General features: G+C 31.1%; 49 protein-coding genes and 1 other RNA gene (1 of these 50 cut by a window edge). 27 read left to right on the forward strand and 23 right to left on the reverse strand.

Annotated features, from left to right (window positions below):
• Positions 1-45: signal recognition particle sRNA small type (ffs, locus tag HNV10_RS11255), an RNA gene on the reverse strand; it reaches 54 nt to the left of the window's first position.
• A gap of 99 nt (positions 46-144) precedes the next feature.
• Here ffs and HNV10_RS11260 point away from each other — a divergent pair.
• The 4 genes from HNV10_RS11260 to HNV10_RS11275 all read left to right on the forward strand — a co-directional run bounded on the left by HNV10_RS11260 (position 145) and on the right by HNV10_RS11275 (position 4100).
• Positions 145-1173: a glutaminyl-peptide cyclotransferase gene (locus tag HNV10_RS11260; RefSeq protein ID WP_173301452.1), complete on the forward strand. Its 1029-nt coding sequence runs from the start codon at positions 145-147 to the stop codon at positions 1171-1173.
• 29 nt (positions 1174-1202) lie between these two features.
• Positions 1203-1592, forward strand: coding sequence for an acyl-CoA thioesterase (locus HNV10_RS11265; RefSeq protein ID WP_173301453.1), 390 nt, complete (start codon positions 1203-1205; stop codon positions 1590-1592).
• Between the two features lie 83 nt (positions 1593-1675).
• Entirely contained in the window at positions 1676-2446 is a 771-nt protein-coding gene (locus tag HNV10_RS11270) for a hypothetical protein (RefSeq protein ID WP_173301454.1), read from the forward strand.
• An 85-nt stretch (positions 2447-2531) separates the two neighbouring features.
• Positions 2532-4100, forward strand: coding sequence for a right-handed parallel beta-helix repeat-containing protein (locus tag HNV10_RS11275; protein ID WP_173301455.1), 1569 nt, complete (start codon positions 2532-2534; stop codon positions 4098-4100).
• A gap of 280 nt (positions 4101-4380) precedes the next feature.
• On the opposite strand, the gene glgP is transcribed toward HNV10_RS11275, so the two are convergent.
• The 3 genes from glgP to glyA form a co-directional block, all read right to left on the reverse strand.
• Positions 4381-6021, reverse strand: a complete 1641-nt coding sequence (gene glgP / locus HNV10_RS11280; protein WP_173301456.1) for an alpha-glucan family phosphorylase — start codon at positions 6019-6021, stop codon at positions 4381-4383.
• 146 nt (positions 6022-6167) lie between these two features.
• Positions 6168-6623 carry a hypothetical protein gene (locus HNV10_RS11285; RefSeq protein ID WP_173301457.1) on the reverse strand — a complete coding sequence of 152 codons (456 nt, stop codon included), beginning with the start codon at positions 6621-6623 and terminating at the stop codon, positions 6168-6170.
• 152 nt (positions 6624-6775) lie between these two features.
• The gene (gene glyA, locus HNV10_RS11290; RefSeq protein WP_173301458.1) at positions 6776-8050 is read right to left on the reverse strand and encodes a serine hydroxymethyltransferase; all 1275 of its coding nucleotides are present in this window, start codon (positions 8048-8050) and stop codon (positions 6776-6778) included.
• A gap of 110 nt (positions 8051-8160) precedes the next feature.
• Here glyA and fahA point away from each other — a divergent pair, with 110 nt between their 5' ends.
• A complete protein-coding gene (gene fahA, locus HNV10_RS11295; RefSeq protein WP_173301532.1) occupies positions 8161-9456 on the forward strand; it encodes a fumarylacetoacetase in 1296 nt (431 codons plus the stop codon).
• A 106-nt stretch (positions 9457-9562) separates the two neighbouring features.
• Here fahA and HNV10_RS11300 read toward each other — a convergent pair whose 3' ends face one another.
• Entirely contained in the window at positions 9563-11245 is a 1683-nt protein-coding gene (locus HNV10_RS11300) for an RluA family pseudouridine synthase (protein ID WP_173301459.1), read from the reverse strand.
• 259 nt (positions 11246-11504) lie between these two features.
• On the opposite strand from HNV10_RS11300, the gene HNV10_RS11305 reads away from it, so the two are divergent.
• On the forward strand, positions 11505-12686 hold the full coding sequence (locus tag HNV10_RS11305; RefSeq protein ID WP_194241037.1) for a hypothetical protein: 1182 nt from the start codon (positions 11505-11507) through the stop codon (positions 12684-12686).
• Positions 12687-12703: 17 nt separating this feature from the next.
• Here HNV10_RS11305 and HNV10_RS11310 read toward each other — a convergent pair whose 3' ends face one another.
• Positions 12704-13231, reverse strand: a complete 528-nt coding sequence (locus HNV10_RS11310; RefSeq protein WP_173301460.1) for a hypothetical protein — start codon at positions 13229-13231, stop codon at positions 12704-12706.
• A 2-nt stretch (positions 13232-13233) separates the two neighbouring features.
• Positions 13234-13611, reverse strand: a complete 378-nt coding sequence (ytxJ, locus tag HNV10_RS11315; RefSeq protein WP_173301461.1) for a bacillithiol system redox-active protein YtxJ — start codon at positions 13609-13611, stop codon at positions 13234-13236.
• Between the two features lie 270 nt (positions 13612-13881).
• On the opposite strand from ytxJ, the gene clpB reads away from it, so the two are divergent.
• From clpB to HNV10_RS11345, 6 genes are all read left to right on the forward strand, one after another.
• A complete protein-coding gene (clpB, locus tag HNV10_RS11320; protein WP_173301462.1) occupies positions 13882-16488 on the forward strand; it encodes an ATP-dependent chaperone ClpB in 2607 nt (868 codons plus the stop codon).
• A 545-nt stretch (positions 16489-17033) separates the two neighbouring features.
• Positions 17034-17696, forward strand: a complete 663-nt coding sequence (deoC, locus tag HNV10_RS11325; protein ID WP_173301463.1) for a deoxyribose-phosphate aldolase — start codon at positions 17034-17036, stop codon at positions 17694-17696.
• Between the two features lie 27 nt (positions 17697-17723).
• Entirely contained in the window at positions 17724-18422 is a 699-nt protein-coding gene (deoD, locus tag HNV10_RS11330; RefSeq protein ID WP_173301464.1) for a purine-nucleoside phosphorylase, read from the forward strand.
• Between the two features lie 12 nt (positions 18423-18434).
• Positions 18435-18896 carry a hypothetical protein gene (locus HNV10_RS11335; RefSeq protein ID WP_173301465.1) on the forward strand — a complete coding sequence of 154 codons (462 nt, stop codon included), beginning with the start codon at positions 18435-18437 and terminating at the stop codon, positions 18894-18896.
• A gap of 69 nt (positions 18897-18965) precedes the next feature.
• Entirely contained in the window at positions 18966-19370 is a 405-nt protein-coding gene (locus tag HNV10_RS11340; protein ID WP_173301466.1) for a hypothetical protein, read from the forward strand.
• A gap of 65 nt (positions 19371-19435) precedes the next feature.
• Positions 19436-19957, forward strand: coding sequence for a phosphoglycerate mutase family protein (locus HNV10_RS11345; protein ID WP_173301467.1), 522 nt, complete (start codon positions 19436-19438; stop codon positions 19955-19957).
• Here the strand turns inward: HNV10_RS11345 and HNV10_RS11350 are convergent.
• Complete coding sequence (locus HNV10_RS11350) at positions 19943-20728, reverse strand: DUF6503 family protein (protein WP_173301468.1); 786 nt, start codon at positions 20726-20728, stop codon at positions 19943-19945. The genes HNV10_RS11345 and HNV10_RS11350 overlap by 15 nt on opposite strands.
• A gap of 152 nt (positions 20729-20880) precedes the next feature.
• Between HNV10_RS11350 and smpB the strand changes: the two genes are divergently transcribed.
• The 4 genes from smpB to HNV10_RS11370 all read left to right on the forward strand — a co-directional run bounded on the left by smpB (position 20881) and on the right by HNV10_RS11370 (position 25033).
• The gene (gene smpB, locus HNV10_RS11355; protein ID WP_173301469.1) at positions 20881-21339 is read left to right on the forward strand and encodes an SsrA-binding protein SmpB; all 459 of its coding nucleotides are present in this window, start codon (positions 20881-20883) and stop codon (positions 21337-21339) included.
• Between the two features lie 180 nt (positions 21340-21519).
• The gene (locus HNV10_RS11360) at positions 21520-23988 is read left to right on the forward strand and encodes a DUF5686 and carboxypeptidase regulatory-like domain-containing protein (protein ID WP_173301470.1); all 2469 of its coding nucleotides are present in this window, start codon (positions 21520-21522) and stop codon (positions 23986-23988) included.
• A gap of 9 nt (positions 23989-23997) precedes the next feature.
• On the forward strand, positions 23998-24519 hold the full coding sequence (locus HNV10_RS11365; protein ID WP_173301471.1) for a hypothetical protein: 522 nt from the start codon (positions 23998-24000) through the stop codon (positions 24517-24519).
• Positions 24520-24523: 4 nt separating this feature from the next.
• The gene (locus HNV10_RS11370; protein ID WP_173301472.1) at positions 24524-25033 is read left to right on the forward strand and encodes a hypothetical protein; all 510 of its coding nucleotides are present in this window, start codon (positions 24524-24526) and stop codon (positions 25031-25033) included.
• Positions 25034-25160: 127 nt separating this feature from the next.
• Here the strand turns inward: HNV10_RS11370 and HNV10_RS11375 are convergent, their stop codons facing one another.
• From HNV10_RS11375 to HNV10_RS11415, 9 genes are all read right to left on the reverse strand, one after another.
• A complete protein-coding gene (locus HNV10_RS11375) occupies positions 25161-25802 on the reverse strand; it encodes a protein-L-isoaspartate(D-aspartate) O-methyltransferase (protein WP_173301473.1) in 642 nt (213 codons plus the stop codon).
• 177 nt (positions 25803-25979) lie between these two features.
• On the reverse strand, positions 25980-27452 hold the full coding sequence (gene guaB, locus HNV10_RS11380) for an IMP dehydrogenase (protein ID WP_173301474.1): 1473 nt from the start codon (positions 27450-27452) through the stop codon (positions 25980-25982).
• 155 nt (positions 27453-27607) lie between these two features.
• The gene (locus HNV10_RS11385; protein ID WP_173301475.1) at positions 27608-28105 is read right to left on the reverse strand and encodes a hypothetical protein; all 498 of its coding nucleotides are present in this window, start codon (positions 28103-28105) and stop codon (positions 27608-27610) included.
• Positions 28105-28632, reverse strand: coding sequence for an FMN-binding protein (locus HNV10_RS11390; RefSeq protein WP_173301476.1), 528 nt, complete (start codon positions 28630-28632; stop codon positions 28105-28107). The genes HNV10_RS11385 and HNV10_RS11390 overlap by 1 nt, the downstream gene beginning before the upstream one ends.
• A gap of 101 nt (positions 28633-28733) precedes the next feature.
• Complete coding sequence (locus HNV10_RS11395) at positions 28734-29906, reverse strand: porin family protein (protein ID WP_173301477.1); 1173 nt, start codon at positions 29904-29906, stop codon at positions 28734-28736.
• A gap of 242 nt (positions 29907-30148) precedes the next feature.
• Positions 30149-31012: a hydroxymethylglutaryl-CoA lyase gene (locus HNV10_RS11400; RefSeq protein ID WP_173301478.1), complete on the reverse strand. Its 864-nt coding sequence runs from the start codon at positions 31010-31012 to the stop codon at positions 30149-30151.
• A 44-nt stretch (positions 31013-31056) separates the two neighbouring features.
• Positions 31057-31806 carry a hypothetical protein gene (locus HNV10_RS11405; RefSeq protein ID WP_173301481.1) on the reverse strand — a complete coding sequence of 250 codons (750 nt, stop codon included), beginning with the start codon at positions 31804-31806 and terminating at the stop codon, positions 31057-31059.
• A 3-nt stretch (positions 31807-31809) separates the two neighbouring features.
• Positions 31810-32427 (reverse strand): LysE family translocator, encoded by a 618-nt coding sequence (locus HNV10_RS11410; RefSeq protein WP_173301483.1) that lies wholly within the window; start codon positions 32425-32427, stop codon positions 31810-31812.
• 41 nt (positions 32428-32468) lie between these two features.
• Positions 32469-33497 (reverse strand): quinone-dependent dihydroorotate dehydrogenase, encoded by a 1029-nt coding sequence (locus HNV10_RS11415; RefSeq protein ID WP_173301484.1) that lies wholly within the window; start codon positions 33495-33497, stop codon positions 32469-32471.
• Between the two features lie 137 nt (positions 33498-33634).
• Between HNV10_RS11415 and HNV10_RS11420 the strand changes: the two genes are divergently transcribed.
• The 4 genes from HNV10_RS11420 to HNV10_RS11435 all read left to right on the forward strand — a co-directional run bounded on the left by HNV10_RS11420 (position 33635) and on the right by HNV10_RS11435 (position 36870).
• Positions 33635-34465 (forward strand): universal stress protein, encoded by an 831-nt coding sequence (locus HNV10_RS11420; RefSeq protein ID WP_173301485.1) that lies wholly within the window; start codon positions 33635-33637, stop codon positions 34463-34465.
• Positions 34466-34479: 14 nt separating this feature from the next.
• Positions 34480-35709: a peptidase T gene (gene pepT, locus HNV10_RS11425; RefSeq protein WP_173301487.1), complete on the forward strand. Its 1230-nt coding sequence runs from the start codon at positions 34480-34482 to the stop codon at positions 35707-35709.
• Positions 35710-35828: 119 nt separating this feature from the next.
• On the forward strand, positions 35829-36197 hold the full coding sequence (locus HNV10_RS11430) for a DUF2200 domain-containing protein (RefSeq protein ID WP_173301489.1): 369 nt from the start codon (positions 35829-35831) through the stop codon (positions 36195-36197).
• 76 nt (positions 36198-36273) lie between these two features.
• Positions 36274-36870: a YdeI/OmpD-associated family protein gene (locus HNV10_RS11435; protein ID WP_173301491.1), complete on the forward strand. Its 597-nt coding sequence runs from the start codon at positions 36274-36276 to the stop codon at positions 36868-36870.
• 95 nt (positions 36871-36965) lie between these two features.
• Here HNV10_RS11435 and yajC read toward each other — a convergent pair whose 3' ends face one another.
• The 4 genes from yajC to HNV10_RS11455 all read right to left on the reverse strand — a co-directional run bounded on the left by yajC (position 36966) and on the right by HNV10_RS11455 (position 40246).
• On the reverse strand, positions 36966-37256 hold the full coding sequence (yajC, locus tag HNV10_RS11440) for a preprotein translocase subunit YajC (RefSeq protein ID WP_173301493.1): 291 nt from the start codon (positions 37254-37256) through the stop codon (positions 36966-36968).
• Positions 37257-37280: 24 nt separating this feature from the next.
• On the reverse strand, positions 37281-37862 hold the full coding sequence (locus HNV10_RS11445; protein ID WP_173301495.1) for a DUF1573 domain-containing protein: 582 nt from the start codon (positions 37860-37862) through the stop codon (positions 37281-37283).
• 227 nt (positions 37863-38089) lie between these two features.
• Positions 38090-39034 (reverse strand): transcription antitermination factor NusB, encoded by a 945-nt coding sequence (gene nusB, locus HNV10_RS11450; protein ID WP_241695499.1) that lies wholly within the window; start codon positions 39032-39034, stop codon positions 38090-38092.
• Between the two features lie 108 nt (positions 39035-39142).
• Complete coding sequence (locus HNV10_RS11455; RefSeq protein ID WP_173301497.1) at positions 39143-40246, reverse strand: Glu/Leu/Phe/Val family dehydrogenase; 1104 nt, start codon at positions 40244-40246, stop codon at positions 39143-39145.
• Between the two features lie 134 nt (positions 40247-40380).
• Between HNV10_RS11455 and HNV10_RS11460 the strand changes: the two genes are divergently transcribed.
• Positions 40381-42135: an ABC transporter ATP-binding protein gene (locus HNV10_RS11460; protein ID WP_173301499.1), complete on the forward strand. Its 1755-nt coding sequence runs from the start codon at positions 40381-40383 to the stop codon at positions 42133-42135.
• Between the two features lie 66 nt (positions 42136-42201).
• Entirely contained in the window at positions 42202-42591 is a 390-nt protein-coding gene (locus tag HNV10_RS11465) for a PUR family DNA/RNA-binding protein (RefSeq protein ID WP_173301501.1), read from the forward strand.
• 97 nt (positions 42592-42688) lie between these two features.
• Here the strand turns inward: HNV10_RS11465 and HNV10_RS11470 are convergent, their stop codons facing one another.
• Positions 42689-43024 carry a tRNA-binding protein gene (locus tag HNV10_RS11470; RefSeq protein ID WP_173301503.1) on the reverse strand — a complete coding sequence of 112 codons (336 nt, stop codon included), beginning with the start codon at positions 43022-43024 and terminating at the stop codon, positions 42689-42691.
• 22 nt (positions 43025-43046) lie between these two features.
• Between HNV10_RS11470 and HNV10_RS11475 the strand changes: the two genes are divergently transcribed.
• Positions 43047-43601, forward strand: coding sequence for a thioredoxin family protein (locus HNV10_RS11475; RefSeq protein WP_173301505.1), 555 nt, complete (start codon positions 43047-43049; stop codon positions 43599-43601).
• Positions 43602-43607: 6 nt separating this feature from the next.
• Here HNV10_RS11475 and HNV10_RS11480 read toward each other — a convergent pair whose 3' ends face one another.
• Complete coding sequence (locus HNV10_RS11480) at positions 43608-44675, reverse strand: tyrosine-type recombinase/integrase (protein ID WP_173301507.1); 1068 nt, start codon at positions 44673-44675, stop codon at positions 43608-43610.
• Positions 44676-44861: 186 nt separating this feature from the next.
• Between HNV10_RS11480 and HNV10_RS11485 the strand changes: the two genes are divergently transcribed.
• From HNV10_RS11485 to HNV10_RS11500, 4 genes are all read left to right on the forward strand, one after another.
• Positions 44862-45368, forward strand: a complete 507-nt coding sequence (locus tag HNV10_RS11485; protein ID WP_173301509.1) for a hypothetical protein — start codon at positions 44862-44864, stop codon at positions 45366-45368.
• Between the two features lie 173 nt (positions 45369-45541).
• Positions 45542-46201: a hypothetical protein gene (locus HNV10_RS11490; RefSeq protein ID WP_173301511.1), complete on the forward strand. Its 660-nt coding sequence runs from the start codon at positions 45542-45544 to the stop codon at positions 46199-46201.
• A 194-nt stretch (positions 46202-46395) separates the two neighbouring features.
• Entirely contained in the window at positions 46396-47595 is a 1200-nt protein-coding gene (locus HNV10_RS11495) for a DUF2971 domain-containing protein (protein ID WP_173301513.1), read from the forward strand.
• Between the two features lie 164 nt (positions 47596-47759).
• Positions 47760-48173 carry an FEKKY domain-containing protein gene (locus HNV10_RS11500; protein ID WP_111660025.1) on the forward strand — a complete coding sequence of 138 codons (414 nt, stop codon included), beginning with the start codon at positions 47760-47762 and terminating at the stop codon, positions 48171-48173.
• Positions 48174-48407 lie beyond the last annotated feature (234 nt).

The following is a 48407-nucleotide window of genomic DNA, read 5'->3' on the forward strand; positions in this document are numbered from 1 at the left end:
CCGCCCTGGAGGATTCAACAGGAGCTGGTTGTGTAGGACTTGCCGGCTGCAAAGATACAACCTTTTCAAACTTACACAATATTTAATTAGAGATTTTTAAACTGAATTTTATTTAATAACTTGCTAAAAATTCAAACAAATCCTATGCAACTTTCTAAATATTTAATTCTCTTTACGTTAACATTATTTATTACAAATTGTGGTGACACTAATGGCACAAAAAAATCTAGTTTATCAATAAAAATTAACGAACAATCATTGATGCTAGGTGATACATTAAAGTTGTCTATAAATAACCCTAAGAACCTAAATGTCAGCAGTGTTACATATGATTTAAACGGAAAAGCAATAGAAAACAATACTATTTTAAATAATATAACCTTAGGTAATAAAACCATTACGGCAACTGTAAATGTTGATGGTAAAACGGAAACAATTACTAAACCTGTTATTATTTTTAACAATGTGATTCCTACCATTTACACATTTGAAATTATAAACACCTACCCTCATGATATTACATCGTACACCCAAGGTTTAGAATTCTATAATGGTGAATTATACGAAAGTACAGGGCAAAAAGGAGAATCTAAGCTCCGAAAGTTAAACTTTGAAAATGGTGAAATCTTAAAAAACATTAATTTAGAAAATCAATATTTTGGAGAAGGATTAACTATTTTTAATGATAAAATCTATCAGTTAACATGGCAAAGCGAACGAGGTTTTGTATATGATGTAAATACTTTTGAAAAACTAAGTACATTTAAATACGGAACAAGTAAAGAAGGTTGGGGAATATGTAATGACGGAAAAACATTATATAAATCTGATGGAACAGAAAGAATCTACCTATTAAACCCAGAAAACTTAACAGAACAAAGCCATATTGAAGTTTTTACACAAAAAGGCAAAATCCCACGAATTAATGAGCTAGAATGGATTAATGGTAAAATATTCGCAAATATTTATCAAAGAAATGGCGTTGCAATAATAAACCCAAATACAGGTGGTGTTGAAGGTGTTATAAATTTTGAATCTTTAAAAGAGAAAGTAAAACAACATCCAGAATTAGATGTATTAAATGGTATTGCATACCACCCAGAACGAGAAACCATATTTGTTACAGGTAAAAACTGGGACAAACTTTTTGAAGTTAAAATTTCAGCTCAGTAATTATTATCTTTTAGCATCTAAAACAAAGCATGCAAATATTCGAAAAAACAATAGTAGTTTCAGAACAAGATATTGATGATCTAAACCATGTTAATAATGTACGTTATGTGCAATGGGTACAAGACATTGCTAAAGAACATTGGCTCACTTATGCAACTCAAAATATTTTAGAATCATACTCATGGTTTTTGGTTAATCATTTTATTGAGTATAAAAGTCAGGCGTTGCTTGGAGACACTTTACATTTAAAAACTTTTGTGTCTAAGGTTTCTGGTGTATCTACCATTAGACATGTAGAAATCACCAATGCAAAAACCAATCAGCTTATTGTTAATTCTAAAGCAAAATGGTGTTTAATAGATAATAAAACTCAACGACCTACTCGCATTGTTCCTGAAATTGGTAAATTATTCAATTAACATTTTTTTAGGTTAAAGTTTTTTTAATGCATACATAGTTTTCAATTGAATCTCTTTTCTTTAGGGTATCAATCAACTCAAACATGCTAAAAGCTACTACTTTCCTTTTTCTTTTATGCTTTCCTTTTATTCTTTATTCTCAAACATTAAACGGAAAAATCTATGATTCTAAAGGCGTTTTAAAAAACATTAAGGTATATAATAAAACGCAAGAACGACTAACATTAACCAATGCCAATGGTGAATTTAGCATAAACGCTAAAGTTAATGATAGTCTAACTTTTGAATCTTTATTCTATCATAAAAAAACCATTATATTAAAAGATATTCATTTTGAAGGTGTAGCTGTTTTTGAACTCAAAGAAATACAAACGGAACTCGATGAAGTTGAAATAATAGCTGAACCAGAACAGCCTGTTTTTACTGAAGAAACTTATAATAATGACCTTCAATCTATTTTAAAAGAAGATATTAAAAACAATCCTCACTTATACCAACCAGCAAATGCAACTGGTGGAGTAGATTTTATTGCGCTTATTGGTCTTGCCGTAAAACTTTTTAAAAAAAAAGATAAATATAAAGCACCTGTTTATCTACCCATTACATATACCCAAATGGATTCTTTATTTGAAAATAGTTCATTTTTTAATAAAGATTTAATTACAAAAGATTTAAAAATTCCAGAAAACAAATCACATCTGTTTTTTGATTTTTGTGAAGCGAAACAAATAAGTTCAGAATTACTTAAAGTTGAAAATAAAATACTATTGCTAGAAGAACTTGTATTAAATAGCCAACTGTTTTTAATTTTAATAGAACAATATAGTGAAGAGACTATTAAAAAGGAAGATTAGCAAACTACTGCATAATTTATACCTATCTATAATAAATCCTAACTTCAAAAGTTATATTTTTAAGCCTTAAATATATTTATGACTTATGAAGCGATTGCTATCATTCTTTATTTGTTTCGGAATCTTATTATTTTGGAGTTCTTGCAGAAACGATTTTGAATTTTCACCAAGTACAGGAAATTTAGAATTTGCAAAAGACACTATCTATTTAGATACTGTTTTTACCAACATTGGCTCTAGCACCTACAATCTTAAAGTATATAATCGCAGTGATGATGATATTGTGATACCTACCATTCAGTTTGAAAATGGAATCAATTCATTTTATAGAATGAATGTTGATGGACAAACAGGTTTAGAAGGTGAACAAGAAGGTAAATTTTTTGAAAACGTAGAATTATTAGCCAATGATAGTTTATATATTTTTATTGAAACAACCATTGATATTTCTTCAATCGGAAGCTTCTATAATCAATTTTTATATACAGATAAAATTCTTTTTGATGCAGGTAGTAACCAGCAGAACGTAGAGGTTGTAACTTTGGTAAAAGATGCCATTTTTATATATCCGGCTAAAGATGAAGAAACAAATATTATTGAAACCTTAACGTTTGATGTTGATGGAGACGGAACACCAGACGAGACCACCTTACAAGGACGTTTTCTAGACGATAGCGAATTAACTTTTACAAACAATAAACCCTATGTAATCTACGGTTATGCAGGTGTTGCAGAAGGTAAAACTTTAACTATGCAAGCAGGTGCACGTGTTCACTTTCATGCAGATTCCGGAATCATAGTTACTAATAATGCATCGCTTCATATCAATGGTGCGTACAGTCCAAACCAAGAAACCCTAGACAATGAGGTAATTCTAGAAGGTGACCGATTAGAACCTCTTTATGAAGATATTCCAGGTCAATGGGGAACAATCTGGTTGTATAATGGTAGCGACAACAATACCATTAATTATGCCACCATTAAAAATGCAACTATTGGTATTTTAGCAGAAGGAAATCAAACATCTGCAGAAGATAAATTAACTATTACTAATTCTCAAATTTACAATGTAAGTAGCTTTGGTATTTTAGGCAGAGCAACGTCTATTACAGCTGAAAACGTAGTGATTAATAATTGCGGACAATCTTCTTTTGCTGGCACTTTTGGCGGAAAATACAACTTTACCCATTGTACAATAGCTAATTACTGGAATAGTAGTTTTAGAGATTATCCTGCACTACTTATTAATGATTATTTTATTGACGAAGACAATACCATTTTCACCAATAACCTTACTGCAGCTAATTTTAATAACTGTATTATTTATGGTAACGATAACCCAGAATTTACCATAGAAAAGCAAGGGTCTGTTTTCAACTACAAATTTAGTAATTGTTTACTTAGATTTAATAATGAAACACTTGCTGATACTGAAAATTATAATTTTGATAATGTTACTCATTATGAAAATAATAGATTTAATGAAGACCCAGATTTTGAAGATCCTTTTGAAAATTTAATGCGCATTGGTGAAGATTCTGGTGCAATTAGTATTAATACAATTACATTTGGTGTAGAAAGTGATATCCTTGGTGCATCTAGACTAGGTGCTATAGACGCAGGAGCATATAATCGCACGTCATTTGATGATTAAAAATTATATTTTGTTTTGAAATCAAAAATCAATTATTCGAAATTCGCAATTGAAATTCTAAAATACTTATGGCTTACATTTAATATCCTTACCTCAATACCATATATCTTAGCCTTTATTTCAAAATTCGTACAGCCTTCGCTTAAAAATTTATCGTGGTCATATCTTATAATTATTGGGATAATTATTCTTATTTCTATATTGCTGAACTTAAAATGGATTAATAAAAAAAGCCCTTCAAACTAAATTAAAGGGCTTTCTAACATTTATTACAATATGATTAAAACAATTTCTTGTAATATTCATCTGCCATTCTTTTACTAGTAAACTCAGGGATAACACCATCCATTCCTTTAAAGACAATATCTTGCCATTTTTTTGGATTATTATAGTAAGTAGGAATTACTTTATTCTCTAAAATATCATATAAATTATTGGCATCAATATTATCTTGATCCCAAATAGGTAATTGATAATCTATAGCAGGTAAAACAAAACTATTTTCACCATCTTTTGCAAACTCAGGAATCCATCCATCATCGGTTGAAACATTTACAGAACCATTCATAGCAGCTGTCATTCCGCTAGTTCCAGAAGCTTCTCGTGTAATTCTAGGAGTATTTAACCAAACATCAGAACCACACTTTAGCTTTTTAGATAATTCTATCTCATATCCAATAAGTACAGCAAGATTAGGTTCTGTTTTAGAATGATTTACTAAGTGATTGAAAACATCTATTGCATAGTAATCATAAGGGTAAGGTTTACCTGCCCAAATAATTTGAACTGGATATTTTTGGTTAGAAATTAATTTTTTAAAGCGCTCAATATCATGTAATAATAAATCTGCTCTTTTATAACCTGCAAAACGTCTAGCCCAAACTATAGTTAATACTTTAGGATCAAATGTTTTACCTGTTTGCTTAAAAACTTCTTCAAATAACTCTTTTTTTAGAATTGTTTTTCTGGTTTTGTAAGCTTTTACCTTTTTGTTAGCCCAAGCTTTCTTAATACTAGCATCTTGCCAAAACTTTTGATTTTGTGCATTTGTAATTGGTATTATTTTACTTACTCCCTTATAATCCTTCCACATATCATTTGCCACTTTAGCATGTAGTTTAGAAACTCCATTTGCTTTTTTGGCCATTCTTAGTGCCGAAATGGTATAGTTAATCATTCCACCATTAACAGATTCCTTTTTTAGCTCTGCTTCAGAAAGTGTTCTACCAAAAAATCCACATCTATTTAAGTGTCGTGCATCACGCTCTTCATTTCCGGCTTTTTCTGGTGTATGAGTTGTAAATACCATTTGACTTTTCTTAACGCCTTGATCTTTTAAATAATAAAAGGCTGGCAATGCATGACCTTCATTTAAGTGATAAGTATCTGCGCCTCCTAATGCCTCAACAACTTTTGCTCCTCCTATACCTAATACAATACTTTGTGAAACACGTGTTACCTCATTAGCATCGTATAAATGATTAGTAATGGTTCTAGACAAATGGTCATTTCCATCAACGTCTGTTGTAAGAAAATACATTGGTACTGTACCAAAAATTTCGGGTTTTAATACATAGGCTCTTACTTTTACATGCGGATTATCATGAAGCTTTACCTCTACTTCAATTCCTGTATCTTCAAGAAAATCGAAATGTTTTTCGTTAAATTCAGTTCTTAAGGTTTGGTCATCGTTTCTAGCTTGATCGTAGTAACCATATTTCCAAAGCATACCAATACCAATCATATTTTGCTTAAGCTCATAACCAGAGCGCATATGTGATCCTGCCAAAAATCCAAGACCTCCAGAATAAATATTAAAAGATTGGTCAATCCCAAATTCCATACTAAAGTATGCTACTTTTTTCTTGTATTTTACTGCTGGCTTATATGGATGGTGCCAAGTATTGTATTCTGTATTCATTGTATTTCTGTATTTTTTTTAAACTTTAAAATTACTTCCTATTACACCTTATATTCTATGACAAATATCACTTAACTCTTTTTCATACATATTATTTTGATAAAACGTTAAAAAAAAGCCTTTCAAAATAAATTGAAAGGCTTTTTTTAGTTATCTAATATCAACGACTGCCACAACTCTGGCATATAGTCTTGGTAACCATATTGAATTGAAACAACACCTATATCTGGAATTAATATTATTTCAGAATCATTATAATTGCTATAAATTCTTAAAGCATCATCATATGAAACATCGTTAAAACTATAATTAATATATTCATTTTCTTCTAAGTCAAAGTATCCGAGAGCATCATCTACAACAGCTGCTTTAAATCCAGGTCCTGTGCTTACATATAACTCATACTCACTTCCGCTTTTCATTGATACTGTAATTTTCTCATAACTATCATCACAGTCTGGCCCTGAATAAAAAAATGCAGACGGACTACTTTCCTCATATATTTCACGTTCATACCTAATGTCGTTAAAAACAACTAAGTTCTCGTTAATATCTGTAAATGTAACAATACTCAAATTTTCGTAAGGAAATAATGCTATCATTTCTTCATCCAAATAATAAGTTTCTTTATCGCATTTACACGTATAAAAAAACAATAGAACCAAAATAAAAATAATTCCTCTCACAATATTGAACGTTAATAAACAGCTTTCATCTCAAATAAAATAATGTTTTAGACTGAGCGTAGAATTATCTAAGCATTAAACAAAGCACGTCCACCCATTAAAGCATTCACTTTCTCAGCAACACCAGCTAAAACAGTTTCGTCTTGGTAGTTTGCTAATACTTCGTCAATTAAATCTACAACGTAAGGCATATCAGTTTCCTTTAAACCTCTTGTAGTAATTGCTGCTGTGCCTACTCTAATACCAGAAGTTACAAAAGGAGATTCTGTATCAAAAGGTACCATGTTTTTATTTACTGTAATATCTGCTTTTACTAAGGCATTCTCTGCATCTTTACCAGTAATGTTTTTATTTCGTAGGTCAATTAACATCATGTGGTTGTCCGTTCCACCAGAAATTAAATTATAATCTTTAGCCACAAATGCTTTTGCCATAGCATCAGCATTGTGTTTTACTTGTAGCATATAATGTAAAAACTCATCGGTTAAAGCTTCGCCAAAAGCAATGGCTTTAGCTGCAATAATATGCTCTAATGGTCCACCTTGGTTACCTGGAAAAACACCAGAATCTAATAAACCAGACATTTTACGTAGTTTACCATTCTTTAAAGTAATACCAAATGGGTTATCAATATTTTCGCCCATCATAATCATTCCACCTCTTGGCCCACGTAAGGTTTTATGTGTTGTAGTTGTTACAATATGGCAATGTGGCATTGGGTCATTTAAAATACCTTTGGCAATTAAACCTGCTGGATGCGAAATATCAGCTAATAAAACAGCACCAACACTATCTGCAACTTCTCTAAACTTCGCAAAATCTATATCTCTAGAATAAGCAGAAGCACCAGCAATGATTAATTTTGGTTGCTCCTTTTTAGCTTGGTCAGCTAACATATCATAGTCTATATAACCAGTATCTTTTTTTACACCATAAAATGTAGGTCGATATAATTTACCTGAAAAATTCACAGGAGAACCATGTGTTAAGTGTCCACCATGAGACAAATCAAACCCTAAAATAGTATCGCCTGGCTTTAAACACGCATGAAAAACTGCTGTGTTTGCCTGACTCCCAGAGTGTGGTTGTACATTGGCATAAGCAGCGCCAAACAATGTTTTTGCTCTCTCAATAGCAATATTTTCTACCTCATCAACTACTTCACATCCACCATAATAGCGTTTACCAGGATAACCTTCAGCATATTTATTAGTTAAAACAGAACCTGCAGCTTCCATAACTTGGTCACTTACAAAATTCTCAGAGGCTATTAATTCTATACCATCTATCTGGCGTTCTTTTTCAGCATTAATGAGTTCAAAAATTTGTTCGTCGCGTTGCATATATATAGTGTTTGTTAAATCAGTACAAAAATAGTGAATACATTAGTTTAAATATCAAAAATTATGTAGGTTTGAATGAAATTAATGAACATTTAATCAACAATAACAATATGCCATTATCAGCCAATAATCCAGATAGAACGTCATGGTTACATGTCGGTAAATCTTCAGACTTCCCAATTCAAAACATTCCTTTTGGTGTTTTCTTAACCAGAGACGACATTATTACTATAGGAACAAGAATTGGAGATACTGCTATTGACCTTGGCGCTTTGCATCAATTAGGTTATTTTGAAGGTATTCCTTTAACAGACGATATTTTTTTACAAGACACCTTAAATGATTTTATTGCAGATGGTAGAAAAACATGGCGTTTAGTTAGAAATAGAATAGCACAAATTTTTGATGTAGAAAATGATACTTTAAAAAATAATGTACCACATAAAGAAACTATTTTATTTCGTTTAGATGAAATTGAAATGCAATTACCAATACAAGTTGGTGATTACACAGACTTCTACGCAAGTAAAGAACATGCAACTAATGTAGGTGCAATGTTTAGAGACCCAGAAAATGCGTTGTTACCAAATTGGGTACACATGCCAGTAGGTTACCATGGTAGAAGTTCTTCCATTATTCCTTCGGGAATTCCTATTCATCGTCCGCAAGGTCAAACATTACCAGATGGTGCAGACAAACCTGTTTTTGGGCCTTCAAAATTGGTGGACTTTGAATTAGAAATGGCTTTTATTACTACAGACGCTAATGATTTAGGAGAACCAATTCCTATTGAAGAAGCTGAAGAATACATCTTTGGGTTGGTTTTATTTAATGATTGGTCTGCACGTGATATTCAGAAATGGGAATATGTACCACTTGGACCATTCTTAGGTAAAAACTTTGCCTCTTCTATGTCGCCTTGGATTGTAACTCTAGATGCTTTAGAACCTTTTAGAACGGAAAGTCCAAAGCAAAACCCAAAACCTCTAGAATATCTTCAAACTAAAGGAAAAAAGAGCTTTGATATTAATTTAGAAGTTGGTATTCAGCCTAAAGGAGCAAAAGAAACCATTGTTTCTAAATCTAACTTTAAATATATGTATTGGAATATGTCTCAGCAATTAGCACACCATACTATAAATGGCTGTCCTGTAAATTCTGGGGATATGATGGGAAGTGGAACCATTTCTGGCCCTACACCAGATTCTTATGGTTCTATGTTAGAATTAAGCTGGAAAGGCACAAAACCTTTGAAGTTAAAGGATGGAACCGAACGTAAATTCATTAACGATAATGATACCGTAATTATGAGAGGCTATTGCGAAAATGATGATATTAGAATTGGGTTTGGTTCTGTAAAAACGAAATTATTACCTGTTTTTGATTCTAAGAAAAAGAAGAAATAAGCATTAAGCTAAAAATATATGTGAAGACCGAAGTTGAATTACTTTGGTCTTTTTTTGCATTAATCTAAAAGTTAATACGGAAGACAATCTCCTTAAAAACCGTCAACTAAAAAGAAGCTTCACAACTAAAACTTACCCATTCTTTTTTTACAGGGTGCTCAAAACTCAAAGTCTCAGCATGAAGGTGTAATCGGTTAGAAATTCTTCCGTATAAATCATCGCCAACAATAGGCATATTTAAACCTTTGTGGTGTGCTGCATGTACGCGCAACTGATGTGTTCTGCCAGAGATTGGATAAAAATGAATCCTTGTTTTATTATCTACAATCTCAACAACTTCAAATTTAGTGATTGCTTTTTTACCGTGTTGATAACAAACCAATTGCCTTGGTCTGTTATTTAAATCTACTCTTAAAGGTAAATCAATGATGCCTTGTTCAGCATTTAAAATTCCATCTAACAAAGCGACATAGCGCTTTTTTATAGTGCGTTCTATAAACTGTTTTTGAAGTTTTTTGTGTGTTCTTTCATTTTTAGCTACTAGCAACAAACCAGAGGTTGACATATCTAAACGATGCAACAATAACGGTCCTGTAGCATTTGGCAAATACGCTTGCATCCTCGTCAACACTGAATCTTTAATGGTTTTACCAGGAACAGATAAAAACTCATGAGGCTTATTCACGAGCAGTAAATAATCGTCCTCATAGATTATTTCTAATTCGCCATTAAACACACCTGCTAATTCAATAGGATTTGGTTCTACAACTAATCCTTGCATCATGTGTCCTAAAATAGGCTCGCAACGTCCTCTGCAAGATGGATAAAATTGTCCATGTTTTCTAACTTCTTTGCTTGGTGCAATTCCCCAATAAAATTCGACCATAGCAATAGGCTTCATGTTATTTTGATAAGCATACTGAAACAATTTAGGTGCAGCACATTCGCCAGCGGCTGCAGGTGGTTTTCCTAAATCTGTATTATTAAATATTGTAATTAAATCTTTGGTTTCGCCTTTAGCATTTAGAAATCTATAATGCTCATGAATCTCTTTTTGCAAACGTGCAGACAATGTTTTTCGTTCTAATTTTAAAGCTTCAATTGGATTTTGTAATTCGGTTACATCATTTTCTGCTTTTTTCAGCGCATCTTCTAGATGTAGTTTTAAATATTTTAAATCAATATTACTCTGAATACTTTGTTGCTTCAAATCTTCAAAAAAAAGTGCTTTTTCAGTATCTGTAAGATTTTGCTCTGCTTCTACTCTACGTTGTTTTCGCTTTTGTTTTTCGGCTTTGGCATTGGCTTTAAAATCTTCAAGCTTTTGAATGTTTTCAAACTTTAAATTCTTTAATTTATTTAAGGCTATTTCTATTTCAGGGTTTTGTTCTAGTTGTTCTATTTCGGCTGTTAAATCATTTAAATGCGCATCATTTTGTTTGTAAAAACCATTGGTATTCAAAGTATCATAAACTGGTGGTACAAATCCTTTTAAATGATTGCTTTCTGCTAATTTTCCTGAAAATGCTGCGAGGTAACCTATTTTTCCTTCTGTTGTTTCAACTAACATTACACCAAACATTTTTCCGAGTTTTAGACCTTTTTTTGTATCGTCTAATCCAAAATTATGTTCAAAATTTTGCTGCGTAGTTAAATATGCTTTTAACTCATCTGCAGCTTTAATACAAAGTGGATGTGGTGTGTAATAAAACGGAAATGTAAACTCTTTCGGAAGTTTTTCCGAAGATGTTTCTAAAGGATGAAAACAACCATTTTCCGTATTAAACATAGTACTTTCAATTGATTTGCAAAGAAACGAAAATATATCCTAATCGTCAGTTCAAGAGACATACAATTATAAATTGACACCATCGGTCAGTTCTAGTGAAATTGCTTTTTTCGAGCAATTTTGTATCGAGAACAATATGTTTAAAAAGCTTCTCGATACAATTTGTTTGTACCTCACAAATCACTCGAAGTGACGTTCAATTTAAAGTTTGGCATCATAATTGGAAATACCTATTACATAACCAATAAAACCTAACATTATGAAAAGATTTTTACTTTTAACAGTTCTTGTTTCAGTACTAATATCTTGTAGTGCTAAAAAACAAATTGAAACCGCAATTAGCCATGGTAATTACGACCAAGCTATTTCTGAAGCGTTAAGAAAACTTGAAAATAATAAAGACAAAAACCGTAAGCAAGATTATATTGTGATGCTTGAGGATGCATACTATAAAGTTCTAGAAGAAGATTTAAATGATGTTGCGCATCTTAAAAAAGACGGAAATCCTGAGCAATATAAAACCATCTATAATATCTATTTAGACTTAGAGGAAAGACAAAACGCCATTAAGCGTGTGATGCCTTTGCAGATAAATGGTAAAACATTGAATTTAAATTTTAATGATTACAGTGCGGAAATTGTAGACTACAGATATAAAACGTCTGAGTACTTAATTGGCCAAGGAATTACATTATTAGATTCTGGTGATAAATTTAATGCAAGACAAGCACATGGTATTTTCAGTTATATTGAAGAAATCAACCCTAATTTTGAAGAAAACAGAAGCTTAATTACAGAAGCGCATGAAGCTGGTATGGATTACGTACACGTTTCTATTCAAAACCAAACACAACAGTTTATTCCGCAGCAATTAGAAGCAGATTTAATTGATTTTAACACCTATGGTTTAAATGATTTCTGGACAACATATCACACTAATACGAGTGAAACCATAGATTATGATTTTGCCATGGCATTGCAATTAAAGCAAATAAACATTTCGCCAGAGCGTATTAACGAAACACAGATTTTAAGACAAAAACAAATTGTTGATGGTTGGGAATACCAACTAGACAGAAACGGAAACGTAAAAAAAGACAGTTTAGGTAACGACATTAAAATTGATAAAATTGTAAACGTTAAGGCTAGATTTACGGAAGTATTACAAACAAAATCGGCACAAGTTATTGCTGATGTGGTTTATACAGATTTAAAACAAAATCAAACAATTGATTCTTTTTCTATAGATAGTGGATTTGTTTTCGAGAATATTTTTGGTACTTATAGAGGAGATAAAAGAGCATTAGTAAGAGACGATATTAATCTTTTAAACCAAAGGCAAATGAGTTTCCCTACAGATGAACAAATGGTATATGACACTGGAGAAGATTTAAAATTGAAGCTAAAAGGGATTCTTAAATCCTATAAATTACATAGTTAATCATTAGAAGCCTCTCATTATTTGGGAGGCTTTTTATTTCCAACTTTATAAGATTGCTTAAAACGTTTACGCTTTTTACTCTGAGCTATGGGTAAATTATCTTTTTCTCTTTTTAGCTTTCTTAACGCGTCTATTAAATGAGATTTAACTAATCGCTCTAAAACATCTTTTCGTTTTAAATAACTATAACCGCTACCTAAGAGTAATAAAATACTTCCAGCAATTTCTATAGACCCATTAGAAATTAACGGAAATTGTGTGTAAAGGTTGACACCTATTAAAGGTTCGGTATATAAAAATTGATACAATCCTAGAAATAAACAAAACAAACCCAAAATACATAAGGCAAAAACATTGATATAAGTACTTCTTTTTATTTTGCGTTCAGTACTAAAAATATAGTCATCACTCAAAATTTTGTTTCCAGCTTTTCTTTCTTGACTAATAAAATTTAAAAACGAGTCTTCAACACTTTCTATAAAAATGCCATGATTACGCTTTAATAAATCTACTTTAGTGATTTTATATTTATTGTAAATACTCAATTTTAACTATAACGTTCTAATTCTAGTTCATTAATACCTCCATGACTAGCATGCGCAACCACTACGCCATTCTTAATTACTAAAAGTTGAGGTGATTGATGCATCACTTGAAATTTATAACCAACCTCATTAGAAACATCTCTGTAACTCAATAAATCTAAATAATATAAATCAGCATTATTATTTACATCATAAGCAGACACAAATTGTTTCATAACCATACTGCTTATTCCACAACGTGTAGAATGCTTAAATATGAGTTGTGTTTTGGTTTTAGATTTATCAACAATTACATCTAATAGAGATACGTTAGTTAATGGTTGCCACGGCAATACTTTTTCTTCTTTCGGTTCAGATGAACCAAATAACTTTTTAAACATATATTTACTTTTTCAATGATTATAGTCCATTATTCTAAACTAGAATAAAACTCTAAACTGATCGACGTCATTCCTTAAGTCGTAACAAATCATTAATCTTACATAAGACAAAACGTCATTAACAAAAGCTTTAAAACAGACATTTTGTCGTTTATTTCTTACGTTTTTAAAATGGTAAGATAATTGCCTAAAGATAGACAAACACAACAATAAAACAAGGTTGATTTAAGAACTCAAGAAGTTTCTAGTTAACTATAAAAACAATAAAATATGAATTTTAACAATTATACAATTAAGTCGCAAGAAGCCATACAGCAAGCTCAACAGCTTGCTCAAGGTTTTGGTCATCAGCAAATAGAAAACGAGCACATTTTTAAAGCGCTTTTTAATGTTGATGAAAACGTATTACCATTCCTTCTCAAAAAGTTGAATGTCAATGTGTCTATGTTACAGCAAATTTTAGACAAAGAACTAGAAAGTTTTCCTAAAGTATCTGGAGGCGATATTATGCTTTCGCGAGATGCTAGTAAAGCATTAAATGAGGCAGCCATCATCGCTAAAAAAATGAATGATGACTACGTTTCTATTGAACATTTAGTTTTAGCTATCTTTAAATCTAAAAGTAAAATTGCCCAAATCTTAAAAGACCAAGGCGTTACTGAAAAAGGCCTAAACGCTTCTATTGATGAATTAAGAAAAGGAGAAAGAGTGACATCTCAAAGTCAAGAAGAAACTTATAATTCACTTAATAAGTACGCTAAAAACTTAAATCAATTAGCACGAGATGGCAAATTAGATCCTGTGATTGGTAGAGATGAAGAAATTCGTAGAATCCTTCAAATTTTATCTCGTAGAACAAAAAACAATCCGATTTTAGTTGGTGAACCAGGAACAGGTAAAACAGCCATTGCAGAAGGTTTAGCGCACAGAATTATAGATGGAGATATCCCTGAAAACTTAAAAGACAAGCAAATTTTTGCCTTAGATATGGGTGCGTTAATTGCAGGTGCCAAATTTAAAGGTGAATTTGAAGAGCGACTTAAAGCCGTAATTAAAGAGGTTACAGAAAGTGATGGTGATATCGTATTATTTATCGACGAGATACATACACTTGTAGGTGCTGGTGGTGGACAAGGTGCAATGGATGCCGCAAACATTTTAAAACCTGCTTTAGCACGTGGCGAATTAAGAGCTATTGGTGCAACTACTTTAGATGAATACCAAAAATACTTTGAACAAGACAAAGCTTTAGAGCGTCGTTTTCAAATGGTAAAGGTGGATGAGCCAGATACTGAAAGTGCTATTTCTATTCTACGAGGTATTAAAGAAAAATATGAAGCGCATCACAAGGTTCAAATTAAAGATGAAGCCATTATTGGTGCTGTGGAATTATCACAACGTTATATCACCAATCGTTTTTTACCAGATAAAGCGATTGACTTAATGGATGAGGCTGCTTCTAAATTACGAATGGAAATTAATTCTAAACCAGAAGAATTAGATGTTTTAGACCGTAAAATTATGCAGCTAGAAATTGAACATGAAGCCATTAAACGAGAAAAAGATGAAACTAAATTAAAAAGCCTAAAAGCTGATTTAGCCAATCTTAAAGAAGAACGAAATGAGCTAAATGCCAAATGGATGTCTGAAAAAGAAGTGGTAGAGAACGTTCAGAATATAAAAGAAGAAATTGAAAACTTTAAAATTGAAGCTGAACGTGCAGAACGTGATGGTGATTATGGAAAAGTAGCCGAAATCCGATACGGAAAAATTAAAGATGCCACTGAGAAGTTAGAAAAATTTCAAAAAGAATTAGCTGACCAACAAGGTACATCGTTAATAAAAGAAGAAGTAACGTATGAAGATATCGCAGATGTAGTTGCAAAATGGACTGGTATTCCTGTAACAAAAATGCTTCAAAGTGATCGCGAAAAATTACTGAAATTAGAAGACGAGTTACACAAACGTGTTGTAGGACAAGAAGAAGCTATTGAAGCTGTGAGTGATGCTGTACGTCGCTCTAGAGCTGGACTTCAAAATCCACAAAAGCCAATTGGAACCTTCCTATTTTTGGGAACCACTGGTGTTGGTAAAACGGAACTAGCCAAAGCTTTAGCTGAATATTTGTTTGATGACGAAAACGCAATGACTCGTATTGATATGAGTGAATACCAAGAGCGACACGCAGTAAGTCGTTTGGTTGGTGCGCCTCCAGGATACGTTGGATATGATGAAGGCGGACAATTAACAGAAGCAGTGCGAAGAAAACCTTATTCTGTAGTCTTATTAGATGAAATTGAAAAAGCGCATCCAGATACATTTAATATCTTATTACAAGTATTAGATGAAGGACGTTTAACGGACAACAAAGGAAGAATTGCAGACTTTAAAAACACTATTATAATTATGACCTCTAATATGGGAAGTCAGATTATACAAGACCGTTTTGAAGCTACAAAAGATATTCCTTCTGCCATTGAAGCTGCCAGAATAGATGTTTTAGCATTATTAAAACAAACAGTAAGACCTGAATTTTTAAATAGAATAGATGATACTATAATGTTTACGCCTTTATCTAAGGAAAACATAATTGACATTGTTGGTTTACAACTAAAGAGCATCACTAAAATGATAGCAAAACAAGGTATTACTTTTGATGCAACACCTGAAGCCGTAAGCTATTTGGCCGATAAAGGGTTTAACCCAGAATATGGTGCAAGACCAGTAAAACGAGTAATACAGAAAGATGTATTAAATCAGTTAAGTAAAGAAATATTAGCTGGTAAAGTTACTACTGACAGCATCATTTTATTAGATGAGTTTGATGGACAATTAGTCTTTAGAAATCAAGGTGACTTAGTAACAGAAGAATTGTAAATAAGACTGTAACAATTTAGGTTAGAAACAGTCTTTATATTGATTGGTTGGTTAAGAGCAATACAAATTTCAAGCGCTTGAAAGGAGTATTGCTCTTCCTTTTTATATTTTAAATATTGTTTTAGTTTTTATTTAAACTTTAATTTTTTTGAAAAATAATTCATTCGTATTCTATCATCATTAAAAAATGCATAATTCATAAAATTATAACTTGTTTTATTATAATAAGCTGGTTAGAGTTGTAGATAAAAAGTAATACTGTATTTGCCCTTCTAATTCGATATTTAGTGCAAGTAAAATCATTCTTTTTTTTAAAATTATCAATACAAAACATCCAAAACAATAAAACCCTGATTTACAATACTTTAATATGTCTAAAAATATTTTTTCGATAAACGGCATAATAATTTTAATATTTTATTTGTCATTTTAACGGATAAAACATTAACTTTGTCGAGCTATTTAATTCCGACGTAAACTTATAAGAGAATCATTAACTTGTAAAAAGTTGATATAGTTTATTTGCAAAAACCCTAACCAAAAACATGGAATTAAACAGATACATTGACCACACCTTATTAAGTGCTTCAGCGACCGAAGCAGATATTATTAAACTTTGTAATGAAGCATTAAAATACAGATTTTACTCTGTTTGTGTAAATAGCAGTTACGTACATCTTGCTAAACAAGCCTTAGAAAGATCGGAAGTAAAAGTTTGCACTGTAGTTGGCTTTCCTTTAGGAGCAATGTCAACAGAAGCTAAAATTTTTGAAGCTAAAAACGCCATAGATCAAGGAGCTACCGAAATAGATATGGTAATTAATATTGGACGACTTAAAAGTAAAAACTATTTAGCCGTTCTTAAGGATATTAGTAAGGTAAAAAAAGCAATTGGTTTTACAACACTCAAAGTAATTTTAGAAATAAGTGAACTTTCTAAAAACGAAATCGTAAAAGCTTGTGAAATATGCATAGATGCAAAAGCAGATTTTGTAAAAACCTCTACTGGCTTCTCTAAAAGTGGAGCTACGCTAACTGCTGTAAAAATAATGAAGAAAACAGTTAGAGATCATTTAAAAATTAAAGCTTCTGGAGGTATAAGAGATACAGCCACAGCTCTTAAATATATTGAAGTTGGAGTATCTAGAATTGGTGCTTCTGCAGGTGTTGAAATGATGAATGATGAAATTTCGATTTCTGCATATTAATTGAATCACTTTGTTTAACTTTGCAATATGAGTGTACATATTGAAGCCAAAAAAGGCGATATCGCAGAAACTATTCTTCTACCAGGAGATCCTCTAAGAGCAAAATGGATTGCTGAAACATTTTTTGAAAACCCAAAATGTTTCAATAAAGTTAGAGGCATGTTAGGATATACTGGTACTTACAACGGTAAACGTATTTCTACTATGGGAACTGGTATGGGTGTGCCCAGCATTTCTATTTATGCCAACGAGCTCATTACAGAATATGGAGTAAAAAACTTAATTAGAGTTGGTAGCGCAGGATCTTATCAAAAACATGTTAAAATAAGAGACGTGGTTTTGGCTATGGCAGCATCTTCTAATTCTGGTGTTAACGAGTTACGATTTGGTGGTGCTAATTATGCACCAACAGCAAATTTTGAATTATTTTTAAAAGCAGTAGAAGCTGCACGTGATAAAAATATCCCAATTAAAGCAGGTAATGTTTTTTCTTCGGACACCTTTTACGAAGACGATAAAGAAGCCTTTAAATTATGGTCTAAATTTGGTGTGCTGTGTGTAGAAATGGAAGCTGCAGGTTTATACACCGTTGCAGCCAAACATAAAGTAAATGCATTAGCCATTTTAACAATCTCAGATTCATTAGTTACAGGAGAACGCACTACAAGCAAGGAACGCGAAACGACGTTTAAAAGCATGATTGAAGTGGCTTTGGAGCTGGCTTAATCACACTTTTTTATGACCAAGCAGATTTTATTTGATAAATTTACTTTTCCATTATTAGCTGCGTTCATAGGTTTTCTATATTTAGCTAATAAAGGCGATTGGCAATTTGCTTTTATATTTTCTGCAAGTATGTTGTTTTTTTTGGTGTTGATAACCTTTTTTAAAACAGATTTATATATAAGCAATTATATATGTGAAAATGGAGTTCACAAATTTGAATACCAAAGAAATTTTTTTAAGAATAAAGTTTTAACATTAGCAATTGATTCTAAATCGATTGATTCGTATAAATTTAGTTTTAGTTATAATTCGAGTTCTAATTCAAACCGAAATACCTTTAATTCAATTTATTTAAAATACACGGACCATGAAGGTGATATAGACGATAAGACTTTTAAATTTAATAATAAAGACGTATTTCTTAAGTTAGTGAATGAATTGCATAATAAAAAAAATGAAATCTCAACTGAATAAGCTAGTTTCATTAAAATGCCTCTTTTTTTATTCTTATATTTAAACTAAAATAATAGTTTACCAATTTGAATGAAATATAATATTGCTCTCATTGCCTTAATTTTAATTCTAATTATTGGCCATGTGTTTTATTCATTTTACACACTATTTCTTGGAATTCTAACCGTTGGCTTGGTTTATTTAACGGTTTTTTTATGGGAATTTTCAATCTTTAAACAAGATTTTTATTTCGACAAAAAAAATAGAAGCCAAAGAAAAACTATTGACTTCTATAATATTTTAATAGCTATTATCTGGACACTTATTTATACCACACAAGATAGTGTTTCGGAATTTGAAATTTTAATGATCGTTTGTTTTTGGTCTCTTCCTTTTACTGATTTACTCATGTGGCAAATCTATAAAGCCAAAAAACCATATACTATTTTTATAAAAGATGATAAATTAATTATAAATAAGCGTATCACAATCTAAAAAATAAAACACTAAATTAGTAGCTTTGTAAACCAACTAATTATAATTACTGTCTTTTTATAACTATGAAAAAAATTATACTCATACTTCTTATAACCTTAGTTGCATTTCCATCTTGTAAAGAAAAAACGTCTGAAAAAGACGAAAATATAATTGCAACTTACTATTTAATACGGCACGCAGAAAAAGACAGAGGCGACAAAAAGAATAAAGATCCACATTTAACAACTATTGGCCGTCAACGTGCAAATAACTGGAAAAAACACTTTAAAGACATAACCTTTGATGCCGTTTACTCAACAGATTATAACAGAACGAAAGAAACAGCAACACCAACAGCTAAGGCCAATGATTTAATTATTCATATTTATAAGCCATTAGACAATAATATTGAAGAATTTATAGAAAAAACTAAGGGAAAAACGGTCCTTATTGTTGGGCATAGTAACACAACGCCCAAATTTGTAAATGAATTGTTAGGAGAAGATAAATACGACGATATTGAAGACCATAACAATGCCAACTTGTATAAAGTTACTTTTACAAAAGATGGTAATAAAACTTCAGAGTTATCAGTTATTAATTAACTGAACTTCTAAATTCTTTAATTCAATTTTAGACAATAATTCTAATTGATTATTTTCAAAAGCTTTTCCTAAGTTTTCGAGTATAATGGATTTGTCTTTTGTTTTATAATTATTATAGTCTACAAAACGTAATCCATTAATATAACGTTCGTTATAGGCTTCTCTAAATCGCATTCCTACACCAGATTCTTCATTATATGAATACGCTAAATATTCTAACTTAAAAGACACTTTATCAATCCAATACACAAAAACATCTTCGTAGTCTTCTCCACCACCTTCTTGGCTAAACGTTACTTTAATTTTATAATAGTCTTTACCTTTTATTTCTTCAGGTTTTAGTAGTGTTTTGTTCACCGCTTCGTCATTTAAACCATATGGTAAAACAGAAAAATAATGTACAGAATTTACTGATGCTTCATAGGTTTTAGCAATAGAATCTTCAAGCTTAACGAAATCTTTATTGTCGTAACGTTCAAAACCTACATTACTCAACATATCAAAAATAGAATCGTTGTCTTTTACTAAAATTCTAACTAAAAGAAATTCGTGATTTTTTCGAAGAGCTTGATAATATACATCTCTAAATTCAAACTTTAAACTCGACATTTTAAACTTTTCGCCACCAGAAACTTCTATGGATTTATTAATAATTTCATCTGCAGACAACCCGTTTACATCAGCTTCAATATTAGATGTATTTATATTAGAATTTTCATTCTTACATCCCAATAGTAAGACAGCAAATACAATTAATAGGTAATTTTTCATTTTAAAATCTTATTTAACCATTAAAGTCGCTAAACTAGAAATAACATTACAACTAATGTTAGTATTAACGAATTCTTAATAACTTGTATACTTTTAAACATTTCAACTTTGAAATTTTTTAACTCATAACTAATAAACTATCTTTGCCATCCATGCAAAATAAGGTTAACATACTTAATAAGAAAGCGAAATTTCAGTACGAGATATTAGATAAATATACCGCTGGAATTGTGCTAACCGGAACTGAGATAAAATCCATTAGATCCAGTAAAGCTTCTATTGCAGAAAGTTTCTGCGAATTTAATGAGCGTGGTGAACTCTTTGTTATTAACATGACGGTTGAGGAATATGCTTATGGTAACTATTACAACCACAGACCAAAAGCAGAACGCAAACTTCTACTCAACAAAAAAGAGCTTAAAAAGCTTAAAAAAGAAATTGATGTAAAAGGAAATGCCATAATTCCTTTAAAGCTTTTTGTAGATGATAGAGGTTATGCCAAAATGATTATTGGTTTAGGTAAAGGTAAAAAGCTCTACGATAAACGCGAAACGATTAAAGACCGTGATAACAAGCGAAATTTAGACCGTATTAAGAAAGATTTCCGATAACTTTAAGATTCTTATAACGTTTACCACTTATTTTTTAGTCTATGTTTGAAAACATATAGACACAGGCAACCATTTTAAATTATTTGACGTCTATATAAACAAAAGCTATTAATTTATCTTTTTTAGGCATAGAATTTGTGCCTTTCGTGTCAAACTTTTTATCATCAATCAATATATCATATGGCTAAACAACTACTTTGCATTTTTCTAATTGCTTTCAGTTCAATCGTTTCGGCACAAATCACCGGAAACATCACAGACCAAAACAATAATCCTTTACCGTTTGTGAACATCTTAATAGAAAACACATACAAAGGGACAACAAGTAATGACGATGGTTATTACGAGCTAAACATTTCTCAACTCAATGATTACACCATTATTTTTAGCTATTTAGGTTATAAAACCGTTAAAAAATCAGTTTCAATTTCTAAATTTCCATATAAATTAGACATTACTTTAGAAGAAGAATCTGTATCTCTAGGTGAAGTTGTTGTAGATGCAGAGAATGATCCTGCTAACGCAATAATGAGACAAGCCATAGCGCAGCGCCAAGCTAATCTCGATAAAATTGAAGCTTTTAAAGCCGATTTTTACTCTAGAGGATTAATTAAAATTAAGGATGCACCAGAAAAAATAATGGGTCAAGACATTGGCGATTTAGGTGGTGGATTAGATTCTACAAGAAGTGGTATTATTTACCTTTCAGAAACCATTTCTAAAATTCAGTTTTTAAGTCCAGATAAACTTAAAGAAAGAATAACAGCGTCAAAAATCAGTGGAAACAGTAATGGTTTTAGTTTTAATACAGCTTTAGAGGTTGACTTTAATTTTTATAACAATACCATTAATTTTGGTAACGAAATTATTTCACCAATTGCAAACAATGCCTTTGGTTACTACAAATACAAACTAGATGGTGTTTTTTACGACGATAGAGGAAACCTCATTAATAAAATAAAAGTTACACCAAAACGAAAAAACGACCCAGTATTTTCAGGCTTTATTTATATTGTAGAAGACCAATGGGATATCTATGCGCTAGAATTGGATATTACAGGGATACAAGCTAAAAATCCGGCTGTAGATATTATTTCACTGCAACAAAGTTTCTCTTATTCTGAAAGTAATGATATTTGGGCAAAAATTTCACAAAGTATAGATTTTAAATATGGAATATTCGGTATAAAAGGTGATGGTCGTTTTACTGCTGTTTATAGTAATTATGAGTTTAATACTGGTTTATCAAGAAAAGATTTTAATAAAGAAATTGTTTCTTTTGAAAATGAAGCCAATAAAAAAGATTCACTATTCTGGAATAAAATTAGACCTGTTCCCTTAACTTTAGAAGAACGAAATGATTATGTTACTAAAGATAGTATACAGGTTATACGAGAATCTAAACCATACCTAGATTCTATTGATGGTGTTAAAAACAAATTTAAATTAGGAAATATTTTAGGTTACACATATCAAAATTCACATAAAAATTACCGCTTAGGATATAGCATACCTCCTACTTCAACACAATTTAACACAGTACAAGGTTATACAATAGGTGGCAATGTTTTTTACACCAAAAGTTACGATGATGATTACAAACGTTATCTTACAATAAACGCTGATGTACAATACGGAATTTCAGATGATAGATTACGAGCATCAGGTGGAGCTACATACAAATTTAATAGTGTAACTAACTCCTATTTAACGTTATATGGAGGTGTAACAACAGTGCAATTTAACTCAGCTAATCCAATTTCTCCATTAGTAAACGGTGTAAGCTCTTTGTTTTTTGAAGATAATTACATGAAAATCTATGATAAGAGTTATGTCACAGCAAATTACTCTGAAGAACTCTTTAACGGTTTTAGACTATTCACAGGTTTAACTTACGAAAGACGTAAAGCACTTTTTAACACCACAGATCAAACTTATATCAATGATGAGAATGATGCTTATACAAGTAATAACCCTTTAAACGAATTAGCATACGGAATTGCACCTTTCCAAACACACCATATGTTAAAAGGTGTTGTTAATGCTCGTATTAATTTTGGACAAGAATATATGAGTTATCCTGATGCAAAATATAATGTAGGAAACGATAATTATCCAACATTATATTTAGGATACGAAAAAGGATTTGGTGCAACCATTGACGATTATAATTTTGACCAAATTAAAGCCAGACTTACGCAATCTTTTAATGTAAAAGACAAAGGCAGATTTAGTTATAACTTAAAAGCAGGTAAATTTTTTAATGCAGACGATATTGCATTTACGGATTATCAACATTTTAACGGAAACCAAACACACGTTAGCTTTGATGGCAATTATACCAATGTGTTTAACAATTTAGATTACTATTCTGCAAGTACAAATGATTCTTATTTTGAAGCACATGCAGAACACGATTTTAACGGTTTTATTTTAGGTAAAGTGCCTTTATTAAACAAATTGAATTTTAATTTAGTTGTTGGTGCACATTTATTGTCAACACCAGAAATTAAACCTTACCAAGAATATTCTATTGGTTTAGATAATATTGGTTTTGGAAAATGGCGTTTTTTAAGAGTCGATTATTTACGCTCTTACCAAAGCGGTTTTAAAAGTGATGCTATTGTTTTTGGTTTAAAATTCTTTTAAATTTATATTATGAAAAAAATCACATTCATTCTATTTCTATTTTCTGTAGTTTCAACTGCACAAGAAGCAAAAAAAGACTACTCAACCAACGTCGCAACCATAGATAGTACAATTACATCCTTATATTCTGTTATTTCTGGAGATAAAGGCGTAAAACGAGATTGGGATTTGTTTAAGCATCTATTTAAAAAAGATGCAAAACTTATTGCAACAGGAAAGAATAAAAAAGGTGAAAACGTAGTACGTTATATGTCTGCAGAAGATTATATAAATACATCAGGAAATTGGCTCGTAGAAAACGGTTTTCATGAAGTAGAAATCAATAGAAAAACGCAAACCTTTGGAAGTATTGCACACGTTTTTACAACTTATGAAGCTTTTAAAAGTAAAGATGACGAAACACCTTTTATGAGAGGTATTAATAGTGTTCAATTATTTAACGATGGTAAACGCTGGTGGATTATTAATATTTATTGGACACAAGAATCTGAAGAAAACCCAATTCCAGAGGACTATTTACCTAAAGAATAAAGTTATGAAAGTTAAAGTATACATATTGTTATTTTTAGCTTTTGGTTACTCATATTCACAAGACGATGTTAGTTTAGAAGAAATATTTAACAAAGAGAACAAGGATCTTGAACTAATAAATGAAGTTTTATCTCAAAAAATAGATTCAATAAATCATTTTATTACAAACACAGATTTAAGAATTAAACTTAATTCAGAATTAAATACAATTGCCTCAATTAACAGAGTATATTCAGCTGGTCACGACTTAATAACAGAAAAAAACATTAAGGAACTAGAAAAAAGGATTGAATTTATAGCGAGTTACTTTTTTAGAAAGGAAAAATACTATTTATTTAATTTTTCCAGAGGTTTAGGTTCAAGATATGGTGTAAAAAATGATTTCAAATACGATAAGCCAATTATTTTTCTAACCATTTCAAGTGGTTGTATAATTACAAATATTCACAGGAGAGAGGAACATATCTTAGGTATATTCAACAGTAAAATGAATGAGTTATTATCTGAAATCTGAACAACTATCGCTTACAAAATTCTAGAGGATTTTAAGAAACATTAGGATATTTCTATCGAAAACCCAAATAGCTACATCTTACTTTTGTCGTAAAAGTAATAAATGCTATGTACATGCCTGATTTTTTTTAATTCTTATCCTCTAACATGGGCACAAACCTAAAATCGCCAAATTCGTGCTTTTCAAATTCCTTTGGTCCTTTTCTAATAAACATAGTCATTACTTGTACATCATCACCAACAGGTATTACTAAACGACCACCAATTGCTAATTGACTCAATAATGGATTAGGTACATAAGGCGCACCAGCCGTTACAATAATACTATTAAAAGGTGCTTCATCTGGCAAACCTTTATAACCATCACCAAAAATGAGTTGTTTTGCTCTATATCCTATTTTGGGTAAAAATTTTGAAGTCTTTTTAAATAACTCTTGCTGACGTTCTATACTATAAACTTTTGCTCCTAATTCTAAAAGTACAGCTGTTTGGTATCCGCTACCAGTACCAATCTCTAATACTTTATCACCTGGTTGTACTTGCAATAACTCAGACTGAAAAGCAACAGTATACGGTTGAGAAATAGTTTGGTCTGCTGCAATAGGAAACGCTTTATCTTGGTATGCATGATCTATAAAGCCCGAATCCATAAATAGATGTCTAGGGATTTTACCTATTGCCTTTAGGACACCTTGGTCCTTAATGTTTTTTTTAATAAGTGTATCAACGAGTTGTTGGCGCATCCCTTGATGCTTAAATGAGTCTTTCAAAGCGTAGTTTAGTTTAGGTAAAAATACTTCAAAAAAACACAAACTTCAAATTCATTATGGTAGTTATTTCTATCATTAATCAACATAATAAACTTTAAATAACACACATTTCACTAATAAAAAAAGCAGCACCTAACGTACTGCTTCCTTTTTTTTATAACTAAGATTTCTCTTTTATTAACGTGAATAATTTGGAGCTTCCTTTGTAATAGTAACATCGTGAGGATGGCTTTCGTTAATACCAGAACTGGTAATTTTCACAAAGCGTCCATTTTCTTTTAAAGTAGCAACATCTTTTGCACCACAATAACCCATTCCGGCTCTTAGTCCACCAACAAATTGATGGATACTTTCTACTAATTCACCTTTATATGGCACACGACCTACAATACCTTCTGGTACTAATTTTTTAATATCATCTTCAACATCTTGAAAATAACGGTCTTTACTACCTTTTTTCATGGCTTCAACAGAACCCATTCCTCTGTAAGACTTAAATTTTCGTCCTTCATATATAATAGTTTCTCCAGGACTTTCTTTGGTACCAGCTAAAAGTGACCCTAACATTACTGTGTCTGCACCTGCTGCGATGGCTTTAGGAATATCTCCAGTATAACGTATTCCACCATCTGCGATAACCGGAACTCCTGTTCCCTTTATTGCAGCAGCCACTTCCAACACTGCAGAAAACTGAGGAAAACCAACACCAGCGACCACTCTAGTGGTACAAATAGATCCTGGTCCTATTCCAACTTTTACAGCATCTGCTCCAGCTTCTACCAAATATTTTGCAGCTTCACCTGTGGCTATATTTCCAACAATAACATCTAATTTTGGATATTTCTCTTTAATCTCTTTCAAAACTGCTACCACACCTTTAGTATGGCCATGTGCAGTATCAATAATTACTGCATCTACACCAGCTTTTACTAAAGCAGTAGCTCGGTCAACAGCATCACCTGTTACACCTATTGCAGCTGCAACACGCAATCTTCCGTAAGAATCTTTATTTGCATTTGGTTTTTGAGTTACCTTAGTAATATCTCTAAAAGTAATTAAACCAGACAGTTTATAATCATCATCAACAATAAGTAATTTTTCAATTTTATGTTGTTGAAGTATTGTTTCTGCATCTTTTAATGACGTTCCAACAGCAGCAGTTACTAAGTTTTCCTTAGTCATAACCTCAATAATTGGCTTATTATTTTCGTGTTCAAAGCGTAAATCTCTATTGGTTACAATACCTTTTAAAATACCTTTGTCGTCTACAATAGGAATGCCACCAATACTGTGTTCTCTCATTAAATTATTGGCATCTAACACTGTGGCACTTAATGGTAGAGTTACAGGATCAATGATCATACCACTTTCAGCACGTTTTACACGACGTACTTTATTAGCTTGCTGCTCAATGGTCATATTTTTGTGCAACACACCAATACCGCCTTCTTGTGCCATGGCAATCGCCATTTTACTTTCAGTAACTGTATCCATCGCTGCAGAAATTACAGGAATGTTAATAGTAATGTTACGTGTAAATTTTGTTTGGATATTTACTTCTCGTGGAAGAACTTCAGAAAATGCTGGAACTAAGAGTACGTCATCATAAGTAAGACCTTCTCCAACTATTTTATTTTGATGTGCTATCATGGCAATTAAGATATAATTGCGAACAAAGATACATCTAATTTTCCTTATACTGAAAATAAAACTGAAGCAAGTACAACCCTTTAGTTATTTAAGGAAAATTGAGTAATTAATGTCATTCTCATTTTAATGTAAATCTACATTTAATATAAGAATAGTTATTGAAGGATTTTCTTTTTAAATAATTGTTGCATTATAACGAATGTTGATGCCATAAATGTAAAGGTCATCAATGTTCCAGAAATCATAACAATATATTTCATCCATGTAATACCTGTCCAAAGAAAATAGATACCACCAAAAGTTAATATGACAGATATAAATGGTTCAACTAACAGAAAGGTTTTAACTTTAGTATTAAGTCTAGTGGTAAGTAAAATTAAACCTATTAGAAAGAAAATAATGGACATTGATAAAATATGACCATGCACCAATGTAAGCATTTGTTGCTCATTCTTTTTAAACTTCATCACTTTGGCATCTAAGTCATCTTCGTTTCCTAGATATTGTTCTTCAATTCCATCTGGACTATTAGAAGAGGTTTCACTAACAAACAAAAGACCTGTATAAAAACCAACACTTAATACAATTACAAATGCAGCAATAAGCAATTTTAATTCTTTAGGAAAGGTTTCTATTGTGCCGTTTAATGTCATTATAAAATTCCTTTTTCGTTCAGTATTTTTAATGACTTCATTAAATCGTTCATAGCATTAGTCATAGAACGTACGGATATGGTGGCACCTGCTATAGCGTCTATATTATCGCCATATCTAAACTCATCACCTTTTGTTTTACCCGTGAATTGACGTAACCAACGCTTACTACTAATTTCACCGCCATACTCCTCTCTATAAATTAACACCTTAGTTTGCAGTATTATTAAGTTAGGGTCTAATAATACTAAATAGTCGTATTCTGCAGTTTTACTTGGAGCTTTAGAAACATAAGCATAACCTAAAAATTTATTAGAAGATTTTATTTCGAAAAAATTATCTTCGTCAAATTTAGACGGTAAGTCTTTGCCAATTTCTACAGGAATTATTTTTGCATCAAATGAAAATTCTTCAACTTGATAAGTTGATTTTATGACTTTATCAACTTTCTTTTGAAGCTTTGCGGAAAGTCCAAATCCAAATAAAACAAAGGCAATAAGCAATAAGGAGAACTGTTTAATTTTCATATAGCAAAAGTATTATATTTTTTCTAAAATTATATGGAAATGACAAAAGCCCATTTCCAATTTTAAAATTGACCATGAGCATTTTAACATGTTATAAATTATTAGAACCAAACACCTATTCCAAAGTTTAATCTATTATTAACCTCACTGTTATCGTCATTATTACTTCTAAACTGATAATCACCTTTAATCACAACACCTGGAGCAATATGATAGCTAAGGCCTGTTGTAATATCTGTTCTGTTATAAGCATCGTTTACTTCTAATCCTCCTTCTGTGCTAGCATGAGTATCATAGTTCTCGTAACGGGTAAAAGCAAATAGACGTTGTGCTTTGTTTAGAGGCAATAAGTTATAAGCAACTTCTGCATAATAACCCATAAGTGCACTTCCTAAATCTCTATTTGTTAATGTATTATAATCTTCAGTATCACTTAAAGACGCGTAAATAAATTGTCCTCTCGCTGTGAAACGTTTTTTAGCATAACGTGCATCTAAACCTACCATTGATATACCAATATTGGCTCCATCAATATCTTCAACATCGTCTGTGGCCTGTGTTTTGCCAAAATAACCAGACAATCCTAGACGTAAACCTGGTAAACCATAATATTCTATTTTTGTAGAAAATGTTGGGCTATCTATTGTAGATTGAATTGCTTTTTGTCTACCGCTTCGTAATCCATTACTTCCTTTTAAGAATCCTGTTACTTCACCATCTTCATTCTCTGTAGATTTAAACCCATTAAATATATAGGCTTGATAACCAATTGATGCCTCTGGAAAACGACCAGTAACACCAACTCCCATTTCTCTCCATGTTGTTGGTACAATGGCATTATCTACAGCAGGTCGCTCAACTCCATTAAAGGTTGTAGGTTCGTGATATTCGTTAACAATTCCCATAGGTACTAACATTAATCCACCACGTAAGCTAATATTATTGGCAACATTATAATTAACAAAAGCTTGTTCAACAAAAACTTCTACAGTATGTTCTAATTCTATTTCAGTAACAAACTGCGTTTTATCATTAAATTTATAACCAAAAAGTAGCACCATACGCTGAATATCTAATTCGCCATTCTGGCCTTCTGGTTGATTATACGTCATCTCACCATATGCTCCAACAGTTACGGCTTTTCCATAATTACCAGATAAAATACGCTGTGCCGCATTTAATTGGTTTTGAGGGTTATTTATAGAATCTTGGGCTGTTTGAGCGTAAGTAATAGAAGTAATTATTAAGGTGATGATAAATGTAATTTTTTTCATTTTTTATTCTGATTATTAAACTTATTTAGACTTGATATAAATAATTTTGAATTGAGAATGCAAAAATAATATAGTATTGTAATTACACAAACTTTATTTAGATTAAATTTAAATAGATTTTTAACTCTCTGTATTTATGACAGTTAGCGTCTTGAAAAACATTTTAAAAAATTAAAAAAAAGTTACGTAGATAAATTTCCTAGAATTAAAACAAAAATAATTGAGAGCTTAAATACCTAAAATTAATGGTAAACACTAAAAATTTTAGTAGCTTCATTATGAGAGCTTTCAAAACACATAGCATTAAGATTGTGTGCTTTTTTCTGTGTAAAATAAGATAGAAGTTTTTCTGTTGGCATATTACCTGTAAGGACATCTTTTGCCATAGGACAACCACCATAGCCTTGTATGGCACCATCAAAACGTCTACAACCTGCTTTGTAGGCGGCATCGATTTTTTCGAACCAAGAGGTTGGTGTTGTATGTAAATGCGCTCCAAATTCGATATTAGAATACGCAGGAATTAAATTTGAAAACAAATAATCAATATTCTCAGCATCAGAACTGCCAATAGTATCGCTTAACGAGAGAATTTTTACTCCCATTTTAGATAAACGTTCGGTCCACTCTCCTACTATATCTACATTCCAAGGGTCACCATATGGATTCCCAAATCCCATAGAGATATAAACCACTACCTCTTTATTACTTTTATCTGCAATCTCTAAAATTTCAGAAAGTGTAACCACAGATTCTGCAATGGTTTTATGTGTATTACGCATTTGAAAGTTTTCTGAAATAGAGAAAGGAAAACCTAAATAATCTATTTCTGAATGTTTAGAAGCATCATTTGCGCCTCTTGTATTAGCAATAATAGCGAGAAGTTTACTTTCTGTATTACTTAAATCTAATTGTGCTAAAACCTCAGCCGTATCTACCATTTGCGGAATGGCTTTTGGAGATACAAAACTTCCAAAATCAATAGTATCAAAACCTACACGAAGCAAGGACTGTATGTATTGTACCTTTTTTTCTGTAGGTATAAAATCCTTAATGCCTTGCATGGCATCTCTTGGACATTCTATGATTTTAACAGCTTTATTCATTGGTTCAAATATACGCTTTAGTCTTTCGATTTAAAAACTAATATTTAAGAATTGAATAATGCTTCACCTAAAAAACCAAACCAAATGGCATATCCAGAAATGCTACCAACTAATCCAGAAATGATAAATGTAAATCGGTATTTAATTGGAATGATTTTAAAAATTGCAATAAAAGTAATTATTAACCCAAATATTAAAGCAATAGAAGGAACTATCCACTCATTAAAACCCAAATATCTAGAAATTCTGAATTCATCGCCATGAAAATTTGACTTTGAAGATATTATTAAAGCATAAATACTGGTTATAAAGTTAAATACTTCTCGCAACGCAAACAAAGTCATAAAAACAGCAAACCAATCTAAAATCTTAAATCCATTTCGCCATTGATTTCGTCTAATGTATAAAATAGTCAATCCTATAAAACTTGTAAGCAGTGTTTGCGCTGGTCCACCAGCTGTAATCCAAAGGTTGTGATATCTATTTTGAGGAAATTTTTTATTAATACTATTTTGTAATTCTTCAACTTTTAATTTTAATTCATTTGGTAATTCTTCGTATTTAAAATCTAAATATTTTTTATAAATTTTCTCAATTTCTTTTACATCTTCATCTTCAACATAACCTTTTTGAACAATACTTGAACTTCCATAATTTAAGCGGGTTTCGTAACCAAAATATTTGGCAACTGCGATATGACCAAACTCATGCGTTAGTGTTCCTATTACGGTAAATAGAATAAAAGAGAAAATAATTAAGATAGAAAACTTTGGAATAAAATTGAGTTTCAGCATATGCTAAATTAGTATAAAAACAGCAATCCCAACAAAAACAACAACCTGAAGCCATTTTAAAACTAATCCTGAGTTTTTATGATTTAAGGTATAGGTTTTAATCTTACCTGCTAACAATGCTATGGTAGAAAAAACAATAAAAGATACTAGCATAAAAATACCACCTAAAATATAAAACTGAATTATGGTACTTATAGTCTCACTAAACAAAAATCCAGGGAAAAATGCGAGAAAAAAAATAGTGACTTTAGGGTTGAGAACATTCATAAAAAAACCTTGAACAAATAGTTGTTTCAAACTTTTTTTAGGCACATTTTCAGAATTCAAACTTATGCTAGCATCAGATCTAAACACTTTATAAGCGAGATATAAAAGATAAAACGCACCTAAAAGTTTAATTAAAAAAAATATATTTTCATTTGCTGCTATAATTGCAGATACACCAAAAGCTAAAAGCGTGGTATGAATAATACATCCAGAAATTAAACCACATACGGTTGCTAATCCATAAGATTTTCCGTTGCTAATGCTCTGTACTAATACATAGATATTATCTGGTCCTGGCGAAATTGCCAAAACTGATGTTGCTAATGCAAATGATAAGAGGATATCGTAATTCAAATTAATTTATATGAGCTTTTAATTACGGAAAAGCTTGATGTTTACCTTAACAAAGCCTTATTAATACGTTTTATTAAAGATGGTCCTTCGTAAATAAAACCAGTATAGACTTGTACTAAATCTGCACCAGCCTCAATTTTCTCTAAAGCATCATCTGCAGAATGAATGCCTCCTACACCAATAATAGGAAAAGCTTTGTTGCTCTTTTCGGCTAAATACTTTATGACTTTTGTCGATTTTTCCTTAATTGGTTGTCCACTAAGTCCACCATTTCCAATTTCTGCTAGTCTTGCGTTATCAGTTTTTAAACCCGTTCTGTCAATAGAGGTGTTGCTTGCAATTACGCCATCGAGGTTAGTTTCTGCAATAAGTTCTATAATTTCATCTAACTGTACATCATTTAAATCTGGTGCAATTTTAAGAAGAATTGGTTTTTGTTTTGTAAAGTTTGAATTTGCCTTCTGTACACTAGAAATTAACTCTAATAAGTAATCCTTATCATTTAATTTGGCATGACTCCCAACATTAGGGCAACTAACATTTAATACAAAATAATCTACATAAGGATGTAATGCATTAAAGCATTCTAAGTAATCCTTGGTATAATCTTCAGGCAAAGTTTGGGTGTTTTTACCAATATTTCCACCAATAATTAAATGCCCTTTATTCTTTTTAAGCTGCGAAATTGCTGCTTCAAGACCATTATTATTAAAACCCATTCGGTTAATAATACCTTTGTCTACTTTTAATCTAAACAAACGTTGTTTAGGGTTTCCTTCTTGTGCTTTTGGTGTTACGGTTCCTATTTCAATAAAACCAAAACCAAAGTTTGCTAAATCGTTATATAAAACTGCATTCTTATCGAAACCAGCAGCCAAACCTACGGGATTTTTAAATGTGAGTCCAAATAATTGCCGCTCTAACCGTTTATCTTTAACCACATATAAAAATTTAAAAATAGAACGTACACCTGGGATTCTAGATAAATTTTTAATTAAAGAGAACGTAAAATGGTGCACTTTCTCTGGATCGAAACAAAATAATATGGGTCTAATTAGCGCTTTATACATAGAAAGGGTTTGTAAATACAAAAATAAGCATCTCTTCTGTATTAAGGAAGTAATAATTTTATCATAAACTGTCATTTATCATTATTATTACTTTGTATTTTGTTTAACTTTGGAAACCTAATTAAAAAAAAAATATCATGAAAAAAATTATTGTTCCTGTAGATTTCTCAAAATATTCAGAGTACGCTTTAGAAACGGCTGCAGCTTTAGCAAAAAAGCACCAATCAGAATTGATTGTTATGCATATGTTAGAAATGTCAGAATCAATTATATCTTCTAGCAGTACTCAAAGAGGTGAAGAAAATGCATTTATGTTATTGGTCGCTAATAAAAAGTTTGAAGCATTTTTAGATAAGCCTTACCTTGAGGATATTAATGTAACTCCTTTAGTAAAATACCATAAGGTATTAAAAGAAGTTGCAAAAGTTGCAAATGAAGAAAGAGCCGATTTAATTGTAATGGGTTCTAGAGGACATAGTGACCATGATGGCATCTTTACTGGTTCTAATACGGAAAAAGTGGTACGCTATAGTGAAACACCTGTTTTAGTTGTAAAATCTAAATTAAAATCTGTTGATTTTGACCATATTGCATTAGCATGTGATTTTTCTGAAAAAAGTATTCCTTCCGTTAAAAATGCTTTAGAATTGCTATCTAAATTAGGTAAGAAAACAACTTTGGTAAATATAAACGCACCAACTTTAGGATTTTTAAGTACAGATGAAATTGATGAAAAAATCGAAAATTTCTTAAGCTTATCTAAACTTAATGCCTCTGATTTAAACATAGACCGAATTTCTGATCATAACGTAGAAGATGGCATATTAAGTTTTGCCAAAAGAGAAAAAGCCGATGCTGTTTCTATGATTACACACGGCAGAAAAGGGTTAAGTCATTTCTTTGGTGGCAGTATTTCTGAGGATGTTGTTAACCACAGTAAATTACCTGTTATTACATTTAAAATTTAATAAAAAATAAATTTATGCAGCATATTATTAATCGTTTTATAAGTTATATTACGATAGATACAGAATCTGACCCAAATTCTGAAACTACACCAAGTACCATGAAACAGTGGGATTTGGCTAATAAATTAGTTGAAGAACTTAAGGATATTGGTCTTAGTGATGTTACAATAGACGATAATGCATATATTATGGCAACCTTACCTAGTAATGTAGACCATGATGTACCAACTATAGGTTTTATTTCTCATTTTGATACGTCTCCTGATTTTACAGGTGCCAACATTAAGCCTCAAATTATTGAGAATTATAATGGTAAAGACATTATTCTTAATGCCGAACAAAACATCATCTTATCTCCAGATTATTTTGAAGATTTGTTACTTTACAAAGGTCAAACTTTAATTACAACGGATGGCACTACCCTTTTAGGTGCAGATGACAAAGCCGGAATTACGGAAATCGTAACTGCCATGGAATACCTTATTAATCATCCCGAAATTAAACATGGTACCATTAAAGTTGGTTTTACACCAGATGAAGAAATAGGTAGAGGCGCTCATAAATTTGATGTAAAGAAATTTGGTGCAGAATGGGCTTATACCATGGATGGAAGCCAAGTTGGTGAGCTAGAATACGAAAACTTTAACGCTGCAGGTGCAAAAATTACTGTAAAAGGTAAAATTGTACATCCTGGTTATGCTAAAGGAAAAATGATAAACTCTATGTATTATGCTTCTGAGTTTATTAATGCGTTACCAAGATTAGAAACACCAGAACATACAGAAGGTTATGAAGGTTTTTTCCATTTACATAATATGGAAGGTGAAGTTGAAGAAACAACACTTCAATATATAATAAGAGATCACGACAAAACGAAATTTGAAGCACGTAAGACTTTAATGCAAAAAATTGTAGATGATTTAAATTCCACCTACGAAAGTGAAGTTTTTTCAATAGAAATAAAAGACCAATACTTTAATATGAAAGAAAAGGTAGAACCTGTAATGCATATTGTAGATATTGCAGAAGAAGCTATGAAAGCTGTTGGTGTTACACCATTAATAAAAGCTATTAGAGGCGGAACAGATGGTTCTCAACTTTCTTACATGGGTTTACCTTGTCCTAATATTTTTGCAGGTGGCCATAATTTTCATGGTCGATATGAGTATGTGCCAGTAGAGAGTATGCAGAAAGCTGTAGAGGTTATTGTAAAAATTGCAGAACTTACAGCTATAAAAAAATAAGTATACCTTACGTATATAGTGTTAATAAGCAGCGAATTAAAAATAATTTTAGTTTGCTGCTTATTTTTTTTGTACTTAATTTTAAGAATCTTAATTATTTTAGTTTTAAACCAAAACCTATGAGTACTACAACACCAGAACACGATGAGCGTGTAGCTAAATTAACCTTTGCCTCTGTTTATCCTCATTATGTTTCAAAAGTTGAAAAGAAAGGAAGAACTGTAGCAGAATTACATCAAGTAATTGAATGGTTAACTGGTTATGATGAAATTAAACTTCAAGAACTTATAGATACTAAAGTTACTTTTAAAATCTTTTTTGAAAATGCAACTTTGAATCCTAATGCTCATCTCATTAAAGGTGTAATTTGTGGTTATAGAATAGAAGATATTGAAACACAATTAACGCGAGAAGCCAGATATTTAGACAAATTAGTAGATGAATTGGCCAAAGGACGTAAAATGGAAAAGATATTGCGTGCTACTTAAGTTTGTAGTAACAATTAATATTATGATGAATTCATAAAAATGAACTCTGATCAATTTTTAACAAAACCTCTTCAATATGAAAAAAATAACCTCAGTAGAAGAATATATAGAAGTTAATCCTCACTTCTCCGAAGAGATTAGCATTTTACGTGCTATTGTCACTTCTACGGAGTTAGAAGAAACCATTAAATGGAGTATGCCAACGTATTGTTTAAATGGAAAGAACGTTTTAGGTATTGGTGCTTTTAAAAATCATTTCTGTATTTGGTTTCATCAAGGTGTGTTTTTAAAAGATGAGCATCAATTATTACATAATGCTCAAGAAGAAAAAACTAAGGCGATGCGACAAATGCAATTTAATACTAAAGCTGACATCAATCAGGCTGCCATTTTAGCTTATGTAAAAGAAGCTATAGAGAATCAGCACTTGGGACGCGAAATAAAACCAAAGCGTAATACTAAACCAATTGTTATTCCAGAGGAATTAAAAGCTGCTTTAAATACCAATACAGCGCTTAAAAGTACATTTAATAAACTATCACCTTCACATCAACGTGAATATTGTGAATACATCTCAGAGGCCAAACGCGAAGCCACCAAAAAAAGACGACTAGATAAAATTATTCCGATGATAGCATCTAAGAAAGGTTTAAATGATAAGTATAACTCTTAGATTTTTAGATTATTTCTATTAATTCTTACTTTGTAAAACGAAAAAAGACTGTGCAATTAAGAACAGTCTTTTTATATAAGTTAATATGCTTCAACTTACTTTTTAGTAGCTGGTGCATTTAATTTATTACTCATTTCCATTGAAATTGCTGAACGGTCAAATTTAATTTTCCCTGCTAACGTTTCAATCACACAACTGTGATCTTTATCGTTTAGCTCAACAACTTTGCCATGCATTCCACTTTTAGTAATGACACGGTCACCACGTTTTAATTCTGCTGCAAACTTCTTTTCTTGTTTAGAGCGTTTCATTTGTGGTGCAATCATAAAGAAATACATCACTGCAAAAATACCAATTATTGGTAAAAATGATCCAATTGAGTCCATTCAGTTATTATAAGTAATAATTAATTAATCGTGGTTATGTCCTTCGTGACCTGGTTGTGTAGAAGATTTTCTCGGTGCAGCAGCTCCATTATCTACAGACAATGGGTTTATAGTTGCTTTTCCTGCTTTTTGAGTAGGTGCAGTAGCTTTTTTAGCCGCATTAGGATCTTGTTCTACAAACGCAGAAATCTTTAACATTTCTTTTCCTTTTTCAGTGTTGGTTGTCATGGTAATAGATTTAGTAACTTTTCCATTTCCTTTTCCATTAAATTTTACTGAAAATTCACCTGTTTCACCTGGTGCAACTTCTTTTGTCCAATTAGAAGGTACTGTACAACCGCAAGTAGACTTAATGTTACTTACTACTAACATTGAATTACCTGTATTAGTATATTTGAAAATTGTTTCTACTGGAGTACCATTTTCAATAGTACCAAAATCGTGCTCTGTTTTATCTAAAGATATCACTGGAAAATCACCTGCATTTGCATCTCTTTCTGCAGCAACAGCAATATTTTCAGTTTTAATTTTACTGGCTGCATCTTCTTTGCAAGAAGTAAATGCCACCATACATAATGCACTAAGACCTAGAATTACTTTTTTCATTATTTTTTATTTTTTGATTTAAGATTTAATTTCAGCATGCGAAGTTAAGGATAATTTTAATCAATAAAAATAATTAAGAATCCGTTAACATAGTTTTGTACGTTAAAACTTACTTATTAAGTGTTTTTAACCAAGAAATATTCAATTTTTACTAGGCTACATACCCAATGCTTAATAAAAAATATAACTAGATATAATTCTGAAACACTGTATAATGTACTTTTCGTTTACATTAAACCTCTACCTGTTTTTAGGTATAAATTTTCGGCCTGGTATTCTTTTACTATTTTATCTAAAATTCCATTAATAAATAAACTACTCTTTGGAGTGGAATATTCTTTAGCAATTTCTAGATATTCATTAATTGTAACTTTATACGGAATAGATGAAAATTTCTGAAATTCGCATAATGCCATTCTTAAAAGCACACCATCTATACTTGCTAAACGCTCGCTATCCCAATTAGTTGTTTTTTTTGAAATTTCTTCGGCAAACTTAGAATTATTAAGAAATGTTTTTTGTAACAATTCTTTTGCAAATTCTAAATCATCTTCATCTTTATATAATTCTGGTAATAAAGCTGTTTCTGGTGATGTTAACTTTAACTTTCTTAATATTCTAAGAATAGCTGTATTAACAACGGGTAAATCATCAATCCAAGTTAATTTTTTGTCTTCAAAAAATTCATAAAGTTTTTCATTAGGTGCTATAATCTCTGTAAAAACATCAATTATAAAATGCTTATCTTTTTTAAAGCTTGTTTCTTTTTCATCTGTATAAAATTTATACAAATCACTTTTTAATATGTCTTTAAAAATGATATCTACATATTCAAAATCTAAGTGCCAAAAATTTAGCTTACTACTAGAGATTGCTTCTTGTAGAATAGTATTACTACTAATAAGATGTAATAATTGATTGTCTTGTAGTTTATGACTTAAGTTTTTATCTGCTTCAGATTTAACGATTTTATTTTTAATTTTCTCGTTATGATCTTTGCTCTTTTTATGGAGCTCTATAAGTAAAGCTACAACGGATAGATATAAATCATACATGCTATCTAAACTGTGAAGTAAGAACTTCTGCTCTTTTATTAAATCATCACTTTCGGTACCTTTAAAAGCATACATAGATTGCATAACTTTTATTCTAATGTGTCTTCTGTTTAGCATGTGTAAGAACTAACTTTAATTTTGGTTATTAAAAAAAGGTGAAACTTATTAAAGTTTCACCTTGCAAAAATACTATTAATTAATTTTTATTTGAGAATTAAAATGCGACTATTTTAATTTTTCTTGTTTTCTTATTTCAATACGCTCTTTAGCAATGTTTAACGCTGCTGTGTGCGTTGTAAGGTCATTTATTTTAGCGTTATCCAAAATTTCGAGTGTTGTATTGTAAATATTCTCCGTTTTACGCATTATTTCTTGTCTTCCATAATTCTCTAACTCTGCATAAACATTAATAATTCCGCCTGCATTAATTAAAAAATCTGGAGCATAAACAATGCCACGATTTTTTAAAATAAGTCCGTGTTTGGCCTCTTCTGCCAATTGATTGTTTGCAGCACCTGCTATTATTTTTGCCTTTAATTTATAAACAGTATCATCATTAATTGTTGCACCTAATGCACAAGGTGCATAGATATCCATTTCTTCATTATAAATATCATTTCCTTTATAAATAGAAACGCCATATTTATCGCGTACTTCCTCTAAGCGTTCTTGGTTAATGTCGGTAATAGTAACATGAGCACCTTCATTCATTAAATGCTCAACAAGTCCTTCTCCTACATTTCCTATGCCTTCAACAAATATATTTTTATCTTCTAAAACATCTGATCCATATTGAAACTTTGCAGCAGCCTTCATTCCCATAAAAACACCATAAGCAGTAATTGGCGAAGGATTTCCTGCACCACCTTTACTCTGAGAAATTCCGGTTACAAAAGGTGTTACCTCTCTTACTGTATCCATATCTTCTGTAGTCATCCCAACATCTTCGGCTGTAATATAACGACCACTTAAAGAGTGAACAAATTCTCCAAAACGCCTCATTAATTCTGGTGTTTTCTGCGTTTTAGCATCACCAATTATAACAGCTTTACCGCCTCCGAGATTTAAACCTGTAATGGCTGATTTAAAGGTCATTCCACGCGATAAACGTAAAACATCATTTAGTGCTTCCCATTCATTTGCATAGTTCCACATTCTTGTACCACCTAAAGCTGGTCCTAAAACTGTATTATGAATACCAATTATCGCTTTTAAACCAGTATCTTTGTCATTGCAAAAAACAATTTGCTCATGATCGTCAAAAGAGTGTTGACCAAAAACGGGATCCATTTTCTTTAAGTCCTTTGAAGTTATAATTTCTGAAGTCATTTTTATCATTAGATATTAGGGTGTTTATAGACTTTCTAAAAACAACATGCAAAAGTAAATTATAAATAGAGGATTAGCAAAATATTAACTATTAAATACGATTATCGTAATACTTTTGTCCTACGAAATACAATATGAAAGCACTAAAACACCTAAATAAGTACTTTTTAAAATATAGATATCGCCTAATTATTGGTGTAATCATCACTATAATCTCTAAGATATTTGCACTTTTTACGCCTCGCTTAGTTGGTGCTTCAATTAACGTTGTCTCTGATTATTTGGATGGAAATATTTCAAAAGCAATTTTTAAAAGCGAACTTTTAACCAATGTAATCTACTTGGTAGGAGCGGCTGTAATTGCAGGTTTATTTACTTTTTTAATGCGGCAAACCATTATAAATGTGTCTCGTTATATAGAATATGATTTAAAAAATGAAATTTATAAGCATTATCAAGTACTCTCACTAAGTTTTTATAAATCTAACCGAACAGGTGATTTAATGAATCGTATTAGTGAAGATGTTGGTAAAGTGAGAATGTATGTAGGTCCTGCAATAATGTATACTATAAATACAATTACTTTATTTGCTGTGGCTGTAATTTATATGGCAGATCGTTCGCCATCATTAACTCTATATACCTTATTACCCTTACCTATTCTATCGGTTGCCATTTATAAATTAAGTCGGTTAATAAATCACAGAAGTACTATTGTACAACAGTCATTATCTACCCTTTCAACTTTTTCTCAAGAAACATTTAGCGGAATATCAGTTATAAAATCTTATGGTATTGAACCTAGAACCAATGCAGAGTTCGAAACTCTTTCTGCAGAAAACCGTGAGAAACAAATAAACCTTACTAAGGTACAAGCCTTATTTTTTCCGATGATGATCTTACTCATTGGTATTAGTAATCTTATTGTAATATATGTTGGAGGTATGCAATATATGAATGGCAAAATTGAACATATAGGAACCATTGCTGAATTTATTATTTATGTAAACATGCTAACTTGGCCTGTTGCCACAGTGGGTTGGGTAACATCTTTAGTACAACAAGCAGAAGCTTCGCAAGAGCGAATTAATGAATTTCTAAATACTGAACCAGAAATTAAAAATACAGTAGATGAATTAACACCAATTAAAGGTGATATTGAATTTAAACATGTCTCATTTGTTTATCCAGATACAAATATTGAAGCCTTAAAGGACGTTAGTTTTAGTTTAAAATCTGGGCAAACATTAGCTATTTTAGGAAAAACAGGATCAGGAAAATCAACAATCTTAGACCTTATTGGTCGTTTGTATGATATTGATAAAGGTTCTATATTAATAGATAACACCAACATTACAGACCTCAATCTTTCTAGCCTTAGAGAAAGTATTGGATATGTGCCGCAAGATGCCTTTTTGTTTTCGGATTCTATAAGAAACAATATAATGTTTGGAAAAGAAGACGCTACCGAAAATGAAGTTATAGACGCTGCAAAAAACGCCAGAGTTCATAAAAACATTATTGGATTTAGTAAGGGCTATGACACCATTTTAGGAGAACGCGGTATTACCCTATCTGGCGGACAAAAACAACGTGTTTCTATTGCTAGAGCTATTATTAAAAAACCAGATATTTTATTATTTGACGATTGTTTATCTGCTGTAGATACAGAAACTGAAGAAAAGATTTTAAAGAATTTAATAAAACTTACCAAAGATAAAACAACGATTATTGTGAGTCACAGAATTTCTTCGGCTAAAAACGCTGATCAAATTATTGTTTTAGAAGATGGAAAAATTATTGAATCTGGAAACCATGAAAGCCTTATCAATACTGATGGTTATTACAAAGAATTATACATGAAACAACTCTCAGAAAAAGAAATGTAAATATTTGTTGTTTAGCTTACTTTTTTTTTAGATTTTTGGATTGAAATTATAAACAACAATTGAGTTATGAGTGATTATGAAATGATGGATAAAGAAGAGATTTATTCTAAAGTTTTACGCGCAGGTAGAAGAACGTATTTCTTTGATGTAAGAGCTACTAAAGCTGGTGACTATTATTTAACAGTTACAGAGAGTAAAAAGTTTACTAACGATGATGGTTCTTTTCATTATAAAAAACATAAAATATACCTTTATAAAGAGGATTTTACTGAGTTTAAAGAAATTTTAGCTGAAATGACCGATTATATCATTAATGAAAAGGGTCAGGAAGTTATTAGTGAGCGTCACCAAAAAGATTTTAAACGCGAAGATAATTTTGTTGCTCACGAAGCTAAAACAGCAGAAGACACAGCAAGTACAGATAGTTTTACTGATATCAGTTTTGACGATATCTAGAAATTTTTTTTTTATAAATTATAATGAAAACCGTTACTCTTGTAGCGGTTTTTTTATTTTTAAAAGGTTTATTTCTTCAAGATTAATTATTTTAACTTTAAGAAACTCCTATTCCATTTTTTACTTTACTTTCTGGATGTAATAAATACACATCTTTTTCTTTCACTGCTCCTACTACTAAACATTCACTCATAAATTTCGCAATCTGCTTTTTAGGAAAATTAACCACAGCCACTATCTGTCTATTAATTAAATCTTTTGGTCTGTACATTGTGGTAATCTGAGCAGAAGATTTTTTAATGCCTAAGTCACCAAAATCTATTTTTAGTTGATAAGCCGGTTGACGCGCTTCAGGGAAATCAGTCACTTCAATAATTGTCCCAATTCTTAAATCTACCTTTGTAAAGTCTTCATAAGTTATTATCTTTTCCATTCTCAAATATAAAAAAAACTAGATGGCTCGTACAGAATCTAATATGTTACCTTTAGGTACCACAGCACCAGATTTTTATCTATTAGATACGTTAGATAACACTAAAAAATCACTTCAAGATTTAAGAGGAATTAATGGCACTTTAGTGTTTTTTATCTGTAATCATTGTCCGTTTGTAATTCATATTAATTCAGAATTAGCACAATTAGCCAAAGATTATATTTCTAAAGGTATTAATTGCATAGCTATTTCAAGTAATGATATTGTAAACTATCCGCAAGACCGACCAGAATTAATGAAACAGAATGCCATAGATAACGATTTTATTTTTCCCTACTTATACGATGAAACCCAAAACGTTGCCAAGGCTTATGATGCAGCTTGCACGCCAGATTTTTTCTTATTTAATAACCAATTGAAACTTGTATATACTGGCCAGTTAGATGATTCTAGGCCAGGAAATAACATTCCTGTTACAGGTAAAGATATTAGAACAGCTCTCAATGCTTTAGTTAAAAATGAAACTATTAGCACCAACCAAAAACCAAGTATGGGTTGTGGAATAAAGTGGAAATAATTCTTATTATAAAGTGTCTAATGGACTTTTAAGATTTGTTAAGGCAGAATTAGACACATGCGTATAAACTTGTGTTGTTTTAATACTATAATGACCTAATAATTTTTGAATAAACCGAAGATCTGCGCCACTTTCTAACAAGTGTGTTGCATAACTATGACGCAAACCATGCACACCAATTTTTTTATTAATTTTAGCTTTTAACATAGCACGTTTAAAAATGGCTTGTACGCTTCTTGGGCTATAGACACCACCATATTGTCCTTCAAAAAGCCATTCTTTTGGTCTGTGTTCTATATAGTAACTACGTAATAGTTCTAAAACCGTATGAGGCAGATTAACGTATCTGTCCTTTTTGCCTTTTGCACCAGAAACGAGTACAACCATATTATTACTATCAATGTGAGAAACTTTTAAGTTTACAATTTCGCTAACACGCAAGCCCATACCATAACAAAGTTTTAAAATTAACAGATGCTTAGAGTTATCTACTACTTTAAAAAGGCGTTTTACTTCTGCTTTACTTAACATTTTAGGTAATGTTAATGGCTTTTTTGGTCTTGGAATATTGAAAAACATTTGTGGTTGCAATTTTACTTTTTCGAAATAAAACTTAATGGCATTAATTTTTCCATTCATTTTACGTTCGCCCATATTTAATACTTTAACGCAGTATAGAAAATAATCTTTAAGACGTTGATGGGTTAAATCATCAACAGGATATTTTTTTAAAATTAATAATAAATGAGCAAATTCAGACAGGTACATTCTAATAGTATTTGGACTATATGCCTTTAGTCTTAACTGATCATAGTAATGTTGAAATGCTTCTTGATTTACGACATCTATTTTCTTTAATAGTTTTAAGTGTGGATGCTTTTTAGAAATTTCAAGAGAATTTCTAACGGTTGGAAGATCCACTATATACCATGACCTTTTACTTTGGCTCCATTTTGCTGATGGATAACGTTGTTTAAATTGATTTAGAAGTATTTGATTGTACTGAAAATGAACCCAAATAACATTTTTATTTCTGTGTGTACCAGGAGTGAATTTGTAGTTACTTTTGTCCATATATAATGTTCGTATTTTAGATATCAAAAACGACGTAAATATAGACAATAAATTTAACAGATATACAAAATACGAACACTTTATTTGACTGAAATAAAGACTATTACTATGATTGCGGATTAAATTAATTTTAGTACATTTGGTTAGACACTTTCGTATATATAAGTGTTGTACGCAAGCTGAAAAATGGAACGCATAGGGAAAATAAACGACAGAGAAATATTCTACATTTCGACAAAAGATAATTCGGAATGGCTGAATTCACTTCCGACTGACAAATGGGTTGTTTTTACTATTGCCGACAAAGAAAATCGCGAAATACTGCGCGAAAGTACAGTTGGAATATTGGACAAAAACGTGACTTATACGTGTAGTGCTGGGGAACTTGCAGGATTGACGGAACAATACTTTGATGAGGAAATTGTTTGGCGTGGAGTTCAATATGAAGAAAAAACTGGAAAGGAATACGACTATGAAGAATCGCCAATGACAACTATGCACCAAAATTTTAGCGAAGGATTTTGGTTTTCAGCGTATTGTGCATTTGATGGAAAAAAGGAAATCAATAAAATCGTTTGCGTTGACTTTACAACTCGTAAAGTAAAAAAACATTTGACTGAATTGGTCGGAAAAATAAATAATGGATGGTTGCCAAATGACGAGGAAATAGAATTAGCTGAATATGACAACTGACAAAAAAAGCCTGCGTACAACAACGTGTATAATTAATTGCTAGTACTCGCCTACTTACGAAAATTCCGCTGGAATTTTCTATCTGTGATTTGTTTGTTAACTTAGTTGCTTAACCACGCAACTAACCATACACAAGACCGTTGTAAGCCATTTACCGAAAACCTCGAAACTGAATGAAAATCGGAATTAATAACATATTTACATCATTTTGGTTTGTTATAATGTTTTTATGTGGAGGAACTTTGACTTACTTTTCTTTTGACCGAAATTTATTTACAAGTGACTTAATATTTATTGCAAAATTTTTTGTTGGACTTATAGTCTTTATGACAATTGGAATTCTATGCTACTTTCTTTATAAATTCAGAATAATAATTATTGACAATAATATCGTTTCAATTAATCCATTTTGGTTTAAAAAAGAAAAAATTGACCTAACAAAAATCAAGAAACTGAATTTGGAGAACTTTTTTGCTTTTCGTGGAATAGTTTACAGAAGAATTGAGATAACTGATATTAATGGAAAGTTGGAAATTAACGATTTGGAATTTGAAAACTTTGAAAAACTGACATCTGAAATAAACTTAGACCGAAACAAAAAGAAAGAGATTGACTTAGAACAAGCCAAATCCAACCTTTCGAGCTTAAATTTTAATGTTTATATACTTTCAGGACTATTAATATTTTTAGTTTTCAATACTATTTGGAATAGCGGATTTCATCCAATAGTTCTCGCATTTTTTACATGTATTGGAATTTTATTATATGCGTCGATAAAAAGAAAAATTGAATACAAACGAACAATAAAAAACGGCTTACAACACCGTGTATAATTAATTGCTAGGTTCTTCTCTACTTGCGAAAATTCCTGCGGAATTTTCACGGGTTCGTTAAAGTTTGCTAACTTAGTTGCCTAACAACGCAACTAACCATACACAAACACGTTAGCAAACATTACAAAATCAGACTGCGAAAAAACTGAATACAGAAATCTACACCTATATTCTTTAAAAGAATTCAAACACAAATGAAAGAAGTTCAAAAATTCATCAATGAATACAACGAAAATATAACCACAACTAATGCACAACAAGCAGTTGATGATTTTTTGAATAATTATTTTACTTGGAAAAATATCGTTGGTTATATGATAGAAGGTAAAGATGGAGAAAGAGAGTATGGAAAAGTTCTTGTCATTTTTTCGGTTGCTATTTCTGAAATAAATTCTATCACAGAGGGTATTATTGATACTTTAATTTCAGAAGTGCAAGAATATGAAAACAAGGTAAAATATATGTTTGGAATAAAATCAGCACTTTATAGTAATCTCGGATTTTGTTGGCATAAATTAGGTCTGTTATATGATAATATGGCTATTGAAGCATTTAAAAAGTACATATTTTATCAAACGACACTTTCTAATCATACAAGCTACAACGAATTAACTTGCTATTCATTTCGTAATTGTTCTAAATTTCTCTTCCAATCATTAGTAAATGATACTTTAAATCTTTCTTCACCCACAACATTCAACGATATATTTGATTGTCCTATAATTGAATTAATGAATAATGATGATGATATTTCAAAATTAATAAGGGAAGCATATTTAAGTGGAATAAAAGTGGCGTGTTTTGTGAAAAATGAAAAGTTACCTTATACTAATGATGCATTGGATACTCAGATAAGTAATGACAAAAAGAATAAAAAAGACAAAAAGGAATATCTTAATGAATTAATGTGGGCTCATTATGCTGATTCACATAAGGGTATTTGTATAAAATATAAATTCCCAAGTAACGTAACAACTTCAGGAAGTGAAAATAACAACTATGTAACTTACTTTAAAGATGTCGAATATACTTTTGATTTGAAAAAATACTCCAAGCAGAATTCTATAAATATGAAGGATGCATTTTTTGCAAAAGGGAAATCTTGGAAATATGAAAATGAATTACGACTTTTATATTATAATCCAACAAACAATGATTCTCACATTTCTTTGCCAATATCAAATTGCATAGAAGCAGTTTATTTTGGTGTTAAATGTTCTGACAAGGATAAGCAAACAATTAGAAACCTATTAAAAGGCAAAAAATGTGTATCGTACAAATCTCAATGGGTAGATAATAAAGAGAAAGAAATTAAAGAAGAAAAAGATGTTGAATTTTATCAAATGAAAATTGATGAAAAAGTATTTGGAGCAATACAATCCGTAAAAGCTTAATATACTTGAACGAGAAATAACGTATGCTAACACCGTATATAATTTATTGCTGGCTTCTCACCTACTTACGAAAGTCCTCGCGGACTTTATTGGTCGGTAATTATTTACTAAATTAGTTTCTTAAACCACGCAACAAACCATATACAAACACGTTGTGTATAATTATGAAAAAACTGAAGAATACATATTTGATAATATTTTGCAGTCTTATGACTTGCGGAATTAATGCGCAATCGGAAAAAGATTCAACCGAATTAAAAAAACCAATTTTTACTCATACGGTAAAAGTTGAGTTTAAATCTGATTTTAATATTGAAGGTGCTAAAAAAGCTATTAAGGAAGAAAATATTCGGATTTTATTTCCAGGTGGCTTTGGTGGAATGCCTGATTTCGACAATGAAATAGATATTGCTTTTCAAAAGAAATATTCGGTCGAATTCTTTAGTCAAGGTTGTATTAGAATGGGAGAAGATGAAAACGAAGAGGAATATAACCAAACCATTTTTACTTATTTGGATAAAAAGTACGGTAAAAAATGGCGTAATGAAATCAGAGATGGCGCAATCGGAATGAACTAACTATACACAACACCGTGTATAATTAATTGCTTTTTACGTGCTTACTTGCGAAAATTCCTGCGGAATTTTCTCGGATTCGTGAAAGTTTGCTAACTTAGTTGCTCAACCACGCAACTAACCATACACAAACACGTTAACTCTAATAAGGCAGCGCAATTTAAAAATCGGAACCTAACGCTAAAAAATCAAGTCGTTTAAGCCGAACTGAACGCAAAAAACTCACTCGAAATCTGA

The sequence above is a fragment of the Winogradskyella litoriviva genome (assembly GCF_013249065.1).
Classification (GTDB): Bacteria; Bacteroidota; Bacteroidia; order Flavobacteriales; family Flavobacteriaceae; genus Winogradskyella; species Winogradskyella litoriviva.

What these genes read in the sequence shown, in the direction of transcription:
- HNV10_RS11470 (WP_173301503.1), bottom strand. Translation starts at nt 43,024, where the DNA reads ATGGAAAAGATAATAACTTATGAAGACTTTACAAAGGTAGATTTAAGA.
- HNV10_RS11385 (WP_173301475.1), bottom strand. Translation starts at nt 28,105, where the DNA reads ATGACATTAAACGGCACAATAGAAACCTTTCCTAAAGAATTAAAATTG.
- HNV10_RS11495 (WP_173301513.1), top strand. Translation starts at nt 46,396, where the DNA reads ATGAAAGAAGTTCAAAAATTCATCAATGAATACAACGAAAATATAACC.
- deoC (WP_173301463.1), top strand. Translation starts at nt 17,034, where the DNA reads ATGGAATTAAACAGATACATTGACCACACCTTATTAAGTGCTTCAGCG.
- HNV10_RS11460 (WP_173301499.1), top strand. Translation starts at nt 40,381, where the DNA reads ATGAAAGCACTAAAACACCTAAATAAGTACTTTTTAAAATATAGATAT.
- clpB (WP_173301462.1), top strand. Translation starts at nt 13,882, where the DNA reads ATGAATTTTAACAATTATACAATTAAGTCGCAAGAAGCCATACAGCAA.
- deoD (WP_173301464.1), top strand. Translation starts at nt 17,724, where the DNA reads ATGAGTGTACATATTGAAGCCAAAAAAGGCGATATCGCAGAAACTATT.
- glgP (WP_173301456.1), bottom strand. Translation starts at nt 6,021, where the DNA reads ATGAATACAGAATACAATACTTGGCACCATCCATATAAGCCAGCAGTA.
- nusB (WP_241695499.1), bottom strand. Translation starts at nt 39,034, where the DNA reads ATGCTAAACAGAAGACACATTAGAATAAAAGTTATGCAATCTATGTAT.
- HNV10_RS11270 (WP_173301454.1), top strand. Translation starts at nt 1,676, where the DNA reads ATGCTAAAAGCTACTACTTTCCTTTTTCTTTTATGCTTTCCTTTTATT.
- HNV10_RS11455 (WP_173301497.1), bottom strand. Translation starts at nt 40,246, where the DNA reads ATGACTTCAGAAATTATAACTTCAAAGGACTTAAAGAAAATGGATCCC.
- HNV10_RS11365 (WP_173301471.1), top strand. Translation starts at nt 23,998, where the DNA reads ATGAAAAAAATCACATTCATTCTATTTCTATTTTCTGTAGTTTCAACT.
- glyA (WP_173301458.1), bottom strand. Translation starts at nt 8,050, where the DNA reads ATGCAACGCGACGAACAAATTTTTGAACTCATTAATGCTGAAAAAGAA.
- HNV10_RS11500 (WP_111660025.1), top strand. Translation starts at nt 47,760, where the DNA reads ATGAAAAAACTGAAGAATACATATTTGATAATATTTTGCAGTCTTATG.
- yajC (WP_173301493.1), bottom strand. Translation starts at nt 37,256, where the DNA reads ATGGACTCAATTGGATCATTTTTACCAATAATTGGTATTTTTGCAGTG.
- HNV10_RS11300 (WP_173301459.1), bottom strand. Translation starts at nt 11,245, where the DNA reads ATGTTTAATACGGAAAATGGTTGTTTTCATCCTTTAGAAACATCTTCG.
- HNV10_RS11305 (WP_194241037.1), top strand. Translation starts at nt 11,505, where the DNA reads ATGAAAAGATTTTTACTTTTAACAGTTCTTGTTTCAGTACTAATATCT.
- HNV10_RS11370 (WP_173301472.1), top strand. Translation starts at nt 24,524, where the DNA reads ATGAAAGTTAAAGTATACATATTGTTATTTTTAGCTTTTGGTTACTCA.
- HNV10_RS11485 (WP_173301509.1), top strand. Translation starts at nt 44,862, where the DNA reads ATGGAACGCATAGGGAAAATAAACGACAGAGAAATATTCTACATTTCG.
- HNV10_RS11390 (WP_173301476.1), bottom strand. Translation starts at nt 28,632, where the DNA reads ATGAAAATTAAACAGTTCTCCTTATTGCTTATTGCCTTTGTTTTATTT.
- pepT (WP_173301487.1), top strand. Translation starts at nt 34,480, where the DNA reads ATGCAGCATATTATTAATCGTTTTATAAGTTATATTACGATAGATACA.
- HNV10_RS11480 (WP_173301507.1), bottom strand. Translation starts at nt 44,675, where the DNA reads ATGGACAAAAGTAACTACAAATTCACTCCTGGTACACACAGAAATAAA.
- HNV10_RS11445 (WP_173301495.1), bottom strand. Translation starts at nt 37,862, where the DNA reads ATGAAAAAAGTAATTCTAGGTCTTAGTGCATTATGTATGGTGGCATTT.
- smpB (WP_173301469.1), top strand. Translation starts at nt 20,881, where the DNA reads ATGCAAAATAAGGTTAACATACTTAATAAGAAAGCGAAATTTCAGTAC.
- HNV10_RS11415 (WP_173301484.1), bottom strand. Translation starts at nt 33,497, where the DNA reads ATGTATAAAGCGCTAATTAGACCCATATTATTTTGTTTCGATCCAGAG.
- HNV10_RS11350 (WP_173301468.1), bottom strand. Translation starts at nt 20,728, where the DNA reads ATGAAAAATTACCTATTAATTGTATTTGCTGTCTTACTATTGGGATGT.
- ytxJ (WP_173301461.1), bottom strand. Translation starts at nt 13,611, where the DNA reads ATGTTTAAAAAGTTATTTGGTTCATCTGAACCGAAAGAAGAAAAAGTA.
- HNV10_RS11400 (WP_173301478.1), bottom strand. Translation starts at nt 31,012, where the DNA reads ATGAATAAAGCTGTTAAAATCATAGAATGTCCAAGAGATGCCATGCAA.
- HNV10_RS11275 (WP_173301455.1), top strand. Translation starts at nt 2,532, where the DNA reads ATGAAGCGATTGCTATCATTCTTTATTTGTTTCGGAATCTTATTATTT.
- HNV10_RS11465 (WP_173301501.1), top strand. Translation starts at nt 42,202, where the DNA reads ATGAGTGATTATGAAATGATGGATAAAGAAGAGATTTATTCTAAAGTT.
- fahA (WP_173301532.1), top strand. Translation starts at nt 8,161, where the DNA reads ATGCCATTATCAGCCAATAATCCAGATAGAACGTCATGGTTACATGTC.
- HNV10_RS11395 (WP_173301477.1), bottom strand. Translation starts at nt 29,906, where the DNA reads ATGAAAAAAATTACATTTATCATCACCTTAATAATTACTTCTATTACT.
- HNV10_RS11260 (WP_173301452.1), top strand. Translation starts at nt 145, where the DNA reads ATGCAACTTTCTAAATATTTAATTCTCTTTACGTTAACATTATTTATT.
- HNV10_RS11285 (WP_173301457.1), bottom strand. Translation starts at nt 6,623, where the DNA reads ATGATAGCATTATTTCCTTACGAAAATTTGAGTATTGTTACATTTACA.
- HNV10_RS11345 (WP_173301467.1), top strand. Translation starts at nt 19,436, where the DNA reads ATGAAAAAAATTATACTCATACTTCTTATAACCTTAGTTGCATTTCCA.
- HNV10_RS11435 (WP_173301491.1), top strand. Translation starts at nt 36,274, where the DNA reads ATGAAAAAAATAACCTCAGTAGAAGAATATATAGAAGTTAATCCTCAC.
- HNV10_RS11420 (WP_173301485.1), top strand. Translation starts at nt 33,635, where the DNA reads ATGAAAAAAATTATTGTTCCTGTAGATTTCTCAAAATATTCAGAGTAC.
- HNV10_RS11405 (WP_173301481.1), bottom strand. Translation starts at nt 31,806, where the DNA reads ATGCTGAAACTCAATTTTATTCCAAAGTTTTCTATCTTAATTATTTTC.
- HNV10_RS11430 (WP_173301489.1), top strand. Translation starts at nt 35,829, where the DNA reads ATGAGTACTACAACACCAGAACACGATGAGCGTGTAGCTAAATTAACC.
- guaB (WP_173301474.1), bottom strand. Translation starts at nt 27,452, where the DNA reads ATGATAGCACATCAAAATAAAATAGTTGGAGAAGGTCTTACTTATGAT.
- HNV10_RS11335 (WP_173301465.1), top strand. Translation starts at nt 18,435, where the DNA reads ATGACCAAGCAGATTTTATTTGATAAATTTACTTTTCCATTATTAGCT.
- HNV10_RS11475 (WP_173301505.1), top strand. Translation starts at nt 43,047, where the DNA reads ATGGCTCGTACAGAATCTAATATGTTACCTTTAGGTACCACAGCACCA.
- HNV10_RS11360 (WP_173301470.1), top strand. Translation starts at nt 21,520, where the DNA reads ATGGCTAAACAACTACTTTGCATTTTTCTAATTGCTTTCAGTTCAATC.
- HNV10_RS11490 (WP_173301511.1), top strand. Translation starts at nt 45,542, where the DNA reads ATGAAAATCGGAATTAATAACATATTTACATCATTTTGGTTTGTTATA.
- HNV10_RS11340 (WP_173301466.1), top strand. Translation starts at nt 18,966, where the DNA reads ATGAAATATAATATTGCTCTCATTGCCTTAATTTTAATTCTAATTATT.
- HNV10_RS11265 (WP_173301453.1), top strand. Translation starts at nt 1,203, where the DNA reads ATGCAAATATTCGAAAAAACAATAGTAGTTTCAGAACAAGATATTGAT.